The organism is Pseudomonas sp. SCB32 (assembly GCF_009189165.1).
In the GTDB taxonomy this organism is placed as follows: domain Bacteria; phylum Pseudomonadota; class Gammaproteobacteria; order Pseudomonadales; family Pseudomonadaceae; genus Pseudomonas.
Genome location: NZ_CP045118.1, coordinates 2,981,863 through 3,039,533 on the forward strand (window position 1 = coordinate 2,981,863; position 57,671 = coordinate 3,039,533).

Here is a 57,671-nt window from a genome sequence, read left to right on the forward strand (position 1 = left end):
CAGGCTGTTGTGCCGCAGGTCAGCTTGAAGGTCTTTCATGTCTCGAAGCGGGGCATCGAATGTTGCAGAGGTATGGCGCAGCCAGTGAAGGGATGCTGAGCGGAGTTGGTCGACCTCATCATCGCTCCAGCCATCGTCAGTCATCCGTTGTAAGGACTGGTCAAATACCTGCTGCAACAGAAGTCTGATGTGGCGATCCGAAAGGCCCCCTCGACCTTTCAGCGTACTAAGCAATGGGCGTTTTTCATGAGCCGAGGGGAGGGGAGGGAGTTGCAAGTGCTTTCTATAGCGGGTCAGGTACGACTCGATAAACTCATCACGCACACTGACCTTGGCTGCTTTGTTCCCTTTACCTACCACATGAAACCACCAGTTTCCGGCGGTATCCCGCCGGAAATCACCCATTACTGGTCGCCAGTTGTCACGGCCAACCAGGTCAGATACACGAAGGTACATGGAGAAAAGCGTTGCAACGATGAAGAGTGTCCGCTCATGGGTGGGGTCAGCCGCAGCCATCAGCTCTGCCGTCTCTATGACAAAGCTCCACTGCAACTGGGTCAGTGAACGCGAAGCGACATCCAGGGTGTTACGTTGTTTGTAAATCGATTTCTGCTTAACAGCCCTGAAGGGATTCACCTCGGTGAATCCTTCATCAATGGCGTGCTGGAAAAAACTTCCACACACCGCAAACACTTGAGCCACAGAGCCCTGAGACATTTTGTACGCGTCCGAGGGGAGGGCGGTTAGCATTTCTGAAGCTATCTTCCGATCGCGCTTTGGCACCGTAGTGGCAAAGGGGCGCCAGTCCTCATTTACAGCGTACGTGTCAGATTCGCTTTTTTTCCTACCTCCCATACGCAGGAAGCGAGACTTTATAACTGGGCCAACCCAATCCGCGGGAGGATTCAGACAGAACTCCATGAAAGCTTCTGCATCTCTACGCCGTAACTCAATCAGAGGCTTTTCGGCGATTAAGGCTGACCAAAGCAAAAGCCGCTCAACATGCGTTCGGTACGAGTTATAGGTGGCCGCATTGCCTGCGTAGGATTTGAGAAATCCTCGAACGGCAAGGTAGTTATCGACTGCCATAGCGTGCTCTGGTAGTTCACGCAGATAGCTGAGAATGACGGGCAACTCTGAGCCAAGCCCCAGGAAATTGAGCTCATGAAAACGATCGAAGGTGTCGAACAGGGGCTGAGGGCTTTGAGGCATGACGCACATTATCAAGGGGTTGCGAGGCCTCTAGGATGAGCTTTTTCAGAGAGTCGTGCAATATCCGGGTCTAGCCATTATCGGATATTGAATTTCCATTTACCCCTTGCCTCGGCAGCCACTCGATCAGCTGCTGCACCAGCTTCAGTGAGACTTTTGCGTGCAGGAAAGCTCGGACAAGCGGAGGTGAGTCAGCCGTGTCGTGCCCGGCTCGCCTGCACCACACGGTGCGCCGGCACGCGCAGTTGCGTCAGCAGGTATTCGGCGAATTCCGGCGAGAAGGGCTGCAGGGCGATGGCGCGATCCATGCAGCTCAGCCAGAGGCCGCCGAGGGCTTCGTCAATCGGCCATTGAGCGTGGAAGGACGGGATGGAGATGGGGCCGTATTTTTCACTGAACAGCCTTGGGCCACCCAGCCAGCCGCTGAGGAAGCAGGTGAGTTTGTCCCGAGATTGTTCCAGGCTTTCCGGGTGCATGCGGCGCAGGTCGGCCACGTCCGGCAGTTCGTCCATCAGCCGGTAGAAGTCGTCGACCAGGCGGCGCAAACCGTCGATGCCGCCAGCGGCCTGATAGGAGGCATCGCCTGTGCCGAAGGGGGGAATGCTGCTCACGCTCGGGGCTCGTTGAAATTCGGGAGCCGCATTATACCCGGTGCCCCAGCGGATGATCCGTTGGTATATCGCTCCAATAATTTGGGTCTCCGACACAAACGCGAAGTCATTTTTCAGATCTGCGTTGGCAGCTCCGTTGCAGAGTTTTAGTTCGCGCTTTTGCTGATAATGAGTTCAGAGTGCTTTCTGATGATGAATTCAGGTGTACGAATGCCTTAAAAGCTGTAAAAATATAACCATTTGATTTTAAATAATTATATTAATCAGCAGCCATTAAAAGGTGGAGAAAACCTCCTTGCGATGTGCAGATTCCACCTTTTAGATGCTCGACGAGACCTGGCCTGTCCCGGAGCTGGTGGACAGGTAGTTAAGAGCTACTGGTCGTATTTCGCCGCTCAAACTCCATCGGACTGAGATAGCCCAACGTCGAGTGGCGACGGCGGTGATTGTAAAAGCGGATGTAGTCGAACAGGTCAGCCTTCGCCTCCTGGTAGCTGGCGTAGCGCGTCAGGTACACCCGCTCGGCCTTCAGCGAACGGAAGAAGCTCTCCATCGCGGCGTTGTCCCAGCAGTTCCCCGGACGTGAATGGCTGGGCACGATTCGATGTCGCCGAAGCGAGGTCTGGTAGTCGTACGCGCAGTATTGGCTGCCACGGTCCGAGTGCAGCAGTACCTCTGTTTTCGGCTGTCGGTGTGCAACGGCGATCTCCAGCGCGGCGTGTACCAGGGCCTGCTGCATGCGGTGGTGCATCGCCCAACCAACGACGGCACGTGAATAGAGGTCGAGCACGACGGCCAGATACAGCCAGCCTTGGGCCGTCCGCACGTAGGTCATGTCCGAGACCTAGTGCCGATTGGCGCGATCCGAGACGAACTGGCGATCCAGGTGGTTCGGGGCAATCGGCAGAGCATGACGACTGCTGGAAACCAGCCGCCACATCGGCGCTACGGTGCACAATTGCACTTACTTGACCACCTGATTGCATTCGACTTGACCATGCATTTGCATCGGATCGGACCATCACACTGCGTGGCCATGACCGGCTGCAATCAACCCATTGCAGCCGTTCGTAAGGGGCAGAAACCGGCCAAAAGCGGTCATTTCGAGTGCCTTCGAAAGTAGGCTGATTCACTCCTGATGTGGTGACTTTTCCGAGTCTTACGTGAGATTTATCGGTTAAAATTGCAGACAAGCTTGCTGACGAGAACTCCTCTTCCAGAGGACATGAGAAACGGGTCAATAGCCATTTCAAGTACTGCTAATGAGCAGTTATGGATTCCCGATACGATAGATTGAGCCCGCGAATAGGACTGCTCCATCAGCATGCATCCGACCCAACAACGGCAGAACGGGCACAGTGAGGGACTATGGCACGCAAGTGGCTGAAGCAGGAACGGCGGACAAAGGAAGAGCTTTTTGATGCCTTGGTGCGAAACGCTTTAGGTTTCGTCAATACCTCCATCGACCACCTACAGCAAAAACCCAAGAATGCCATTGTCGATCTGTACACGGCGATCGAGCTGTTCCTGAAAGCCCGACTGATGAAAGAGCATTGGACACTCATGCTCGCGAAGCCCGAAACCGGTGACCTACAAAACCTTGCCGTGGGAGATTTTCTGTCGGTCTACCTGGATGACGCGCTGAAGCGAATCCAATCGATTCTTGGCGAGAAAATCGACCAGGATGCTTCCGACAACTTCAAGGCCCTTGGCGAGCACCGCAATCAGATCGTCCATTTTGCCCACTCAGGCATGGATAATCCGAGTAAGACACAAGCCGGCGTGATTGTGGAAGCGTGGGCATCCTGGCACTACCTCCATGCACTATTGACCGGCCCTTGGGAGGCGGTATTCCAGCCCTACTCAGTGGAACTCCAGGTGCTCAACCAACGCATGATGCGTCAGGGAGACTTCATCAAAGCCCGATTCGAGATCCTCAAACCTCAGATCGAAATCCAGGAAAAGAAAGGCAACAAGATCGTTCCCTGCGGTCATTGCCACATGTCTGCCGCAATTGTCGGCGAAACCCATTCATGGGGTACCGACTACACCTGCATGGTGTGCGGGGTTGATGACACTGCAGTGGAAGAGTGCAACGCAGAATTACCCTGCCCCGGCTGCAATGCTCCGTTTAAATTCTTTCAAAAGGGTCTGCATGCCTGTCCTGCCTGCGGCCATCAAATCACCACCGACATCCTGATAGACCTCTGCACCAAACAATTTCCCGAGGGCGACGACTGGTGCGAGGAAGGCCACGTCCACATTGCATCCTGCCACAAGTGTCAGCACCCTCAACCCTCGGTATTTTTCATCGAGGGCATGTGGAGTTGCGTATCGTGCTTCGACCGTGGCTGGGGAGCAGTCGCGTGTGAGCGATGCGATGAATTCGTCACAGGTGACATGGACAGAATCAAATACTTTGCCTGCCACAAATGTGAGCCCGACGTGAGAAAGCGTCTCTTGGGTTTGGCCGAGCCCGCCGAGAGCCCCACTGCTGAGGGCAGCTAAGGAATCACCGATCGTGCACAATCGAAGGAGAGCCTTCATTGAGGCGTCCAGCGCTTGTGCACCCGATGCGAGCGCATCCCAGTATTGTATTGCCTGCCAAGCGCAGCAGCCTTGCAGAATGGGGCTGGCAATCCACCCAGAACAGTCGTCCATTCCATGGTGGTACAATGCCACTCTCAGCGGCCTCAGCTCTCGTATCAGCACCACTATCGATTCGGTCAATAGGGAAGTGTCTAGCATTGAGACAGTTAGAGATTGAGAATGAACTAAGGGATGTCGTCAGCAGAATCATTAACCAGGTTGACCTATCAACTAAACAAGGCAGGCTTGACATCAACCTGTCGCTGGAAGACGCGCTGATTCCGATCCTGAAAGCAGCCTACAACCTACCCAACCTGATTAACCTCAATAGGCGGCAGAAAAACTTCCCCGGCATCGATCTGGGTGATGACCATGACCGTGTCGCCTTCCAGGTTACCGCCACCACTTCTCTGGAAAAGGTCAAAAAGACCTTGACCCACTTCGTCGACAAGCAGTTCTACAACACGTTTGATGAACTGTACGTTTTGATGCTGACCAACAAGCAGGCTTCCTACAGCCAGTCCGCGATTGACGCCATCACAAATGGCGCATTCGAGTTTTCAACGAAGAATCACATCATTGATCTTGGCGACATCCTAGCCAAGGTGTCCGGGCTTCGAATCCCCGCTCAGGAGCGGGTGTTGAATGACTTCAAGATCATCTTGGGGGACATCAAGGCATATCTGGACTTCAATGCTGAGGGAGACCTTCAATCTCACACACTGACTTCCAACCTCATTACGGTAACACCGCCTGAAACAGTATACGTCGCCGAACTGCTGCTGAATGAGGCCTCAATCCTTGAACAAGCCCGCGAACACCTGAACTTTCGAAAAAATAGCTGCTCCAGGCAAAGCCTTGTGAAGATGGCCCTACTGCTCAATGGATCTGGCACGGATGACTGGGTGGTTTTCGAAAATCGAATCTTCACCTTTGAGGACATCAACAACTCCAGTATTCGACATATTGTTGATGTAGGCACCATTGAAGCACTTGAGTCCCGCGACCTCTCCGAATCTGAGATTGACGACAACATAAATATTTTCAAGCTACTTTTGAACAACCATGTTCGTGAGGCCGTCAAGCCTCACAACATTGTGTATGACCGCCGAGAGAAGTTCTTTTTCTTCAAGCCTCACAACCCAGACGACGAAGGCCGCAAAGAAGACTGGGTAGGGAAAAAGAAATCAACCCGTCGAGTATACGAAAAGGTGATGTCGAAGCGAGAACCCACGCGTCTCGCCCACCATGTTCATTTATCATTCGAACTGAGCTTTACCAGCATTGCGCAGCAGTGGTACGCACTGGTGGTGCCTAGTTGGCTTTATACTTATGATGGAAATCGCAAGTCTCGCTTCCATGAAGATTTACTATCAAAGCAAAAAAGACTTGAGTTCAACCAAAGCGTACGAAACATAGTTCGATTCCTAGCCTACTACTTACGCTCAATCAATAACCCGATTACTAAAGCTTCACCTAATAACTCTGCCTCGACTCCTGCCCAGGGCAGCCCAGCGAATGAAGTAGAATTCTTCGGTGAGTTATTAGAGATCACTTGCGAAGAAAAACTGGTAGAAGGCGAACAGGTTGGCGCTGAATTTGATGAGGAGTTAGCCCTTGAAGATTAAAATCCTCAAAGAGCCAATGCTGGAGTTCGGAAACGGCGCGCACATATGCCCTAGGACTGGCATCGAAACCCTGGGAGTTTATGACAAGCGCGATGAGCTGAGGCGTAGTGAATTACGCATTGGCATCGTCGGGCGCGGTGAAGGTGTTGATCTCCTAGACGAATGGCTGGACAAATGCAAACGCGGAATCGTCGGTAAGGAAGAAACCAAGTTCCCCAATCTGTTCCGGGGGTTTGGTGGCGTGGATGAATACCATGGGTTCTACACCAAAATTCTGTCCTCTCCCCAGTACACACGAACCCTGCAGAAGTCAGAAATCAACAACATATCGAAGATCACGGCCCGTGAAGACCGGGTCGTGAAATGCGTTGAGCTCTACTATGAGCAGATTCGATTTCTGTCCGAGAACCGCTCCATCGACGTGATCGTCTGCGTCGTCCCAAATGACATCTTCGACTCTCTAACCAAGGCGACTGGGGGCAAAGACACCGAGTCGCTGGAAGCCTACCTGGAACACAACTTCCGTCGGCTTCTCAAAGCGCGTTGCATGCACTTGGGCATTCCGCTGCAACTCGTTCGCGAGAAGACCATCCTGTCAGTCAAACCCTCGATCGATCAGCAAGATCTCGCTACCAAGGCTTGGAATTTCTGCACCGCCCTCTACTACAAGGGCAACCGCACTGTGCCGTGGCGGTTGGTCGAGGACAAGTTCAAGCCCAAGACCTGCTACATCGGGATAGGGTTCTACAAGAGCCGGGATGGCGAAACCGTCTCGACCAGCCTGGCTCAAGTGTTCGACGAGTTCGGACACGGGGTCATTCTGCGCGGTGCACCAGTGTCTCTGGACAAGCGGGACAAGCGCCCCTACATGGACGAATCTCAGGCGTATGAGCTGCTTGACAGCGCGTTGGCTGAGTATGAAAAAGCGTTGATGCAGAAGCCGGCTCGCGTCGTGATCCACAAGTCCAGCAGGTTCAGGCCTACCGAAGTATCAGGGTTTTCCAGGGTACTGGATGCCAAGGGGATCAGGACAAAAGACTTGGTGTCGATCACGTCCACCGATATCCGGCTGTTCAGCGACAAGAACTACCCGCCAACCCGGGGAACGCTGCTGAGCCTGTCGGAAACTCAAGGCGTGCTCTACACGAAGGGGATTGTCGACTTCTACAAGACCTACCCAGGCATGTACATCCCAAGCCCGTTGCGCGTGGAAGCGTTCGAAAGCGACTCATCCCTGGAAGACCTGTGCAAGGAGATCCTTGGGTTGACCAAGATGAACTGGAACAACACCCAGCTTGATGGACGCCTACCCATCACTTTGGAGTGCGCCAACAAGGTTGGGGACATCATGAAATACGTGGATACCTCGGAGAAGCCACAGGTCAGCTATAGCTTTTACATGTGAATCAATTAGACCCATCAGTTCTGGGACATCATGCACGCCCGACATGACGAGAATCAGCCCGCTTGAATGTCGGGCGACAGTATTCTCTACTGCAATCCTTGAATCAGCGAAGGTGGCTCATCGCACTTGGAGCCTGGCAAGCGGAGCGCGCAGGCGTGAGGATCGAAGCCCGCAGGGCTAAGACAAGCCATTCATGACCAGCCTTGGCTTGTTGTGAGAGCCGCCCCGGAGCGAACACGCCCTAAAAGCCTTCATAGCGTCTTCCATCGGCACTCCCACCCAAGCGCCGACGATGGTCAATTGCCCAGGAAGTGTAACGGTGGTGCCGGTCTTTAAGGCGTGACTAAGGAGCGCTGGTTCCCACAAACGGTGCTGGAGACACTGATATGTCTCGGATACGCTAAGAATTTGAGGCAGGGCTCCGTCTAGGTTGGATCAATCCAGCTAAACCTTGATCTTGCTGACATCCGAGTGTCCGCATTAGGTTGGATTTTGCTTTTCACGAGCGGCAGCAATTGGCCGATTGCAGCCGGTCGTGACTACGGTGTGACTAATTAAGCCGCATGCAAGCGGTGGTCAGCACGAATGCAAATTCTTGGTCAGAAGGAATGCAATCGTGTGGTCAAGACAGTGCAATTACGCACTACGGGATAGCGACCGGCCAACGCCTCGATGGCGCGGAACTTCACTTCGTGGGCTGCGAGAAGATGGCGAGCGCCTTTTTTAAAACATCGCGCCCCATGGTGACCTGAGCCAGTTGCTGGCGTAGACGCGGCAGCTCCGCGCTCTCGCCTCGCTGCTTGCCGTTGCCCGGAAAGGCATCGTCACCTTGCTGCTCGTACTGACGTTTCCATTTGCCCAACAGGCTTTCAGCGATGCCGAGAGTCTCGGTGACATGGCGAAGCGGCGTGCCGGCAAGCATCTGGTCTGCCGCCTCGCGTTTGAAGGATTCGGGAAAACGTCGTCTGGCCTGGGTCATGAACACTCCTTGCGGTGGACATTATCCACCTTCAGTCAGTGTCCACTCAGCCCGGGACAGACCATGTGCAGATTCCACCTTTTAGATGCTCAACGAGGCCTGTCTCTAATTCGCTAGGAATAGGCTCTCAAAAACTACCCAGCTCTTGGGGCTCATCAGTTTTAAAATGGCTTGGGCTTGATCGTGCCATGACATCTTGTGACGTTTCTCTTGAGCACTGTGGAGGGCGAGATGGTGGAGCAACATTGAGTCGGCCATGATCTCCTCGGTTCTTCTGTAGATGCTATTTCTAGGCGATGGATCCAGTGACAAGACATTCTGCAAAAAACAATCGAGCAGAGGACGCGCAAGGTTCCGCTCTTGGAACAGCATCGCGTAGATAAGAAGGATCCTGTAAATGGCGATCGCCAATCGACCTACACGGCCAGGGTTGTCGTCATAGGCTGCTTCATGCAGCAGCCAGACGAGCGCCGCTAATGCGTCAAGACTGGGCACGCGAAGCAAACGATTTACTAACCCCACTGAGAACGGAGCGCGTCGCCAGCCGTATGGCGAATTTTTGTATAAGAGTTGCTGGATATCGGGCGATAGCCTGAGAAGCAGCGCTTCGTCACAGGCCCCATTAGCTGGGCGATGCTTCAACACACTCCAGAGTGGGTGGTTGAGTTCGTTTTTTGATCCTGGATACAGCCCCTCCAGCCGCGAGACCAGTCTGTTTTGTGGGGTATTAACACCTGCCTTGAAATTTTTCCATTTTCCGGAGTTGCAGTTCTTGCCGCTCTGATGCCGACGCTTGATTAGATCAGGCTCCAGCTTCGCCTCAATGGCTCCTGGTGTGTCAAGTCCAAGCCGCATTCGCAGCCCCTCATACCAGTAGCGCACCCGAATCACATCGATTGGATCTCGAGTTGGAGCGGGTTTTTTTCCCGCGATGGAATTTCGCATCTCAATGCGAAATTCCGAGTAGATATTGGAAATATCTTCAAAATCAAATGCTTGTGATCGCATTACTAGTCCTGGGTACAGTAAAAAAGCAATGAATTATATGGGTTTTACGCCTGTCTCCTGTGCTCTAGAATCCGAGCAACAAATCCGAACTGGGCGAACATGAGCGAACCAGGCGATATCCAACAGAAATTGGCGAACGAATTGGAGCGCTCGCTCACTGAACGGTATGGGGAAATTCTCAATACCGCTGCGCTTGCACGCGAGCTGGGATATCCGTCCACAGCCGCATTCAGAATGGCGGTACTGCGCGGAAAAATTGATCTGCAGGTATTTGAGATACCCAATCGGAAAGGGAGATTTGCGCTCGCCAGAGACGTCGCCGTCTGGATTGCCCAACTACGCCATCAAAAATAGAGGAGAGCCTAAGGACTAGGCTGAATTCTTGAAAGATTTTACGGATTACGGAAATGCAAAGGGCCTGGAGTTGCAGCTCCAGGCCCCTGCGAATGTCAGGTAAGGACCATGACCTGCTCATTCTGCGTTTCCCTGTGCTCAGAGTCAATCCCTCTGAGTGGATGGTCGTTCTGACCATTCGAACCTAATCGAAGACAACTTGCAGTCTAACTGCACGTGTTGGAAGGGAAATTACATGAAAGCTGCCCTCTTATATTTTTGTCAGCAATAAATTTACTTTACACAAACCACCGATCTGAACGCTTGCTTCAGTTGCAGCAAGCGTTCAGCTCTATTGATGTCTGAGTAATTTATTATCGCGTTCATTCGTTAGGCCTGCAGCTGGGCCTTAATTAACAGCCGTAAACTCTGAAAGCACACTGCGAATGCACATTCGATGGCGTTTGTCGGCGTTGCTTTGCCAGAAATTTAACCATGCATGTACTAATCAGGAGTGTGTATGTTGAAGGAAGAACTACGGCCAGGATTGGTTGTGATTGCACGCGGTACTGCGGCAACTGTGGTGCACTGCCTTCCCGATCTAAAGGTTCAGGTTATCACCAACCTGCAAAGAGAGACATTAATTGTTAGAGTTGATGAACTGGAGATCTTGCCTGTTAGGAGTGAAGAGAATATTGGGGCGATATCGAGTTCTCTGGTCGCGCGGGCGGACACTGCCGATGCAGAGGAAATTGAGACCGCTAAGAAAAGATTTAAGGTTATTTCTCAGTATCTGGCAAAAAGCATATCAAGGAAGCAGGCAGTACGAGAGTTGGGTGTTTCAAATGGTATGTTTTATAAACTGTTGAGGCTCTGTGAGGAAGAGTCTGGATATATAAGTCTTCTTCGTATGAGGAGAGGGCGGCCGGATGGTGTGAAATTACTGGACGAGAGGATAGAGGAGGTTATATCCAAGGCAATCAACGAAAAGTACAAAGGGAAAGCGGCAACCTTCACCGTGGTTTGGCGGGAAGTAGAAAAACTTTGCCTGAAGGAGGGGATACCCGTTCCCTCGCAAAAAACGGTGACCGCTCGAATCAAATCTCTTGATGCCAGGGAACTGCATCGTCTCAAATATGGCGCGGAATCCGCGAGCCAGAAATTTGATGCGCGATCTGGAAAACTAATAACCAAGGCTCCGTTGGAGTTCGTCCAAATGGACCATACTCTCGTGGATGTGATTGTTGTCGACGAGGTGTACCGGAAGCCGCTTGGACGTCCATGGCTAACCGTGATCATCGATAAACACACACGAGTGATTCTGGGCTATTACCTAAGCCTCCATCACCCGTCGACTTTATCTGTAGCCTGCGCCATCACTCATGCGGCACTGCCAAAGCGAAAATTTCTCGAGAGAATGAATCTGCCGGATACGGTTTATCCATTTTATGGCGTTCCAAAAATTATCCATATGGATAACGCCAAAGAGTTCAAGAGCGCAAAATTCCAGCGAGCATGCGCTATTCACAATATAGAACCTAAGTGGCGTCCGTACGGAGCTAAACATTATGGTGGGCACGTTGAGCGCCTCATCGGAACGCTCATGACGGATCATGTTCACTTTCTTCCTGGGAGCACTTACTCCAATGTTGTACAACGTCGTGGATATGATAGTGAGGGAAAGGCTGCGTTGAGCTTCAAGGAGTTCTGCCGCTGGTTTGCAGGGGAGATTGCTGTTTACCATGGCCGCCGACATAGAGAGTTAGGATGCTCGCCGAGAAAGGCATGGGCGAGGCATTTTGGCGAAAACCCTATAGGGATACGACACCCAGAATTAATTGCAAAGCCATGGGAGTTTAGGCTTGATTTTATGCCCGAAGAATCACGGGTCGTCCAGCCACAAGGTATTGCGTTTAATGGGCAGCGGTACTGGAGTCCTGCGTTAGTCCCGCATATTCGACGTGGAAAAGTTACCGTAAAGTACGATCCATTTTCGATGGGGACGATCTGGGTGAAATTAAATGGGGAATACCTTCCTCTCCATTTTGCCGATGCTACGAGCACGGATTTCTCATATGAGGAATACAGAAATTCACTATTGGCAGACAGGCTTTCTGGTAACAGCAAGACCCCACGTCTTGAAGACTTTTCGCTCGTCGATGTGATGACCGAAAATGATCAGCTTGTCAAGGAAAGTGTCAAGAAAACCAAGGCCGTTCGAAAGAAAGAAGCCGCCAAGAAAGAGTACCTGGAAAGCTCTGGTGTGGACATTGATTCTTTACCGCAGCGCGTTATTCATGGCGTGGAAAAGCCAGATTACTCGAAGCGGGCCGTCCCCTTTACAAGGAAAAAATAATGACCCACATGGAACATCTGGTACCAAATCGGCGCTCTCTTCTTTCCCTGTCTGATGAGGCGAGAATTCATGAGATTCAAAAGGATGACATTTATATAGACTCACCTGCGCCGATGAGCGTTATAAGCATCCTGAGAAATATGCTAAAAACCTCCGATAGAGTTCAAGCTCCTTGCTTGATCGTGACCGGAGAGGGGGGCTCGGGAAAGACCAGTGTCATCAGACAGATTAAGGCGGATCGCTTCATGAGTGAGCAGCTTGTATTTGTGGCTTTGAATGTGAATCCTTATAACTTGAAGTTTGGCGAACTGCTAGTAGAAGCGTTGGGCGTTCCGCCTGGAGGCTCTGTGTTTGGCAAGCCGCGCAAAGACCTATTGCCGCGCGAGCTTGCGGAACTCATCAAGTTGCGTGGAATTAAGGGCTTGGTCATTGATGAGCTGCATGATGCAATGTTAGTTCCGCGAGCGGAGCAGCAGCGCAATTTGTCAATTTTGAAAGGCTTATCAAATTCACCGTATGGTTTAACTGTGGCAGGATTCGGAACGTCCGCTGCGAGAAACGCATTGAGTTATGATTATCAACTGAGCCGCAGATTCTATAAGATGGAGTTGGTTGACTGGTATGAGTCTGAAGATTTTCGTTCATTTCTCGCCGGAATCGAGTTCAATCTTCCTCTGCGACTGCCTTCCAGTTTGGATGGGCCTGAAATAGTTTCAATTTTGATTGAGATGACAAGCGGGAGAATGGATGATGTCATAAAAATTATTAAATCTGCTGCTTGCTATGCAATATGCAGCGGGGATGAACGCATAACACTCGAAAATCTGCGTTTGGCTGCTGCATCTCCATGGGGGTATGAGCAATGAGTGCGTTGCAGTTAGTGCCACCTGTAGCTGATGAAACCTTTTCTTCTTGGGTATTTCGTTGCATTAATAGCAACGATGCCCAGAAGCTTGCTGTGGTTAGAGCAGACGATTTCGCTGTGTCTGAGGGGGACGACCCGGATTTTGATGAGCGCTCATCTTTTTTAGCACAAGCAAAGAGCAGCCTGGTGGGTGTTGAGTTTCGTGGTGATCTCTTTCGGGCCAAGTCAGATTGGTTGTTGCCTTGGATGTCTCGTCGTCATTATTGCCACAGATGTTTGCGTGATGATATCGCGCAGAAGCGACTGCCGTCCTGGCGAAAAAGTTGGTGTTACGCATTTTCGACACATTGTGTAGAACATCGTTGCCCATTGTCCTTTTATGAAACTCATGATTTGTCCATAGATAAAGCATGGAAAGCTTTTGCTTCTCATTTTTCGCCAAACGCTGACGATCCTGCGAAGATCCGCTTACTGAGATGGAAGGACCACGGGATGTTGGACAGGATTCTCTATATACTCACTAGGAAAGCCATAGCTTGGTATTTACGCTCGCCCCCTGTGCAATCGCAGGAGGTAGAACGAATTCAGGGGCGGCGCCAGTGTTTTCTCGCATTTTATCGGATCTTCCTGCAGCATAAGACTAAGAAGCTTCCAGTTGCCTTTGTGCGAGATAACTTCACTGGGGGGCGTTCAAGATATCAATTTTATAAATATGATTATCCGGTGGCGATGGATCTAGGCCTGCACCACAGTACGGCGCATCAAAGATCCTGCTCTATAGTTATGGCAGGGATCCTCATGTCGGTTTTTACGCGGACCGAATTGGATCTACTGAACAGAATAGCTGAGCAAACGAGCCTCTTGTTCTCATGGCATCAAGATGCTATCGGGCGGAACGCCATCTCTGTTCGTAGCAAAAGTGACTATTACTACATTCGCTCCTTGTTCTCAGGGGTATCGCCTGTCGTCCTCAAGGAGATTGGTGAGTTTATTTGGGGCGTGGAGTCCAAAACGTGGATTCAGGGTGCTACTGTCAGTTCTCTGTTTCGGGAGAAGGTCTGGATGAAATGGCAATTCGATCCACATGAGACGCCTGAAACCTGGGCTTATCCTTGATGAGCATCGACGGAGCTCGCTCAACGCCTAGGACACCTCGACGCGCTTCGACTTCACCATACTGACCTCTCGTAGAAGCGCTAGGTTGTGCTGCAAGGGGGTGAGTGGGCTAGTTGTACAGGATTGGTGGTGAGATAGAACGTGGGCGCTCCTACTCCCGCCATCGCGCCAGGCTTGGTGCATCAGCCGCAAAAGTCAGCTCTGGAGTTCGGCGGAGGTACTCGCCGCTCAGCAGATTCCGGTCGATGTGTTCTGACCCTTGAGGCCGTATCCAGCGTAGCGCTTGATTTCGGAGACGGAATTATTTGATGTTCTACGCCCAGCCAATCTTAGGCATGGCATGCAAAGTTACCCAGCTCGTTTGGTTTGTTTGCCGCGATGCACGGTCTGGAGCCGCCGGCAGTGCTGCCGCGTCTTTCGAGCGCTCAGTAGATTCCGGTCGGTGTTTTTGGAGTGGAGGCAAGCGTCGGCGAATGGGTCAATTGCGGCGCAGGTCCGACTCGGCCGAGAACAGTACCTTCACCAGAATCAGATCATCCAGATTTCGCTGTGAGTGCAAGGAATAGCGTGTGTCGTTCTCGGCGCGGAACACGAGGCCTCGCTCGCCACTTCTATCCTGCATAAGACAGACTTCGCGTAACGGCTCCATTGCCCAGCCGGCATTTCCGTTGAGATGTGCCGGTGTCACGATCTGTACCTGCTCAATCCAGGCCTCGGGTGTCTGCTGGCTGACCAGATGTTCCAAGTCATGCGAGTACTGCAGGAACAACGTCTTGACGATCACATCCTCCAGATCGCGCCGGGCGATCTGGACCAGGAACCACGGCCATTGAATGTCCAACTCAACTGCAGCCCATAGCTGGCTAGGGGTGAATTCAAGCCTCGGATCTAGGCAGGCCTCGGCGTGACGATACGTGATGAACATGGTTGAACCTCCAAATGAATCCCATAGATTGTAGTCCTATAGTGTTCGTAAGGGCTTCATCGTTCCTTTTGCGGAAACGGCAAAATGGAACTGACGACTGCATTCGGCTTGGCCCTCAAAAACCTTCGTAAACAGCGCGAATTGACCCAGGAGGATTTCTCGACGGTCAGTAGTCGAACCTACCTAAGCACCTTGGAGCGTGGGCAGAAGACCCCTACGATTGAGAAGCTGGAACAACTGGCAGGGGTCTTGGAGGTTCACCCAGTCACGCTGCTGATGGCGGCGTATCTGCAGAAGGAGCGGAAGCGAAATGGTCGCGCTTTGCTGAATCGATTGCAGGGTGAGCTGGAATTGCTGGGATTGGACGACTGACAGCGGTAACGCGGTTTGGCAGGGGCGTGCTCTTCAATCGATCGAATTATCACCCTTGCGCCGTCGATGGCGACAGCGATGGCGGGGCCTCGCGGTCTCCCAGGGAGAGGGCAGTGATGAGGGGAAGATTTCTCTATACCACCGTTGCGCGACTCCTGTTCGCTAAGTCGAGCCACTCATGTGCTCAGTCTCATGGCGCGACTGTGCCTGGCTAATCACGGCAGGCTTGTCTGATCCAGTAAAACTACAGAGCTTTGACCAAGCTATCCGGCCTTTTGAGAGCATGGCGGTTAGCATGCTCCATTGGGGTGAGTTCTTGGCGCCGCGAGATGCGCCTGAGATGTGTTCGGCTCCTGAGGCTTTCTGCGGCGGTGATCTCGGTCATTAGAGTACGGAAGCTCAATGGCTCTGAATGTTCGACTCGAAATTTTTCTGGTGACACTCATGCGCTTCGCCAGCGATTCAGATCGATAGTTTTCAGTGTTTATGCTAGAGATAAAGCTAACTAGGCTATATACTTGGACTCTAAATAGCCCATCTCCATAGAGGATTGGTAAATGTCCAAGCTTGCTGAGTTTCGTGCCGCAGAGCGCGCGCTGGCTGAACAACTGGCTTATCTCGAGTCACTGAAAAATGATGGTGCGCTCAAGAAAGAAATTGAGTTTGAAGAGAAGCTGAAATCACTGCTTAGCCAGTATGACAAATCACTTAAGGACGTTATCGCCATCCTAGACCCGACTCCGCGACCTGGTGCGCTTGTCCGGGCGCCCCATGATCGCCGCCGTGCTCGAGCCGTAAAGGTCTATAGAAACCCTCATAGCAATGAGGTGGTGGAGACCAAGGGTGGTAACCACAAGGTCCTGAAGGCTTGGAAGGCTGAATACGGCAGCGACACTGTGGAGTCCTGGCTCCAGCAATAGTACGACCTGATCGCACCTCAAAGCTCCAAGGGCAAAGAGTCCTTGGAGCTTTTTTTGTGGTGTGGCCCCCTCTCAAGCAGCCATAAGTTGCAAGCTGCTTATCGGCATCGCCATGGCTCCTTGCTCCAAAGGCCCTCATGGCTACTCAGTAGCCTTATTCCTCTATAGATCAAAGTCCTAACTTCTACCGGAGCTAATAAAGCTTTTCCTCGCACGATCCCTTGAGAATTTTGGATCCGGAAAGAAACCTCTCGACCAGTACTAGATATCGTCTGTCACTGCTTGCATGGGCTACTTGATTTTTACGATTCTGGTGACGCAGCCGCATCGATATGCTGTTGGAGCCTAATCATTGGGGTTCTAGGATGTTTGGTGCTTATCAGATGGAAGATGTTCCTAGGTTTAGCATTGGTTCATTCTTTATCGAGATTTATGGACTGGCATGTTGGCAGTAAAAATGAAATCTCATCGAGTGCGTCAATGATGCACTTGTCCTCTGTCGGTCGCTGACAATCTGGTGCTGATCGGCCATAAGGGAAGGGCGCTGTCATCTATTGAGGCGGCGAGGGTTGCTTCATGTGCTCTGGGAGCTCAAAACTCCGCGAAATGGCCTCTGGTGTTGGCAGGGGGCATCGCTCGGGCCTTCTGACTCATGACGGCACGGCCATAGGATCACATCCAGTCAATTCGTTTGCGGGCTCTTCAGATGCACGGGTGATTTGGTGCCGCTCTATGCGAGCAGATGAGCCAATTTTCCATTGGTTAAGGAGAGATTTTCCGGGGGATTTGGTTGTTTTGATCTGTTGAGCTTCCGAAGGATTTGTAAGTCATTTCCCAAGATCAATGAGCGGGGTTGAAGAAGGTCTGTCAGCTAGCAATCATTGATTACGGCCGTGCGGTTGGATTTTCTGAGCGCTTTAGGATTTGCAGTACTAAGCGGCAAATGTCTAAGGAGCGGCGGCAGGATCTGATCGATGGCGAGATCAGGATGTGCATTCCATTGCGCTGACAAAAGGATTTTGAGGATTGAAATACGATGGCATCTGATAGCTTTCAGAACGAAGTTCCAAAGGCCCGTGTCAATATCAAACTGGACCTCCATACCGGCGGCGCACAGAAAAAAGTTGAGTTGCCGCTCAAACTCATGGTGATGGGCGACTATAGCAACGGTCGAGAGCAGCGCCCGCTGTCCGAGCGCGTCAAAGTCGATATCAATAGAAACAACTTCAATAGCGTACTTTCTGAGTTTCACCCCAATGTGACACTGGCGGTGCCTAATACGCTGACGGATGACGGCTCAGACACTTCGATCGAGCTGACATTCCGCCAAATGAAGGACTTCGAGCCAGAGCACGTGGCCCGGCAGGTTCCGGAGTTACGCGCCATGCTGGCTATGCGCAACCTGCTGCGCGACCTGAAATCCAATCTGTTGGACAACGCCACCTTCCGTCGGGAGCTTGAACGCATCCTTAAGGATGACGCGCTGAGCGACGAGTTGCGAGCCGAACTGGCTCAGCTCGCTCCCCAAGATCGTTAATAGAAAAGTCTAGGAGGGACTCATGTCCGCAGAAGGGATTGTTGCGCCCGTAGGTGGCGCAAGTGTTGTGACCCGCGAAGGTCAAGGCGTCTACGCCTCGCTGTTTGACAAGATCAATCTCAGCCCAGTGTCGTCTTTGAACGATATTGAGATTTTCCAGAATACCGATGCGTTGTCCGACGTGTCTGCTGATGAGCGCGTCACAGCGGCCGTCCGTGTATTTCTTGATCTACTCAAGCAGTCATCGCAGAAGGTCGAACGCCTCGACAAGACCTTGCTCGATGAACATATCGCACACCTGGATGAGCAGATCAGCCGGCAGCTGGATGCGATCATGCATCACCCGGATTTCCAACGGGTCGAATCGACCTGGCGCGGGGTCAAGTCGCTGATAGACCAGACCGACTTCCGTCGTAACGTGCGCATCGAGCTACTCGACATCAGCAAGGACCATCTGGTGCAGGACTTCGAGGACGCGCCGGAAATCGCCCAGAGCGGCCTGTACATCCACACCTACACCCAAGAGTACGACACTCCTGGTGGCGAGCCGATCGCAGCGGCCATTTCGAACTATGAGTTTGGTCGCGGTCCCCAGGATATCGCGCTGCTGCGCAATATCTCCAAGGTAGCGGCAGCGGCCCACATGCCGTTCATTGGTTCGGTTGGGCCGGCGTTCTTCGGCAAGGAATCGATGGAGGAGGTGGCGGCGATCAAGGATATCGGCAACTACTTTGACCGCGCCGAATACCTCAAGTGGAAATCCTTCCGTGATTCCGACGATGCCCGCTACGTCGGTCTGACCATGCCCCGTGTACTGGGCCGTCTGCCTTACGGGCCCGATACCACTCCGGTGCGCAGCTTCAACTATGTCGAGAGCGTCAAGGGGCCGGATCACGACAAGTACCTGTGGACCAACGCTTCCTTCGCCTTTGCCGCGAACATGGTGAAGAGCTTCATCAACAACGGCTGGTGTGTGCAGATTCGCGGCCCTCAAGCCGGTGGCGCAGTGACTGACCTGCCCATTCACCTATATGACCTGGGCACTGGCAATCAGGTGAAGATCCCTTCGGAAGTGATGATTCCGGAGACCCGCGAATTCGAGTTCGCCAATCTCGGTTTCATCCCGCTCTCGTACTACAAGAACCGTGACTACGCATGCTTCTTCTCGGCCAACTCCGCGCAGAAGCCGGCGTTGTACGAGACCGCCGATGCCACGGCGAACAGCCGGATCAACGCGCGTCTGCCGTACATCTTCCTGCTGTCGCGCATTGCCCACTATCTGAAGCTGATCCAGCGCGAAAACATCGGCACCACAAAGGACCGTCGAGTCCTGGAGCTGGAGCTGAACAACTGGATTCGTGGCCTGGTTACCGAAATGACCGACCCCAGTGACGACCTGCAAGCGTCGCACCCGTTGCGCGATGCCAAAGTCACCGTGGAAGACATCGAGGACAACCCGGGCTTCTTCCGCGTGAAGTTGTATGCCGTGCCGCACTTCCAGGTAGAGGGCATGGACGTGAATCTGTCGCTGGTTTCGCAGATGCCCAAGGCGAAAGCCTAAGCACTCACACGGAAGTCATCCATGAAGATCGACCGCCCCTTATGGGGGGCGGGGGCTTTGCTGTCCCCGCAACAATTCCAGCAGCAGGCGCGCTGGGAGGCATGGACCAACGAATGCCTGGCGCATTTGTCGCGGGTTCACCCGTGGGGCGTTCAGGTCGCATCGTTCGACCTGGATGCCCTGCGGCTGGGTAAGCTCAAGGCTACCCGGCTGCGGGTGCGGCTGCCGGATGGCACGCTGATCGACAGTGATGCGACCGACCGTTTGCCGCCGGCGCTGGAGCTGTCCCGGTTGGCCGAGGGGGAGGGCGCCGTGGCTACTCTGCTGCTGGCATTGCCGCTGGAGCACGCCAATGGCGGCAACTGCCTGACAGGCAACGGTAAACCCTCTCAGCCCACGCGCTATCGCCAGGATTGGCGAGAAGTGCAGGACCTCTATGGTGATGAAACCCAGTCCATGGCTGTTCTGGCGCATGTCCTGTCGCTGCGCCTGGAGAACGATGACAACGCCGAGTACCTGACCTGCCCGGTGGCGCGCGTGGTACGCGACGGGCAGGGTGTCTGGGCCCTCGACCCGCAGTTCGTCCCGCCGCTGCTCAGCTTCGATGCCCAGCCGCAGTTGCTGGGGCAACTGGACAACCTCATGACCCAGTTGGCGGCCAAGCGCAGCCGGCTGATGGGCATGCGCCGGGAGAGCAACCAGCGCATGGCAGACTTCGCGGTAGCCGACGTCTCGTTGTTCTGGCTGCTCAATGCGTTGAACAGCTACCAGCCGGTGCTGGCGGATCTGCTGGCCCATCCGGCGCGACATCCGGAACATGTTTACCAGGAGTTGATCAAGCTGGCCGGCAGCCTGCTGACCTTCTCCCTGGAGCATGACATCGGCGCTATCCCCGGCTACCGGCATGACCAGCTGGAAAGTGTATTCCCGCCGCTGTTCCGGCTGATTTCCACCCTGCTGGAGGCCAGCCTGCCGTCGCGTGTCATTGCGCTCGATCTCGAACGTCCCAATGCGCACCGCTGGCAGGTGGCCCTGCACGATGCCCGGCTGCGCGATGCCGAGGGTGTCGATTTCTATCTGTCGGTGCGCTCCAGTCTTCCTGCTGCGCAAGTGCAGAGTCAGTTTCCGCGCCTGTGCAAGGTCGGGGCGCCGGACGATGTCGACCACCTGGTCAACGTGGCCCTCGACGGTGTGCCGCTGTTGCCGCTGAGCCATGTGCCGGCGGCGATTCCGGTGCGCCTGGGCAATCAGTACTTCGCCCTTGACTTGGCCCATGCCAAAGCACGGGACATGTTGTCGTCCGGCGTCTGTGCCCTGTATGTCCCCGGCACGCTCGGGGAGGTTCAGCTGGACCTGTTCGCGGTGCTGCGCTCATGACCAAGACATTCGGAAAATTCCCAGCCGTTGATATAGACGCCTTGCTGCAGGACAGCTACCTGCTGGTCGTTGAGTTGCAACAGAAAGCCTCACCAAAGGATGGCACCGAACTGTGGAAGCATTGCGCAGCCCAGGTCGAGCACTGTCGCAACAGCCTGATTGATGCCGGCATGAGCCAGCGCACGATCAACCAGATCTGCTATGCGCAATGCGCTCTGCTTGACGAGACGGTGATGCGCAATGCGCCTGAACAAGCCCGCTCCGTCTGGGCCTCGAAACCCCTGCAGGCGCACTTCTTCAGTCGCCATCAGGCCGGCGAGCAGCTCTATGAAGACATGCATGAAGTATTGGTCGAGCCAGCTCCAGACGAACGTGTACTGACATGCTATCAGCGCGTGCTGATGCTCGGGTTTCTGGGCCGGTATCGCGACGAGACCGCACCGGAGCGTGAGCAATTGCTCGCTGCGCTGAGCGAGCGTGTAAAACCCTTTGCCGCGGTTGGAAAGGCCCCGTTGCTGATCCATGTCGGCGGCGGTGGCTGGCGTCATTGGCTTGGTCTGCCATGGCTGCATTTGGCTGGAGCTGCAGTTCTCCTAATCGGGACATGGCTGCTCTTGCATCGAATGCTCGTAGATACCGTCGCCTCCTTGCTACCGGGTCAGGTGTAACCATGCCCACGCAGCTCAGATGGACGCGTGGTCTTTGGCTCTGGGCGGGCTCGCTGGGCCTGATCCTGAGCTTGGCGATACTGCCGATGTCTTGGGCGGCTCAAACGCTGTGGACGCTTGCTGTGATTATCGTCGTGACTCTCGGCTGGTTGTTTGCAGGACGGAGCGCCTTGCGTCAACGTCAGTCAATTACGCTGGCTGCCGGGAGTTTGCTGCCTGCAGCGGGGTTCTTGCAGCCGGTGGTAGCAGTCTGCGGTGATGGATTGCATCCGCTTTTTGGCGATGCGCCGGAAGATCAACTAGCTCTGCGTGTTACGGAGCAGGGTTGTTACCTGCGTGTCCCCTGCATCGAATGCTTGCCGTCGATAATCGATTACGTGCTGGCGAATCGTCCGCATTGGGCAGGCCAACTGAGCGTGTTCTATATCGTCAACCCTGCCGAGCAGACGGATAGAGCGCTACTGGCGGGACGCACCCAAACCTTCCGCCGACAAGTTGCTCGCATCCGAAGAGAAGGTGTGGCATTGCCGGTCCTGCTGGGTTGTTACCGGCAGGCCACGCACAGCGAACTTGCCTGGTTTACATGGGGGGCAGCGGATCCTGAGCTAACTGTTCACGAAGGTACAAGCCACCTATCCATGGCTCAGTGGCAGCGGCAGTCCGTTGACCTTCTTACATGCGCACAGCGCGTACGCACCAGTGTCCTGGTCGAAAGTCTGAATAGCTGGTTGGCAAACGCGGTGCTGCCGCATCTGGAGTCTCGTGAGCAACGAGACCCACCTTGCCCAGTGACAGCCTGCGCGATGATGTTTCTATCCGAAGCGCCTGTGTCGTTGCCAGGCAATTTGTGGGCGAGTTGGTTGCACGGACGTACGACGCTACAGCCGGCTGTACGAGCAGCCAGCACGGCAGCGCTACCGTTTCCTGATCCATTGCTGAGTTTGTTGCCTCGGCAGACGAATCTCACCCCGGAGCGCCGCACCGCGCTCTACGGGCTGTGGCTCTTCGTTCTCGCGACGACGGTGGCTCTGAGTAGCTCTGCCTGGCAAAACCGGTTGCTGCTGCGTCAAGTGAGCGACGATCTGCATCGGTACCGGGCGATTCCTGAGGCCACAACATTCGAACAGCCTGAGCACCAATTGAGAGAGCAGGCCGTCGCTTTGCTGCGAAGCGATGCTTCCAGACTGGATCGCTACTACCGCGAAGGTGAGCCGTTGTCCCTGGGACTTGGCTTGTACGCAGCCGAGCGAATTCGCCCACCGCTCCTAGCCGCAATTGCGGCCTACCGAGCACCAATTCCATCACCGGCGCAGGCAAGGATTCCCGATCCCGTCCGTCTGGACAGTCTGTCGCTGTTCGCCAGCGGCAGTGCCGAGCTCAAGCCCGGCTCGGCGAAAGTGCTGATCAACGCCTTGGTGGACATCAAGGCCCAGCCCGGCTGGCTGATCGTTATTGCTGGGCACACAGACGCCACGGGTGATCAGCAGCGCAACCTTCTTCTGTCGCGTGCTCGGGCCACCGCCGTGCGCGACTGGATGCAGCAGATGGGTGACATCCCCGACAGCTGTTTTGCGATTCAAGGTTTCGGCGCGGATCAGCCGATTAGCAGCAATGACACACCGGAGGGGCGAGCAGCCAACCGCCGGGTCGATATCCGCTTGGTCCCTGAGACAGGAGCCTGCGCGCTCCCGACTCAGGTATCGGGCGGTCAATCCCTGTCGCGGCAGCAGCCAGCGACGAACTTGCACTTTTAGAAGGAACTTCACATGGCTATTCCCGTTTACCTGTGGCTCAAAGACGACGGCGGTGCGGACATCAAAGGTTCGGTCGATGTTCAAAAGCGTGAAGGCAGTGTCGAGGTGGTCGCTCAGGACCATAGCCTGTACATCCCCACCGACAACAACACTGGCAAGTTGACCGGTACCCGTATCCATACGCCGTTCAACTTCACCAAGGAAATCGATGCCTCCAGTCCCTACCTGTACAAGGCGGTGAGCTCCGGTCAGACCCTCAAGAGCGCCGAGTTCAAGTGGTACCGCATTGACGACGCTGGTCAGGAAGTCGAGTACTTCAACACCCTCCTGGAAAACGTGAAGGTCGTGAAAGTCGCGCCGAAAATGCACGACGTGAAGGACCCGACCAAGGAGAAGCACAACCATCTGGAAGAGGTTGAACTGCGCTACGAGAAGATCACCTGGACCTACAAGGACGGAAACATCATCCACTCCGACGCCTGGAACGAGCGTCAGAGCGCGTAATCGCGTCTCGTCGACCGGCGGAGATATCCGCCGGTCGATGTTCGCGCTGAACAACCTCACGCCTTGCTGCCGATCGTGCACCGGAGCAAGTCGAATGCCTCAGCAAGGAACGCCCCATGGCCCAGTCCACCCAACTGCTTCGCCGCCTTAATCCCTACTGTGCCCAGGCACTGAGCGCCGCCGCATCGCTGTGTCAGACCCGCGCGCACCCCCACATCACTGTAGAACACTGGCTGCTCAAACTGCTGGAGCAGGGGGAGGGCGATCTGACCCTGATTGCACGGCGATATGAGTGGGACCTGGACGGTCTTTGGCAGGGGTTATTGGATCACTTGGATACTTTACCCCGCAGCGTGCGTGACAAACCGCAACTGTCGGAAAAGCTCCAGCAACTGATCAAAGAGGCGTGGTCATATGCCTCGATCTATACCAATGCATCGACATTGCGATCAGCCGATCTCCTAAGAGTGCTGGCAGAGCATCCCGCGTTGCTGACATATGATGGTGCGTGGCCATTGCTGAGTCTGGGCGATGTGCAACTCGATCGCTTGCAGCCAATTCTGGAAGCGCAATCCCAAGAGCGCTCGGAGATCCAGCAGGAGGCTGCCCTAGCCGCACCGCCGCAGCCCTTTGTCGTCACCGCTGGAGTGAAGGCCGACGGGCATACAGCCATTCTCGACAGATTCACTCAGGACATCACCACCAAGGCCAGGTCTGGCGAAATCGACCCGGTCTATGGGCGCGACAACGAAATCCGTCAGGTGATCGACATCCTCGGTCGCCGGCGCAAGAACAACCCTATCCTGGTTGGCGAGCCTGGCGTGGGCAAGACCGCGTTGGTCGAAGGCCTAGCGCTGCGCATCGCAGAAGTCAACGTACCGGACAGCCTCAAGCCGGTCAGCGTGCGGACCCTCGATCTTGGCTTGCTGCAAGCGGGAGCCGGCGTGAAGGGCGAGTTCGAGCAGCGTCTGAAAAATGTCATCGACGCGGTGCAGCAATCGCCCACGCCAATCCTGCTGTTCATCGACGAAGCACACACCCTGATCGGTGCCGGCAACCAGGCCGGCGGCGCCGATGCCGCCAACCTGCTAAAGCCCGCCCTGGCTCGTGGCGAGTTGCGCACCATCGCGGCCACCACCTGGTCCGAATACAAACAGTACTTCGAGCGGGACGCCGCGCTCGAGCGACGCTTCCAGATGGTCAAGGTCGACGAGCCGGATGACGCCAATGCTTGCCTCATGCTGCGTGGCCTGAAGGCGCGCTACGCCAGCCACCACGGCGTGCATATCCAAGACGCAGCCGTGCAGGCCGCCGTGACCCTGTCGCGTCGCTACCTGACTGGCCGCCAATTGCCGGACAAGGCCGTCGACCTGCTCGACACCGCCAGCGCGCGGGTACGCATGGGCCTCGACTGTGAGCCGCAGCAGTTGGTGCAACTCAAGGCAGAGCAGCAAGCACTGCATTTGGAGCACCAGGCGCTCGAATTAGACGCGAAACTCAGCGGCTCCATGGCAGTGGCACGTTTGGCCGCCATTGGTGTGCGCGAATATGAGGTGCAGGAGCAACTCGATCGACTGACGTGCCAGTATCAGCAAGAGTTGGCGCTGACCCGTGATTTGTTGGAAGCTCGAGGCAGCGCTTCCGATACCTGTGCGCTCCTGCAAGAACGCCTGACGGCTCTGCAGGGCGACCATCCGTTGCTATCGCTCGATGTCAGTGCGCGTAGTGTTGCTGAGGTTATTGCCGACTGGACTGGAGTGCCGTTGGGCAGCTTGCTCAAGGATGAACAGACCAACCTGCTGGAGCTTGAGCAACAACTAGGGCAACGCGTTATCGGCCAGACCCGCGCGTTGACCGCCCTTGCCCAACGCCTGCGCGCAGCGAAGACTGGGCTCGCCTCCGAGAACTCGCCATTGGGCGTGTTCTTACTGGTGGGTACCAGTGGTGTGGGCAAGACTGAAACCGCATTGGCTCTCGCCGATTGCCTGTTTGGTGGTGAAAAGTCGCTGGTCACCATCAATCTCTCTGAATACCAAGAGGCCCACACCGTCAGTCAACTCAAGGGCTCACCGCCCGGGTATGTCGGCTACGGTCAAGGTGGTGTTCTTACGGAAGCGGTACGTCAGCGCCCCTACAGCGTGGTGCTGCTCGACGAAGTCGAGAAAGCCCACCGTGACGTCCTCAACGTGTTCTACCAAGTCTTCGATCGTGGCTTCATGCGCGACGGTGAAGGACGCGAGATCGATTTCCGCAACACCGTCATTCTGATGACTTCGAACCTGGGCAGCGACCAACTGCAAGCCTTGGTCGAGGCGCAGCCTGAAGCCGACGACACCGAGTTGCAGGAATTGCTGCGTCCTGTGCTGCGCAATCATTTCCAGCCTGCACTATTGGCACGTTTCCAGACGCTGATATACCGCCCGCTGGACGCCGCCGCGCTCAAGCACATCGTCGCCATCAAGCTCGGCCAGGTCGCCAAGCGCCTACAACGCCACTACGGCATCAACTGCCAGATCGATGATGGTCTAAGCGACGCTCTCGTCGCCGCCTGCCTGCTGCCCGACAGCGGCGCTCGCAACATCGACAGCCTGCTCAACCAGCAAATTCTGCCGGTACTCAGCCAGCAACTGTTGCAGCGTCAGGCCAGCCAACGCCAAGCCACTGAGGTCACCCTCGGCTACAGCAATGACGACGGTATCACTCTGGAATTCAGTGACGAGCCTTCGGCTCTTGAAAGCGCGGAGGCCTGAAGATGCTCAATACGCTACGCACCTTTTTCGACCATAGCCGGCACACCCTTAGTGTCGATGGTCTTGTTGCTGCACAGGATGTCCTGGCCTTCGAGGGTACGGAGGCGCTGAGCCAGACCTTCCGCTACAGCATTGAATTTACCAGTCCCGAGCTGGATATCCCCGCCAACAGCGTACTTGGCAAAGACGCAACCTTCAGTCTTCGCGAGGCGCCGAGTGCGGTGACCATTCGCGGCTACACGCCGCCAACTGCAACACCATTGCGCACGCTTCACGGCGTGGTAACCGGATTCAAAAGACTGTCAGCTTCAAGGGATGAGGGGCGTTATGAGCTGACTCTTGAACCACGTCTGGCCCTGCTCGATAACGGCTGCCAGTACCGCATTTACCAGAACCAGAGCGTGCCCGAAATCGTCGAGACGATTTTGCGGCGCCATGGCTTCCGAGGGCAGGACTTCCTGCTCGATCTCGGTCGGACCTATGCCCAGCACGAGCAGTTGCTTCAGTACGGCGAAAGCGACCTGGCCTACATCAAACGCCTCTGTGCCGAACGCGGTATCTGGTTCAGCTTCAGCATGGACGAGCGACTGAAAATTGATGTGGCGCAGTTTCATGACTCGCCCATGCATTACCACCGCGATGTACGTTTACCGCTACGTCCTCTCAGTGGCCTGGAAAGCACCGGCCAGGATGCCGTATGGGATCTGCAGGCCAACCACCAGGTAGTACAACAGCTGGTTAGCGCCCGTGCCTACTACTCGCGCGATGCCGGTGCCAACCTTGATGCCCAGGCTGACCTGACTCGCGGTGCCACTACCACCTACGGCGAGGCCTACCACTATGCCGACGAGCCTTATCAGGTCCTAGGCGATCCTCAGGCGCGCGGCTATGAAGAGGGACACGCCGAATGTGGTGTGTTCTATGCGCAACTCGCTCACGAACGTTACCTGAACGACCAGACTCGGCTGTTCGGGGCCAGTACCAGCGCTGCTCTGGCGCCCGGCCAGGTACTCGTGGTCGAAGGCGGTGCCCCGGCTGCATTTGCCGAAGGTGCCGTGATTGTTCGTCTGCACTGCGCGGCTGCTCGCGACCGCAGCTACGAAATTCGCTTCGAAGCAATCCCGGACATTGATGCCATCAGCTTCCGGCCACCGGTCCCGCCCAAACCGCGTATCGCCGGCACCGTTCCCGCGCGTGTCACCAGCTCGCAGCAGAACGATCCCTACAGCCACATCGATGGCGAAGGACGGTATCGCGTCAATTTCCTCTTCGATCGGGATAGCTGGCCTACAGGTCGAGAGAGCATGTGGCTGCGCCTGGCGCGCTCCTATGCCGGCGACACCTACGGCCTGCACCTGCCCTTGCTGGCCAGCACCGAGGTGGCCATCGCCTTCGAGCAGGGTGACCCGGACCGCCCCTTCATCGCCCACGCGCTGCATGACAGCCTGCACCCTGATCACGTCACGATCCAGAACTACAAACGCAACGTCCTGCGCACGCCAGCGAACAACAAGCTGCGGATGGATGACACTCGCGGTCAGGAGCACATCAAGCTTTCCACCGAGTACAGCGGCAAGAGCCAGCTCAACCTGGGCCATCTGGTGGATGCCCAGCGGCATAAGCGCGGCGAAGGCTTCGAGCTGCGTACCGATGACTGGGGCGCACTACGCGCAGGCAAAGGTGTGTTCATCAGCGCCGACCAACAGGGTAAGGCCCAAGGCCAAGTGCTGGACATGAAACCGGCCGTCACCCTGATGGAGACCGCTGCCTACCAGCTCAAACAGTGGCAGGACATTGCACAGGCCCATCACAGCCGGGAGTCCAACAGCGAAGGGCTGCATGACCTGCTGCAGCAGAGCAAGAACCTGCAAGGCCCCGCCGTGGTGGTCAGCGCTCCTAAGGGGGTAGCGGCGGTCACGCCGGCCAGCCTGCTGCTGGGCAGCAATCAGTCCATGTACCTGCAGAGTCAGGATGAGATCAACCTCAGCGCCGCCCAGCGCATTGCTCTCCAGTCCAACCAGGCGATGTCTCTACTGGCTCAGCGCGAAGGCATGCGCCTCGTGTCAGGCAACGGTCCGCTGGAAATCGAATCTCACGGCGACATCCTTAACGTTATCGCCCAGCAGGACATCACCGTGCAGTCGGTGCAGGGCCACCTGCAGCTCACCGCCAAGAACGGCATCACCCTGGCGTGCGGTGGCGGCTACATCCGCATCACGCCCGACGGCGCCATCGACGTGCATTCCCCTGGCCAACTGCTGCTCAAAGGCCGGCACGTCTGGGAAGACCCGACCAGCCAGGACTTCCCCTTGCCCGAGCTGCCTCAGTCCGTCTGCAAGGAATGCTTGCAGTTGGCAAAGGAAAGGGCCGCCGGCTTGGTGCGGCGCGAAGGTTGATCAGGGAGAGCACAGATGTCAGCACTTTGGCTACAACACATCGAAAAAGTCTGCGCCAGCGTTGAGACCCAACAGGTCGACTTGATCCTTGACCAGACCGGCCTGGAGCACTCCGTGCTCCAGGCGCTTGGCCAGATTCAGCCCGGCATCAGCTGGTGCTCGCTGTTTGACGGCACCCCGGAAGAGCACCTCCTGGACCAGGCGCCCATCCTGATGCGCCTTGACCTGACGCTTTGGCAGCACAAGGCCTGGCTGGAGGAACTCATCGCCAGCTGCGCCGCCGACGCCCGCCTGATAGTGCTGATCACCCCTCTGGGCTTCGAAGCACTCGGGGAAGCACTACGAGCCTTGCTGCAGGCCGAGTGGGGAGGGCAATCGTGCCTGTTGCGATACTACGACTCGCGCGTCTTCCCCATTTTGGTGTCGTCGGTGCTCACGTCTGAGCAGCGCGCAGGCTTCCTGCAGTTGGCTTGCTACTGGGGTTGGCTCGACCGCGATGGGCAGGCGCAGTGGCTGCCCGGCACCTGCCTGCGGGAAACCCGCACAGTCGCTCCTTCCGATGTCCTGGTGATGGATGACCGGCAGGCCGACCTGCTCGGCTGCATCAGCGATGCCCAAACCCTGCTAGGCACTGGCCACTACAACACCCTGGCCACAACCCAGGAAGGCTGCTTCGGGCGACTCTATCGATTGGCGCTGCAAGCCAGCGATCAAGGTTACATGGGAGACCTGAAGGAATATGCGCAAATGCAACTGCGAGTAACTGCCGACGCTAGTTCGGCCTCGCAAGTCAGCACTTAACCTCAAATCTAAGGTGACCTTAAAATCATGGAGAAATAGGGGCGCGATGAAATTATTTCCCAGCAAGGCAATTAAGTTTAATTGGCTGTGGGGAATCATGACTATCACGCTGACCGGCTGCTCTACAACAGCCAGTAAAGATGAGCCATTGGCGGGGAATATCCAAGCGGTGAACCATACACTGCATGGCATTAATTGGTTAAAGGTCAATGGTTATCAAGCGGACGGAGGTGGCGGAACTTCATGCTGCATTGTTATGCCTGCAACTTGGCGCCCAGGTTTGAAGGCAGCTATAGAGTGGGAAGTTGATCCAGATCCTTATGGATATGCAAAGTGGCCAAAGGATGTCGAAGGTTATCGTGCTGCCATGGAGAAGCATCGTAGTAACTACAGGCATTATACAGAGGCCGTGGAAATTCCTAGGTGGGAAGGAACTAAGCGCTGCGGTATTTCAGTCCATTTTTTGGTTTGCAACAAAGTCAAGGTCACGACCTCATGCTGGGGATATGGATCACCTAACAACCCCATCAAGGAACCTCTAGACATGAAGGAGCCTGCCACATGCCCGAAGTGAACAAGGAATTCCAAGACTACAGAGCAAAAGCACTTGGAGGGTCAGGTGATTTTCCTCTGAGGTCCACAGTTATGCCAAGGAGTGTGTAATGAAGAGACGATGGGTTGGAAATATGTTACTGCATTGGCTGACTGGAATTCTCAGCCTTACGCTGACCGGCTGTTCTACTGCGAGCAGTAAAGATGAGCCTTTAGCAGGAAATATCCAGACGGTGAACCATACACTGCATGGTATCAATTGGTTGAAGGTCAATGGCTATCAAGCGGACGGCGGAGGAGGTGTTTCCTGCTGCATTGTTATGCCTGCAACTTGGCGGCCTGGACTCAAGGCAACAATTGAGTGGGAAGTCGACCCTGATCCTTACGCGGACGCACCTCCACTGGGCACTGATGAGTTTAGAGCGTTCATGGCTAAACATGAGGAAGGTTATCGTCGCTACAGTGAAGTCGTTGATATCCCTATGTGGGAGGGGACCAAACGCTGCGGTCTTCAAGTCCACCTTTTAGTATGTAATAAAGTCAAGGTCACGACTTCCTGTTGGGGGTATGGATCACCCAGCAACCCAATTAAGGAGCCTCTGGACATGAAGGAGCCCACAGTATGTCCGAAGTGAGTCAGGATAAGGAAAAAGTCTGGGGGGCTCCTGCGTTTCCTCCGTCTGGACGTCTGCCAAGTGATCCATGCTATGTTTCTGATAATTACGACAAGCAGTGCCTTGAGGAGAAGCTGTACAGACAGCAATGTAATGAAGGCGGGCAAAAACAGCATTCGGACTGCTGTCGCAGCCTCCATATTAGTTTCTTCTTCGATGGCACCAACAACAATAACAAGAATGACACGGCGGAAGGGCATCCGACCAATATCGCCAAGCTTTTCCATGCATCGCTGAGAGGGTCTAAAGCACAGGACAGAGGATACTTCTCCTATTACATGCCGGGCGTTGGCACAGCCTTCCCTGAAATTGGCGAATTCGATTACAGCGAGGAGGGTTTGAAGTACGCGACCGGAGGTGAAGGCCGAATCAACTGGGCCCTTGTGCAGTTGGCCAGCGCTTTGTCCTATGCCCTGAATGACAAGCAGGGCATCGATGACGCGGTAGCTAAAACCAAAGTCGAAGCCATGGGTACGCCGGGCTTCCCACCAGGCATGATCGTACTGGGAGGGGGCAGGCGGCGCAGCGTGATGAACAGCCTTTTAGAGGGCTTGCGCGCCAAAATCGAGAAAGCCAAGCCGCGCGTGCTTGGGGTCAAACTCTATGTCTACGGCTTCTCACGCGGGGCGGCGGAGGCACGCGCCTTTGTCACCTGGCTGAGTGAGTTGTTCGAAACGCCCAAGGGCAAGGATCTGCCGGAGCAGAGCCTGATTGGACTGCCGGTGAGCGTGGAGTTTCTGGGCCTGCTGGATACCGTGGCGTCGGTGGGTATTGCCCATGCCGCACCTTTCTTCGCTGGGCATATGGATTGGGCGGACAATACCCAATTGCTGCCCTGCGCGGAGAAATACCCGCTGTTCGTCAAGCAATGTCGTCACTTCGTGGCGGCGTTCGAGCAGCGCTCGTGCTTCCCGTTGGATTCAATCCGCGACGAGAAGGGCAAGTACCCCGCCAAGAGTTTCGAGGTGGTCTATCCCGGTGTGCACTCTGATGTGGGCGGTGGATATCCGAAAAATGACCAGGGCAAGGCTCGCGGTGGGACTCACGAACTGATTTCCCAGGTGGCCTTGCACGATATTTATGCAGAGGCTTTTGCGGCTGGAGCTCCTTTGCAGGTACCTAAATCTTCGATGCCCGCTTACTTGCTATCGACGCAGCCTTGGCGGCAGATGGACCTTGCCACTCAAAAGGAATTCGATATCAGTCCTCTGGTTGTCGAGCGCTTCAACGCCTGGCGTATCGCAACCCTGCAGGGCGTGACCTCAGAGGTATCCAAGAACCAGAAGCCCTGGGAGTACAAACCGGTCCCGCTGGGCCAAACGGTAGAGGCGGTGCTAGCCGATCAGTTGGGATGGATCACCGGTTGGCGTATCGGCCGTTATGCCAATGACGAGGGTGGCGACAAGGACAGCTACAAGGACCAAGACTTCTTCAAGGAAGCTCGAGAGGATGATCGGTACAAGGAGAGTGTGGACCGCAAGGAAAACGAAACGCAGAAAAAAACTGCCGAAGGTTATCGGTTGCAGAAACCGGCCGAAGCGGTGAACTACCCCGGCCCGCCCATCTACGAGCCGGTGCTCGATCATACCCAGATCAGCCAGGCCGCCGCAGAATTCAAGGCGGACTACTACGACCTCAAGCGCGAGCAGACCAGTTGGCAGGGGACGCTACTGGATGTGGTGTTGCGGGATACCGCGTACCTGCTCAATGAAGATGATGAACGCAAGGCCCGCGAGACGCTGAAGGCCGTGGGGAAAGCGCGCAGCCAACGGCTCTTCCGCGATAACCGGGGCACGCCCAGCGATGATCCGACCCTGGCCCTGCTGGTGGCGCTGTTCGATGACCAGATCCACGACTCACGCGCCTGGTTCATGTACGACGCGATGAAGACCCGCGAACTATGGGCCGGGTACTTCTTCTACCGGATGATCTACTTCGGCAACGACAACAGCGCCGCGCTGACGCCGGTAATGATCGCCGGGCGGATTCTGGGCGTAGTGATGATTGCCGGCGCCACGGTGTATGGCATTCGCCTGATGCGCGGCAATGTACTCAAGGGCGCAGCAGGCGGCTTGTTGGGCGCGGCGGGAGGGGTATTGCTTGCAGGGGTAGCCTACCAGGTGATCGACGTGGCCACCGGCGCCGTGGTGCCCTTCGTGCCTGGCGCGGCGGACCTGCTCCAACCCACCACGCATATCGGCGCGGTGGCCAGCGCACTCAAGCAGCAGATCGGCCAGGAGGACTACCTGTCGCGGCTGGACCGCACCACCGCCATGCTGCGTGAGTCAGGCAACCTGTTCGAGCTCGACAAGGGGGTGGCCTGATGTTGCCGCTGGTCCGTCAGGGCGACCCGCTGCGCCCGTTTGGGGGAGAGGTGCTGGACGGCCACTACCTGGCCTTCGGTAAACCGGTGGCCTTCGTCGGCGGCCGGGCCCGCTGCAAGAAGCACGGCATGACGCAGATCGTCGAGGGCGGTTCGCTCTCCACGGTGCGTGGCAAGGCGGTGGCGCTGGATGGCTACCGTTGCGCCTGCGGCTGCCAGGTGCTGAGCACGTTGCCGGGCAGCAAGATGATCGTCAAACCATGAATCGGCCGCCGCAGTACCGGGACTATGTGGAGCCCGGCGAGCCGAAATGGCGGCGCTGGTGGCTGGCCCTGTTGCTGCTGTGGGGCGCGCAGTCCGGGTTGTTGCTGACGCTGTGGCCCGAAGGCCGGCCGCGCCTGGAGTTGTGGCTGTACAGTGCGGTGTTGCCGTTGTCCTGGGGGCTGGTGCTGTCGATACGCGCCTTGGTATGGCGGATCGGGCTGATGAACTGGGACGCTTACCGCCAGACGATCCAGGTCGCTGAACAGCGTTGGTGGCGCAAGCGAGCTCGGACGCTGCCGGTGCACGAGCTGTTGTTGCTGGGGCCGGTGGGCGATGTACAGGCGCAGTACCGGAACCTCATGGAGGGGGCGCAACTGCCTGAGCCAGAGTTGCCCGCCAATGCCGACGTGCCGCTATTGCGCTGCCAGCTATCGCGAGGGATACCGGGTGCACGGGTACCACTGTTGGCTCGGCACCTCGCGCGCTTGGCGCTGGCCTTGCCCGAGCGGGCCGAGCGTTGGCCATCGCTGTGTGGCCTGGCCTGGGTGGGCGAGGCGAGCGGTGAGGCCGCCTTTGTCGCAGCGCTCGAGGCCGGCGGGCTGAGCCTGCCTGCTGCACGCTTCACATTGCGCACACTGAAGGACCTGGATGCGTTGATCGATGCCTTGCCCAAGGTGTGCCCCGGTGAGACTGACGGCTTGCTGTGCGCCGGCGTGGTTTCGCGGGAGCAGGCCGACGAAGGGGAAGTGCCCGGAGAGGCGGGCTTCCTCTGGGTAGTGGGCCGCAAAGACTCGCTGCGACTGCACCGGGGCGAATACCTGCTGCCGGAGAACGGCGAAACTGCCGGCGAGCTGTGTTCGCAGATGCAGCGCTACGTCGGGTTGGCCAAGGCGCCGGAGGATTGCCTGGCGCTGGATGCCGGGAGCCAGGACGCCTTCGTCGAAGGCGGCTGGACGGTGGGTCAGCATCAATTGGCTGAGTACTGGGGGGCGTTGGGCGAGTTGGCGCCGTTCGTGGGGATGTCGCTGGCGGCGCTGCAGGCAGAGCAAAGCGGCGAGCCCTGTGGATGGATGGGCAAGGATGACGCGGGGCGTTTGGCAATGGGCGTGGTGGTTTCTAATGGTGGTTGATAGGGCGAGCAGCCTGCGTTCGGCTTTCGGTGCAGGGTTGGTGTATTGCCTGGTGGTGGCGCTGCTGGTGGTGTTGGGCGGGCTGCTGTACTTCCTGTTTGGCGACTGGCTGGAGTTGCCCAAACTGCCGTTGAAGGTGTTGCTGCTGCGTGGGCTGGGAATCTGGCTGGTGCTCTGTCTGTTCTGCCCTGTCTATCTGAAGGCCTGGAAAGCCTTGGCGGTCGGGCAGGCCGTGCAGGAGACCGGTGACGCGGAACCGGAGGAAGAGGCGGCGTCCACGTCGTCCAAGGCGGACCAGGCATTGGGGGTGCGCGAGCATCTGCGCGATGCCTTTGGCTTCTTCTGGCGCCGGCACGTCCGCGTGCTGCTGGTGGTCGGCGAGCCGGACGAGATCGATGCCGTGGCGCCGGGGCTGGCCAACGCCCAATGGCAGGAAGGGCAGGGCACGCTGCTGTTGTGGGGCGGCAGTCTGAAGGGCGAGTGGGAAAGCCCATGGCCGAATAGCCTGCGCCAATTGTCCTGGCGACGTCCGCTGGATGGTATCGTCTGGGCCATGACAGGGGAACAGGCCGGCAATGTGGAGCAGCTTGTCGGTGGCGTGCGCCACCTTCAGGGCATGGCCCGTACGCTGCGCTGGCGGGCACCGCTCTACCTCTGGCAGGTGCGCCGCAGCTCATGGGAGCAGGTAGGGCGCGTCAGTCAGTCGGCGGGTTGCCTGTTGCCCTCGCCCGTCACCGCGCAGCACATCGAAAGCACGCTGCGCCAGTTGGTAATGCCCTTGCGCGAGCGGGGACTGGAGCAGTTAAACCAGTCGCGCTCCCATGATTTTCTGCTGCGCCTGGCCCGCGACCTGGAATTCAACGGTATCACCCAATGGCGTGATGCTCTAATGCCCTTGCTGCCGAGCTTCGCCCGAGGCGTGCCCTTGCGTGGCCTGCTGTTTGGCGCGCCGCGGAAGCCTGCCGCCGAGTCCACGCGGAAGAACAGTTGGTGGCCATCGGCGGACTGGGACTTCATACGCGAGGATCGCCAAGTGCGGGCCGGTAGCTTGGGCTGGACTTGGTTGCGCGGCGCACGCGTCGCCGCGCTCTGCCTCGCCGGCCTCTGTGCCCTGGCCGTGCTGCTGTCGTTCGCCAGCAACCGCGCGCAGATCGCTACCGTGGAAACAGCGCTAGCCACCATCGGCCAGCCCGGTAACCCGGATGCGCAACTCACCGCCCTGAGCGAACTGGCCCGTGAGATTGCCCGCCTGGACTACCGGCGCGCGCATGGTGTGCCCTGGTACCAGCGCTTTGGAATGAGTCAGAACGATGCCTTGCTGGCCTCGCTGTGGCCACGTTACGCCCAGGCCAACAATCGCCTGATGCGTGACGTGGCGGCGAAGCACCTGGAGCAGCAGCTGACGGAGCTCGCCGCCTTGCCGGCGGACAGCCCCGAGCGTGCGTCGCGTGCGGAAGAGGCCCATGCCCAGCTTAAGGCCTACCTGATGATGGCGCGGCCGGAAAAGGCCGATGCAGCCTTCCTGACTAAGGTGCTGACAGAATCAGAACCCGCTCGTCCCGGCGTGGCACCGGGCCTGTGGCAAGGCGTGTCGCCCAACCTGTGGGCCTTCTACGCGCAGCACCTGGCGGCGCACCCCGAGTGGCGCATCACTGCCCAACCGGCGCTGGTGGCCCAGGCTCGGCAGGTGCTGCTGGGGCAGTTGGGCCAGCGCAATGGAGTGGCTAACCTGTACCAGCAGGTGCTCGACCAGGCGGGCAACAACTACGCGGCGATGAGCCTGATGGAAATGGTCGGCGAGACCGACGCATCGAGCCTGTTCGATACCCCCAATACGGTGCCGGGAGTGTTCACCCGTCAGGCCTGGGAGGGGCAGGTGCGCAAGGCGATCGATGAGGTGGCCGAGGCACGCCGCGAGGAAATCGACTGGGTGTTGAGCGATCAGCAGAGCAGCATCGACAGAGAACTGAAGCCCGAGGTACTCAAGGCCCAGTTGACCGAGCTCTACTTCCAGGACTTCAGCGGCGCGTGGCTGGCGTTCCTCAACAGCATCCGCTGGCGCCAGGCGAGCAACCTGTCCGATGCCATCAGCCAGCTCACCCTGCTCAGCGACGTGCGCCAATCGCCGCTGATCGCGCTGATGAATACCCTGGCCTACCAGGGCAAGACCGAGGTCAAGGGCGAGGCGCTGGCCGACTCGCTGATGAAGTCGGCGCAGCAATTGCTGGAGAAGGACAAGCAGCCGGCGATCGATCAGAAGTCGGCTGAACCGCGTGGCCCGCTGGACAGCACCTTCGGTCCACTGCTAGCCCTGCTCGGCAAGGACAAGGGCGCGGCCGCGAACGGCGACGACAGTCTGAGTCTGCAAGCCTTCCTCACCCGCGTGACCCGCGTGCGCCTGAAGCTCCAGCAGGTCACCAATGCCAGCGATCCGCAGGTTGCCACCCAGGCGTTGGCGCAGACGGTGTTCCAGGGTAAGAGCATCGACCTCACCGACACCCTCGACTATGGCGACCTGATCGCCGCCAGCCTGGGGGCGGAGTGGAGCGGCTTTGGTCAGAACATCTTCGTGCAACCGCTCAGCCAAGCGTGGGAGGGCGTGCTGCAGCCTTCCTCGCAGAGCCTAAACCGCCAGTGGCAGCGGGCGGTCGTGACCAACTGGAATCAGGCCTTCAATGGTCGCTATCCGTTCGCCGCCACCGGCAGCGACGCCTCGCTGCCGATGCTGGGTCAGATGATACGGGCCGAGAGCGGGCGGATTGATCAGTTCATCAGTACCCAACTGAGCGGCGTACTGCACAAGGAGGGCAACCGTTGGGTACCGGACAGCGCCAATACTCAGGGGCTGCACTTCAATCCACAGTTCCTCAAGGCGGTCAATCAACTGGGTGAGCTGGCGGACATCCTCTACACCGATGGCGGCATGGGGATGACCTTCCAGCTCCAGGCCAAGCCCGTGCGCAATGTGGTGGAGACGACCCTCATCCTCGACGGCGTGCCCCTGGAGTACTTCAACCAAATGGAGAGTTGGCAGCACTTCACCTGGCCGGGTGGTACTGACCATCCGGGCGCCTCGCTGAGCTGGACCAGCATCAAGGCTGGGGCACGACTGTTCGGCGACTACTCCGGCACCTGGGGCCTGATCCGCCTGCTCGAACAGGCCAAGGTCACCACTCTGGACGACAGCAACACGCGCTTTGAACTAGTGCTGACCGCGCCGGATAAGCTGCCTTTGACTTGGCAGATGCGCACCGAGTTGGGCAACGGCCCGCTGGCTTTGCTGCAGCTGCGGGGTTTCAAGCTACCAGCAAATATCTTCGATGTGAGGGGAGGGCAAGCGGCTCCCTACGCCGTGGCCGACTCATGGGAATAGGCCAGCCTCCATACCGAGTGGCCAAGTATCAGACGCACCCGCTCCGAGATTGGTACGCGCGTTATTTCTCTTTCTCGGTGTAGTGCCAGAGATTGTGGCGCCGGACAACTTACGCAGCGAAGTGGGCAAGAGTCATCGCCACGAGTCGGATGTCCCCCCAGCTACCGCGATTCGGCTGAGCAAGATGGCGTGGTGGTATTGATGCGACGAGGAAGGGCTTTCCGCTTGTGTAGTAGTCCATTGGCTACGTACATATCAGACCTGTCTGATAAGAACACTTTCAGAACGCCGTTAGATTGGCCCTGTCGAAACCTCCGAGAGGGCCAACGATATGACTGCCATTTCGCGTCGAGCCATGGTGCTGTGTTCGCATCCGGGCCGCTTGCTGGACTACAGCGTGCTGTTGAATCGCCTGGAGTTCTATCACCTAAGCCTTTGTCAGGACCTAGACGAGGTGCGCAAGGCGCTCTCCAGCCAGCAGCGCTACAGCCTGCTCATTCATGATGACTTCGCACCCGGCGCCAGCGAGCTGATGAGCCTGAAAATCCTCAGCCAGAGCAACGCCTTCCGCCAGTTCGTGCTGGCCGGGAACTATAGCGTCGAGGAGAAGACTGGCCTGTACCAGTGGGCGTGGAAAAATCGCGTGCCGCTGCTGCAGGTACTGGACAAGCCGTTGTCCCTTGCGCAACTGCGTGAAGTTACCAGCAGCTTGGTGCTTTATCACAGCGAAGACGCGCAGCCGATTCGCTCGTCCGTGACCGAGCTCCGAGACTACCAGGTGCCGGGGGATCCGCGACGCGACGCCGCCTGTGGCTGAGCCGAATCAGTTGGCCCGGATTCTGGCTCCTGATTCGGGATGGATTCGTCAAAGCATCAAGGAGCGGAAAGGTAATCACGTTGACGGCTTGGAGGGTGATGGCTGGCGATACCCTGTTAGGGATAATCCGAGCCGGCTACTTTGTGCGTCAGGACGGTGATCGTTTCCGGGTGATAGAGGTCGAGGCTACGCCTGCGTAAGTGCCCATGCAGCCATCTTTAAAGATGCTTCCAGGTTATCCGTTCCCTCTGGTTTCTGGATGATCGGGTGGGCTGGCAGCATTCCTGATCGTGGAGTGGTCGATCTGGCGGGCCCGCAAAGTGTGACGCGCATGCCAGGAGGACGTAGCGACGCCAGACCGATCTTCGGAAAGCGCCTTGGCTCTCTTGGGAATTTTCGTATTCTGCCGCACAGCTAGCATTCGATATCGTCTCATGACAGGACCACGGATTAGGACCTGTAGTCTGCAAAGCTGAGTGAAGCCTCTTACACCACCCGCTCGTCCGGTGTAAGAGGGCTTTTTTGTTTCTCATTCGATCCCCGGCCTTGATCAGCCGGCTGAGCACTTGCAATCCCGCCTCCCGGTGCGTTGAGCTACCGCTGTCCCTGCGCTGGTTTCGTTGCTGCCTGTGTCGGAGCGCGAATACCCATTCTGATTGGATGCCGTGCCGCCTACTCAACGCGGCCTTCTATCAAGTTGACCGGAAACTGCTTACGAGCAGCCCAGAAAACCTTCGCACGTATTACGGAAATGCCTGATAGCGCGGGCGTATAGCCTTTCTGTAGCGTGATCGGGCAGTCCCTCCTTCTCCTCGCCAAGGGACTGCTCTCTGTGAGTGAACTAGCCCTCCTGCATCGTTTAAAGACGAGGCAGGAGGGATTTTTCATTAATCCATCTCACCTGAGATTCGCGCCGGTAGTCGCGTAGGGCCTGGCGAAGAGGACCGCTATGTCCTGCCGCAGCTAAATCCGGTACGCACTCGATAGTTGAGCCAGCCACCCGTGCTTTGCAGCGAATAGCGCAATGGATGCCTAGGTACAGAGGAGTCAGGGAGACCCACTCGCATGCTTAACCAGCTCCGCACGCTTTTCGACCATAGCTGGCACTCCCTCCGTGTCGATGGCCTCGATGCGCAATTGGATGTATTGGCCTTCGAGGGCCACGAGGAGCTAAGCGAAACCTTCCGCTATGGCATCGAAGTCACCAGTCCTCAATTGAATATTCCTGCTGAGAGCCTGCGCGGCAAGGATGGCATCTTCAACCTTCGCGAGGCGCCTCCTGAGTTCACCCTTCGTGGTTACACACCACCCGTGGTACCACCGCTGTGCACGCCGCACGGCGTGACCACCGGATTCAAACGCCTGTCGGCATCGCGTGACGAGGCACAGTACGAGCTAACCCTCGAACCGCGCCTGACCCTGCTCGATAACGGCTGCCAGTTCCACATCTACCTGGCGTGCGATCTATATCCCAGTGCGCTCAGGGACTTGGTGCCCAGTCTGCCACCACATGAGCCTAACCAAGGCTGGGTCTGCAGCTTGGCATCGAGACCAAACGCACAAGCCACGTGATTTTGCAGGGAAGCAATGAAAGGACATAGGGCGTACCAATGAGTTTGAAAGGCTTGATTTCGACTTGCCTGGAGGGGCAGGACGCTGTGGCATTGGCGCAGACCCAGGCGACGGCCTGGGATCCTTGGTTGGCCGCGATCAGTGCCGATGCGCTGGCGGGGGAGGACCCCGGCTATGACGATGACTTCCAGTTCATGCGCGAGGAGGTCAATAAGCTCTCCGGTGCGGATGTGGAGCGAGTCATCGGGCTGGCGGAGCAACTGCTCAAACAGCGCTGCAAGGATTTGCGCATTGCCACCTATTACCTCTGGGCGCGTACGCAACGCGATGGTGAGGCGGGTCTCGCCGATGGTCTGGAGTTGCTGGCGGCACTGCTCGAACGATTCGGCGAACAGGTGTTGCCGGAGCGCCCGAACAGCCGGCGCATGGCCCTGGAATGGGTGGCCAGCGGCAAGGTACTGGACAGCCTGTCGCTGTTCCCCGAGGTGGTCAAGGCGGAGGCGCAGCGCACAGTGGCTGCGCTGGCCTGGTTGGAACAGATCTTTTCCAGTTGGCCGGAAATCAACCGTCCAGCCCTAGGATCGCTGTATTCGGCACTGGCTGCTCGCCTCACCCAATCGGGCGGCGTGAATGCGCTGGTTCCGCAAAATAGCGCGGCGCACACCGAACCCACGCCACACTCGGCGGCGCCGGTGCTGTCGGCGATCAAGTCCGGCCGTGACCTGCTGGACAGCGGTAAGGCCCTGGCCAGCTATTTGCGTGATCAGCCCCAGGGTTGGTTGGCCGCCCATCGCCTGTTGACCAGCCTTCGCTGGGACACGGTGCATCAATCGCCACCGCAGGAGGCCAACGGTCATACCCGCCTGGTACCTCCACGCACGGAGTACCGAGCGCAACTAAAGCGCCTATACCTGCAGCAGAGTTGGACCGAATTGCTGGACCAAGTGGAGCGCATGTATGCCGAAGGGGTGAACCACTTCTGGCTGGACCTGCAGTGGTACCTCTGCCAGAGCCTGAGCAAGCTGGGCGTTCCCTATGAGGGCTGGGCGGACATCATCAAGCGCGACCTGGGCATGTTCCTTGAACGCCTGCCGGGCATCGAACAGTTGCGCTGGAGCGATGGCACGCCCTTCGCCGATGAGCCTACGCGCGAATGGATCATCCAGCAGGTGAGTGGCAATAAGCCGGCTCAATGGATGTCTACTGCCGTCACGACCACTGCCGTGGTGGACGACGTTCTGGCTCTGGAAAGCGAAGCCCTGGCCCAGGCTGACAGCGATGGGGTCGAGGCCGCCCTGGCCTGGCTGGCCGCGCGCCCGGATGCGACGACCGGGCGGCAGCGTTGGCTGCTGCGCCTGCTGATGGCGCGGGTGGCCGAGCAGTATGGCAAGAGCGACCTGGCGATCCACCTGCTGAGCGAGCTGGATGCCGTTGCGCAGCAGCAGGGCCTGAGTGCCTGGGAGCCGGGGCTGGGCTTCGAGGTCAAGGCGCGCCTGCTCAAGCTGTTGCGGCAGAAATCCCAGCGCAGCGATGCCGACAAGACCACCCTGGCGCGACGCATGGAAGGCCTGCTGGCCGCCCTGGTCGCGATCGACCCTGTTCGCTCGGCCGTGCTGTGCGGCTGAGCGACTTCGCGGATTTATAACGGTGAGCATGGACAATCTGACACTGCGTTATTTCGATGCCGAAATGCGCTACCTGCGCGAAGCGGGCAAGGAGTTCGCCGAGGCGTTCCCTGACCGGGCCGCGCAGCTCAACCTGGACAAGGCCGGCGCCCGCGATCCCTTCGTGGAACGGCTGTTCGAGGGCTTCGCGTTCCTCATGGGGCGTCTGCGCGAGAAGCTCGATGACGATCTGCCGGAGCTGACCGAGGGGCTGGTGAGCCTGCTGTGGCCGCACTATCTGCGCACCATTCCGTCGCTGTCGGTGGTCGAGTTGACGCCGGACTATCGCGAGATGAAGCGCTGCGAGGCGGTGCCGCAGGGCTTCGAGGTCATGTCGCAGCCGGTGGGGCCGCGGCGTACGCGCTGCCGCTATACCACCACCCTGAATGTCACGCTGTATCCGATGACCATCGACTCGGTGCGGGTGACCAGTGAGCCGGACGGGCGCTCGGTCCTGCACCTGCGATTTGCCTGCAGTCCCCTGGCGGACTGGTCGCAGATCGATCTGAGCCGCCTGCCGCTGTACCTCAATGCCGACGCTCCCTTGGCCTGCGCACTGCACCATGCCCTGACGCTGAAGGCGCAAACGCTGTATGTCCGCGTACCGGGCCAGCCCGACCGGCTGAAGCTGAGCGGGCATTTCTCCCCGAAGGGGTTTGGCGAGGACGACCGCCTCTGGCCCAAGGGGGACGGCGCCTTCAGCGGCTATCAACTGCTGCTGGAGTATTTCACCTTCCGCGAGAAGTTCATGTTCGTCACGCTCTGCGGGCTGGAGCAGATGCCGATTGCACCGGGCTTTTCAGGCTTCGAACTCGAGGTGGTACTGAGCGAGCAGTGGGCGCACGAGTTCGCGGTGAGCGCCGAGCATGTACGGCTGCACGCGGTGCCGGTGATCAACCTGTTCCCGCTCGAGGCCGACCCCCTGACGCTGTCGCCATTGCAGACCGATTACCTGCTGCGGCCGATGCGCCTGCAGGACGGGCACACTGAAATCTACTCGGTGGACGGCGTCTCCTCGTCCAAACACTCATCGCATTGTGACTACGTACCGTTCACCAGTTTCCGCCACAAGGGCGGCATGCTGCGTGACGAAGCGCCGGAGCGCTACTTCCATACTCGGATGAAGCGCGGGGCGAACGGTATGCACGACACCTGGCTGATTCTTGGCGGTGAGGGCTTCGATGCCGACCGGCTGAGCCAGAGCGAAAGCCTGTCACTGCGCCTTACCGGCACCAACGGCCAACTGCCGCGCAAGGCGCTGCAGAGCACCCTGCTGGACTCACTGGTGAAGACGCCGCTGATGGGCCTGAAGGTGCGCAATCTCTGTGCGCCGACCCTGCCGTGCTATCCGCCCAACCAGGACCGCTTCCACTGGCGCGTGCTCAGTCACCTGGGCTCCAACTTCCTGCCGATGCTGGACAACGCCGAAGTGCTGCGCGGCACCCTGGCGCTGTACGACTGGACCCACAGCGAGCTGAACCGCCGCCGGCTGGCAGCCATCGTCGAGGTTCGCCATCACCTGATCCAGCGCTTCGAGAAGGGCTTCCTGCTGCGCGGCGTGGACATCGAGGTGACGCTGGATGCCAACGGTTTCTGTGGCGAGGGCGACATCAGTCTGTTCGGCGAGATGCTCAATCGCTTCTTTGCCCTGTACGCCGATATCCACCTGTTCAACCAGCTCACGCTGGTCCTGCAACCTACCGGTAAGTGCCTACGATGGACCGAAAACCACAGTCAGCGTATCCCCGGCTGAAGGCCAGCGGTCTGCTGGAGAGGCTGGCGGGCCGGGTGTCCGAAGCGAACCTGTACCGCTTCTGCCAGTTGATCGAAGCGGCGGCTCCGGACAATCCCCCCTTGGGGACCACGACACGGCCCAGCGACGATGCTGTGCGTTTTCGTCCGCACCCCGGCATGGCGTTTCCCGCTGGCGAGCTTAAGGCCATTGAGTTCGACGAGGAGTATCCCGAGCGCCCCGCCACGGTGCGTACCCGGTTGCTCGGTTTGTACGGCGTCGACTCTCCGTTGCCCACTGCCTACCTGGACGACATTACCCAGCGCCGGGAGGGGCACGAGGCGCTGGAGGCCTTCCTCGACATCTTCAACCACCGCATCTTCACCCAGTTCTACCGCATCTGGCGCAAGTACTCCTATCCCGCCACCTTCGAAGCCGGTGGCACGGATAGCACCTCGCAATGCCTGCTCGGGCTGATCGGGCTGGGTATTCCGGGGACGGCGAACCACATCGCCACGCCGGTATCGCGTTTCCTCGCCTTGCTCAGCGTGATGCGCCTGCCGACCCGCAATGCCGAGGGCATCAGCGCACTGGTGAAGCTGCTGGCGCCGAACACACAGGCACGTGTGACTGCGCACTGGCCCCGAAAGGTGCCGCTGGCACAACCTGCCAGCCTGTCGAAAGAGCGACCCGTCAGCCTCTCCCAGGGCACGCCGCTGGGCGCCGTGGGGGCGGATGCCAATAGCCAGGTGCGTCTGGAGCTGGTGACCGAGGACCTTGCCGAGGCGCAAGGCTGGCTGCCGGGAAGCCAACTGCACAGCGATCTGCTGGTGCTGTTGCGGGTGTACCTGGGGTGGCGATGCACCGCGAAATTGCAGCTTACCTTGCCGGTGAAATGCCTGGCGCAGCCAGTGCTGGGCGGCGCCCCGGTGTTGCTGGGGCTGACGGGCGTACTGGGGCTCGATGCCGACGCCGGGCAGTCGTGCATAACCGTCAATCTGGGGCGCTACCAGGGATTGAGCGAAAACATGAAGCATAGGGAGACACAGCATGTCGCATACCGTTTCTAGGACTCTGCTTGCGGCCACCGCATTCGGTCTCCTACTCAGTGGTTGTGGGCTCACCCAGCGCGCGGTGGATGGTGGAAGCTCCATAGCTCATGGAATTTTCTACAAGCAGGTCAAAGTCCTGCACCTGGACTTCAATGCCCGCACTGCGCTGAACACTTCGTCTGCTGATATGTCAGCACTGTCGGTATCGACCTTGGTGCGTATCTATCAGTTGAAGGATGACAAGGCACTGGACAAGGCGGACTACCCGAGTCTGTTAAGCAACAGCAGTAGTGTGCTGGCAGAGGACTTGCTGGACGAGCACTGGCTCGTCTTGAAGCCAGGGGAGGGAGCACAACTGAATGCCGCGCTGGCCAATGAGACGAAGTTCGTCGCCGTGGTTGCGTTATTTCGCGCTCCTGATAGGCAAGAGGGGAATTGGCGTCTAATACTGGCACGCGATGAGCTGGACCCAGATTACCCACGGGTGATCGAGTTGGGTGACAACCGCCTAAACCTCGTATCGCTTCCGCAGAAGGATTCCTGGTGGTGAGTGAGCAGAGTCCGTCGCTCTACGAGCTGCTGTTGCAGAACTTCACCGGTGAGCTCGATCTGCATCGGGTGCGCGAGGAGGATCAATCCCTGCTTTCAGTGCTGGACAACCTGCAGCGCATCCTCAATTGCCGGGCAGGCACCCTCAGCCATCTGCCCGACTACGGCCTGCCGGACATGAGCCAGATCCTGCATGGTATGCCGGGCAGCGCACATGGCCTGATTGGCACGATGACGCGGATGCTGCTCAAGTACGAGCCGCGCTTGGCGGACATCCGCATTGATCTGTTGTCGCAGACTCGCCCGGGGCAACTGGAATACAGCCTGGACGTGGAGCTGCGTGACGGTGCGCGTATGACCTTCGGCACCTCTCTGGCGCCGGAGAGGAAAGTTCTCGTTCGCCACCTGAAGCACATGGACTACCTGCTGCCCTAGTTAAAGGGAACAGAATTCTATGCGCATTGATTTAAAAACCTGTCCTCCGCATGAGAGGAGAGCGCCCTCTGCCGTTTGTTGTAGACGGCAGAAATTCCATCAATCAACTTGGGAAATTTCTGATTCCACGGCTCTTTAGAGCCTCGTACCTTTACCGCTAGGCCCACGGACTTAGGGCCTGTTTGAGATGGGGAGCCAAAGCCCTCTTGCATCGCCCGCAGCCGGTGCAAGAGGGCTTTTTTATATGGCGTAGAACGCCAACTCGTCATTTGAGCCAGTAAGCACGAGTCCATAACGTGCCCGTTAGTCGTATGGCAGCATGCAGAGGCGGGGTAGGCGAGCAGCCTGGCCGCGACGAATTAAATGGTCGGCGCCCAATTGCGCAATTGCACTTACTTGACCAAGCATTTGCATTGGATCTGACCATCACACGAGTGGCCATGATCGGCAGAGAACGACCCATAACGTGCGTCCCTGAGTGGCTGATTACCTCCTGATGATTACTCCGGTGGATGGGCGGCAGCGATCTCCAACACTCAGTGGCCACTCAAAAAGCGGCTACCCTGAAGTACAGTTCTGTTTTGGGAGGTCTGTATGTCGAGAAAGCGCCGAAAGGACCTGAAGCACCGAATTGCCGAGTTTGAAGCTGACGCCAGGAGGCTGGCTGGTGAGGTAACAGAGATGGAGCGACGCATCATCGCTGTTGGCTTGGAAAGAGGCAAAGAGCTTGAGCCGGTCGGCCGTCTGGCCGGTGCAAATCGACGTCGTTCGATTTGATACTTCTCGCTCTAACTGGGCACCGGATCTCAGGCAAGAGATGCAGGCAGAACGTCTGCTTCTGGCCCAGACCGTGTAAAAACATTGGCATCGACCTTGCTGAGATTTGATGGAGTCAAACTCAGCAGGGCTAGCCATGAAGCGTTTCATCCAGGGAGAACATCGAGGCCACAGCACACTGCTGCCCGAGAGCCTGGATGACTACGTCGCAGACACCAATCCGGTGCGGGTGGTCGATGCGTTCGTCGATGACCTCGACCTCGGCCGACTCGGTTTTGACGGGGTCGTCCCCGCAGAAACGGGCAGACCGGCTTACCATCCTGCCGCCCTGCTGAAGATCTACATCTACGGCTACCTCAACCGCATCCAGTCCAGCCGCCGCCTTGAGCGTGAGGCACAGCGCAACGTCGAGCTGATGTGGCTGACTGGGCGCTTGATGCCGGACTTCAAGACCATCGCCAACTTCCGCAAGGACAACGGCAAAGCCATTCGCGGTGCCTGCCGGCAGTTCGTGGTTCTGTGCCAGCAGCTCGGTCTGTTCGCCGAGGCGTTGGTGGCCATCGACGGCAGCAAGTTCAAGGCGGTCAACAATCGCGACCGCAACTTCACCAGCGCCAAGCTGCAACGGCGGATGGCGGAAATCGAATCCAGCATCAGCCGCTACCTCACCGCGCTGGACACTGCCGATCGGCAAGAGCCTGCGGTGGGGTAGGCCAAGGCCGAACGCTTGCACAACAAGATCGCGGCGCTGAAAGCCAAGATGCAGGAACTCCAGGCCATCGAGACCCAGCTTGAGGCCACCCCAGACAAGCAGAACTCCCTGGCCGATCCTGATGCCCGCTCGATGAAGACGCGCGGCAGCGGCCTGGTTGGCTACAACATGCAGGCAGCAGTCGATACGAAGCATCACCTGATCGTGACGCACGAAGTCACCAACGACGGCGTTGACCGTGACCAACTGAGTGCCATGGCCGCGCAGGCGCGGGAAGGCATGGGCGTCGAGGAACTCTCAGTGGTCGCCGACCGGGGCTATTTCAAGGGCGAGGAAATCCTCGCCTGCCACGAGGCTGGCATCACCGCCTTCGTACCCAAGGCCAAGACCTCGGCCGCCGCAGCGGGTCGCTTTGGCCGCGATGATTTCATCTACGACGCGGCCCACACCCGCTGCGTTTTTACACGGCCTGGGCCGTTCTCTGCCGATCATAGTTTCAGACCGTTCTGGTCAAATCCGATGCAATCGGTAGTCAGAGCGAATGCAAACGGATGGCCAAGTGCAATGCAAATCCGCCCCAGAATTGATTTCAGAATTATCACGGAACTTTTGAGGCAGTTTCCTACTTCGCATGCAGCTCGCATGCCTTATCTTGGCGTTGCAAGTCCATGGAATAGGGCATGCATTGAGATGGAGAAGCTAACCCTCTTACATTGTCCCGTAACCGATGTAAGAGGGTTTTTTCACGATCAGCGCCTTACGAGTCGGGTCTAGTGGCTGTGGACGTCGTTCTGATGCTGTAGCCCGCATGATTCCGGGACTCATAGGGCATTTATCTGCTGCCTGGTAATACGCAGGTCCCGTATCCTTGGATGACCGTGCGTCACCCGAATTAACGGACATGGAAGCCGAATGACGACATTGTTCGAGGAGCGCTTGAGCCTAGGCAGTAATCTCGATGAGTGCCCCGAGTTCGATGCGCTAGGTATGGAACTGGCCAAGCTGAACCACCCAGCACGCCCAGACGTGGACTGGCCATGCGTGGAGCGTTTGTGCTTGACGCTGTTCCGCGAGCACGGTGTGGAGTTGCAGTCGGCCGCCGCGTTCGCGTTGGCCCGCGCCCAATTGCATGGCCTGGAAGGTATGGACGATGGTTTGTGCCTGCTCAATCGACTGTTGATACAAGACGGGGATCGGTTGTGGCCTCCGGCTCTGCCGGCGAGACTGGAAATTCTCACCTGGTTATTCGCTCAATGGCAGCCGCTTTTGCGCCGGCAGGAACTCACCTTCGCGCACGAACCGATACTCCGCAGCCTGGATGGTGGGATGAGACGGCTCAGCGAATGGCTGGAGGGGCAGGCCGGGGCTCCCCTGATGACTCTTCAGGCCCTGCGCAAGCAGCTACAGAGTTCGATTCAGCGTGTAACCTCCCTAACTGAGCGCCAGGTAGCAGCACCAGGCGGGAGAGTGACGTCCAATGCCCGGAAGGCCGTGAGCGCCCCGCCGCATTCGCTGCCATCCGTGGTGGTGCTCAAGTTGGACTCTGCTGATAGCGTACCGCCAGAAGTCAGGAGAAGAGCATTCAGGCCGTGGCTATTGATGATGGTGGTTGTAGCCATGGTGACTGCTTTGTTCTGGGGGATGGAGCGTCTCGGCGGTTTGTCATCGACGCTGAAACCGTCTGCAGAGCTGGAGCCAACAGTTGCCGATCCCGTACAGTTGGACAATCTGCTGTTGTTTGCCCCAGGTAGCGCAGAGCTCAAATCGAGTTCCACCAAAGTGCTAATCAACGGCCTGATCAATATCAAGGCACAGCCTGGCTGGATGATCGTCATCACCGGACACAGCGATTCTTCTGGAAGCTCGGAGCGAAACCTCGAACTTTCGCGCGCTCGCGCAGAAGCGGTGAAGGGTTGGATGCAGCAGATGGGGGATATCCCAGATGACTGTTTCATCGTCCAAGGCAGAGGGGCCGGCGAGCCCATCGCTGATAACGACACCGAGAGCGGGCGTAGGGCTAACCGTCGCGTTCATATCCAACTGATGCCTTTTGCAGGCGCTTGTACACCCTAGACCTTATCGAAATCCCCAGGTTGAATCAGCTTCGCAGATGATTGGGAGCTGACGTCATTGGCGGAAACTAATTTCCGGCGCCTCACCGGTATCCAGCATAGGGCAAGCGGAGGGGTGAAGTGAGCCTGATGTCAGCCCCATACTATCTCCCATAAAGTCAATTATTTGCACGGAGTCCGTTAATGCTCAGCTGTCCGCAAGCTGGATGCGCTGAGTCTGACTGAGAAGCTGAGTAATGAAACGGCCACTCCTGAGACTGTGAGAACTATTGAGCTGCTTCATGGACAGGCTTACCCGCGGAAGCGGCGTGCCGTGGTATAACTACGCTGCCAGTAGCTGTTGTCCATTGAGTCGATGCGCACGGCTTTGCCCCGCCTCGGGGCATGGATGAATCGGCTGTTGCCGACGTACAAACCGACATGGCTTATCCGTCCTTCACCGTTACTATTGAAAAACACGGCATCACCTGGTCGTAGTTCGTCACGGCTGACCTCTTTATGCCGCTGGGCAAGCATTGAGGCGGTGGTCCTAGGCAGTTCGTGGTTCACAATACTGCGATACAGGTAAACAAGCAGGCCGCTGCAGTCAAAGCCTTTGTCCGAGCTATCGCCTCCCCAACGGTAAGGTGTACCAATCAACTCGTGTGCACGGCTGACGATGCGCTGCGTATCGATAGGATGCAGTGCATCCTTCGACGGGCGACGCTTCACAGAGCTCGACAGGCCATCATCAGTCGTCAATGCGGCAGGCTTGTATTTGCGCCATGACGGCACGCCGAGATCGTCGGCAAATGCGGTGCCGGCTGTGCTTATGGCACAGAGCCAGAGTAAAGGAATCCATCGGACAGGACGCATGTTGATGTACCTAGGGGCAAGCCGTTAAAGCGGAGGCATCCTAAGGTTGTCCGTAAGCAATGGGTGTAAGGAAAGTGCCGCAGGCGTGTAGGAAAATTCCATGCTAGATGAGCGGTCGACGAGCCAAGGCAGGCCAAGAATGGACTGGGGAAACAGGGAAGGGGCGTATGTAGTGCTGCGGATTGCCGGCCGGGTCTGGGAGTCAGACGGTACAACTAAACTGTGCTCCTGTCGAAGCAGCTCTGCTCCAAATCTTGTAGCGTAAGCCCTGCCGCTTAACAGCCGTGTGTAGTTATTGCTCGGTAGACTTAAGCTCCCATAGAGTCAAATCGCATCCCACTCAACTTGAATAGAAATCTCATGTCGACTTCAAGGTGTTCGATGGACGCTCTGTGAATGCTCTGCGGTAGTCCATTGCGAAATTACCGAGATTGCTGAACCTAGATTGTGAGGCGACTGCCTCCACGGTTATGCCGGGCAAGGCGTGTAACAGCATCTGGCGCGCATGGCGAAGGCGTACCTGCTTAACGAAGCCCATCGGAGAGCAACCGCAGCTTCTCCTGAATGATTAGAACAAACTGCGAACACTGACATTTGGAGGTCGTGTGCAAGGGCGCCGACACCGAGCTGGAGAACGCGTCTTAGGTGATGGCCACGAAGGATGCCAAACCTATAATTAGATGGCCGAGCATGGGCCCTGGCCAAGTCGATTCTGGCGCTGCAGTGCAAGCAATAAGTCGGATGGTCGGATGGCACCTGGCCCTTTCCAGCCAGGTGCCCTGTTTCAAGTCCCTCTCCGCCACCAGGTCCGCCCGAACTGGTTAACTCCTGATGGGCCGGTCTGCTCTCGTCGATCTACTCAACCCCTTGCGATGCGTTTCTCCACTGCTGCGGCGATGACCCGGTCCAGGTTCTGAACGCGCGGGAGAATGCATTCGGGTCCTGGTACTGCAGTGACTGGGCAATCAGAGACACGGGCAGGTTCGTATTAGTCAGGAGTTGGAAGGCGAGGCTCTGCCGTGAGGCGGTGACCAGTTGCTGAAGATGAGTTCCTTCGGCCTCCAGGCGTCGATGCAGCGTCCGTATGTGCAAGCCGACCCGGTTGGCGATCTGTTCGGACCGGGCCTTGCCCGCTAGTAACAGGGTGGGAAGCTGATGGCTGATCCGGTCCGAGATAGTCAGGCCATCGGCGGCTGCAAAGGCGCCGAGCAGCGACTGGTGCAGCCGCGGATCCGCAGTTCCGAGCCGTTGCCCCAGCTGTTGGTTGATGATCACAAATCCCGACACGTTTGCGTTGAACCGCACGGGGCAGCGGAAGGCTCGCGGATAGGCCGCGGAGTCGGATGGCTTGCGATAGGCCAGCTGCACCCTTACGGGCGTCCAGGTGGGGCTGAGCAGTTCCCGCATGATCTGCAGGCCGATCATCACTGCCGTATCGATGAGCGGTTTGGGGGCTGCCAGATCGTGGCGGTGAATCACATAGCCGAACAGGCTGAATTGCTCTGAGAGGGGGAGCAGCATCAGTGCTGAACCCCGATCATGCAATTGCGCGTGCATGACAAGGTCGTGTAAGGCATCGCCGACCGTGGCGGCCGAGTGCATGAGCTGGGCCACGGGGCCCAGGTAGTCGAGGCTGACGCGTCGGCCTACCAGCATTCCCAGATGGGGACATTGCGTATGTCCCATGGCGATCGAGAAGAGGCGGGCGGTTTCGACGTAGTCTAGGCGCTGTTCCTGGTCGTTGAGGAATCTGCTCAGGTCGATATCCGCGGCAGCGAATACGCGATGCGGATTGCCGCCCAGCGAGGCGATGACCTGCGGAAGTGCCTTCACGGGCCCCGTGCTGACCTCGTTGGGATTGCAACCTGGCAAGGCGAAATCAAGGACACCCTGGCCTGAGCGCTCACGCGGGACGACGACCTCCGCCGCGTCGTGATCGGCGGCGACGCTCTCATGGAGTACCGTTGGAGAGTCGGCAGTAGCGGGACGCACGGAGTGCCTCTGTCTGCTCTTGTTCGTATGGACCGGGATGTTACACCCACGGGGGCCGCGTGGGTGTCCGAAATTGCAAGATGCATTTCCGGCGGCTGCAGTAGAGTCGGCCCATCTTTTTATCCAGCGCGGCTCCCGTAGCCAATTGACCTAGGTCCGTTTTTCAGGCGTCCATAGCTTGCCGATCAGCAGAAAGCGAGTGCTTCGGGGCGGTGATTCTGGCAACGATGGCTAACCTCTCTGCGGTGGCACTTCGCCTGCCGCAACGGTGACGCTGCCCGAGCTGCGAAGGATCACGATGCATACAGGTCAATCTCATAGCCAAGGAGAATGCATATGAGAGTCATGTCAACGGCCATGCTGGCTTCCGCCATCAGCCTCAGCCAGGTTGGCTACTCGTCGGCCAGCGATCAGGAAGAGCTACTGCAGATCGCCAAAGACGCCTATGTCTATGGTTACTCGCTGATCACCACCGAGGTCACGCGAGTGCAGATGTCCAACGTGGACAAGGTGAGCAACATGCACGCGCCCATGGGGCAGTTTGCCAATGTGAAGCGCTATCCACCGGCAGATTATCGCGGTGTGTCTGCACCTAACGCCGATACCCTGTATTCGGCTGCCTGGGTGGACCTGAGTGAACCGCAGGTCTTCAGCCAGCCCAATATGGGCAAGCGCTATTACCTGATGCCGATGTACAACCTTTGGATGGACATCTTCGATTCCCCCGGCGCGCGCACCACCGGCGATGCCGCGGCGAATTACCTGCTGACCGGGCCGGGTTGGGAAGGCAAGGTGCCAGAGGGCATGACGCAGATAAATTCGGCTACGCGCAAGATGTTGATTCTTGGCCGGACCTACGCCAATGGCACCGATCAGGATTACGCAGCGGTAAATGACTTGCAGGGGCAGCTCAAGCTCACCCCGCTCTCGGCCTGGGGTAAGCCTTATACGCCCAAGGCGCCCGCCGTGGACCCGAACCCGGGCTTCAGTATGACCGACAAGCCGCAGGAAGTGATCCTGGCCATGGGCACCGAGGGCTACTTCAACAAGCTTGCCGACCTGATGTGCAAGGACGCGCCACCGGCCGCTGCGGACGCGCCCATGCTGGCCCGCATGGCCAAGCTTGGTATCGAGCCTTGCAAGCCGTTCAAGCTCACCAATCTGGACCCGGCCCTGCAGGCCAAGCTGGCTGATCTGCCGCAGGTCGCCCTGAAGGAAATCGGTGCGAACCAATCCACGCTGGGTCGTCAAGTCAAAGGCTGGACCTTCACCTCGGGCCTTGGCGTGTACGGTACCGACTACATGAAGCGCGCCGTGGTTGCAGCCTTTGGCTGGCCAGCGAACCTGGAAAAGGACGCGGTTTATCCTTACACCCTGGTCGACAGCACCGGCCAGAAGCTCGAGGGCCAGAACAAATACACGCTGACCTTCGCCAAGGGCCAGACGCCTCCGGCGAACGGCTTCTGGTCCATCACCATGTACCAGATCGACCAGGGCTGGTGGTTCGTGCCGAACCCGCTGAACAAGTTCACCGTCAGCGCCCGCAACAATCTGCACTACAACGCCGACGGCTCGCTGACCCTGTACTTCCAGCACGAGTCTCCCGGCAAGGACAAGGAAGCCAACTGGCTGCCTGCGCCCAAGGGTGAGTTCATCCCGATGATGCGGATGTACTGGCCGAAGGAAAGTGGCCTCTCCATCCTGGATGGCACCTGGACTCCGCCGCAGATCTACAAGGTGGAGTAGTGCCCCGAAGCAGGCCCCGCTGCGCATGCAGTGGGGCCTGTGCAATACCCCGGATCGCAAGGTCGCAGGTCCTTGCGATTCTCTTCTTGCTCCCATCCGCTGCTCGCCCATCCAAAGTTTGCCGCGCCATTGGCTATCCTCCTGGTGACCTGCGAGAAGGCTGTCTGCCGTCAGCGATGACGGCTTGGCCGAGCGTCATTGCCTGGAGCAAAGCTGAAAGGCACAGAAGCATCTGCCTGTCCGAGGCACTACAAGTGGAAAGAATGAAGCCTGAACTGGTACTCAAGACGACGCCGCCGAGGAGTCACAAGGCGGCCTACCGACGTGAGCGCTTGAGCCTGGAGATGGATGAGCTGGCCTTACGCACGGCCATCTCGGTTCACGCGCCAGCGGGCTTTGGCAAAACCTGGTTGCTGTCCCAGTGGCGGCGGGAACTCCTCTCGCGCGGCGCGGTGGTCGCCTGGCTGACCGTGGATGCCCGTGACGACGGCCTGAACTTCGTCCAGGGGCTGTGCGCGGCGATGGTGGTGGCCAGCGGTCGGCCGGCTTTCGCCGGTTCGTCCAGCCAGTTTATGAACCGTTCCGATGCCTTGGCGGAGCTGACGGAATGGCTGGCGGAGGTGGCGGACCTAGGGGGCGACGTGGCGCTCATGCTCGACGAGGTCGACGTGCTGCCGGACTCCACCGTTCGCGTGGCCCTGACCTACCTGCTGCGCAACGCACCGGCGAATCTGCGCGTGCTGATGGCTTCGCGCCGGCGGCTCAACCTGCAGACCTCCGAGCTGCAAGCGCGGGGGATTTTCCTTGGCCTGGGCCTTGAGCATCTGCGTTTCCGTGTCGATGAAACGATCGCGGTGCTTGGCAACCGTTTCGGCGAAGGTCTCGACATCGATCTTAAGGTGGTTCTGCACGAGCTCACAGAGGGCTGGCCACTCGGGTTGCAACTGGCGATTGCCGCTATCGAAAGGAGCGCTGCGCCGGACCTCGCAATCCAGGATCTCAAGGCTTGCACCGGCGACATCCAGCGCTACTTCGTCGACAGTCTGGTCGCGACGTTGCAGCCGGAGCAGGTCGACTTTCTCACGTGCATCGCCTTGCCGGAAAACCTGCACCCCGACCTGTGTGTCGCCTTGATCGACGACCCGCGTGCCGGGAAGTGGATGGCCGATTTGTGCGCCAGCATGCCGATCTTCTCCGAGGGCCTGGGTAGCGACTGGGTGCGTATCCATCCGCTGGCGCGCGAGTTCCTCCAGCAACGGATTGCCAGGTTGCCTCAGCCGTGGCGCTTCGAGTTGCACGAACGGGCAGCATCATGGCTGGAGTCGCGCGGTTTTTTCGAAGAGGCTGCGCGTCATTACCTGTGTGCCGAGCAACCTGCGCAGGCCTACGGCATGATCGAGCAATGCCTGTATGAAATCATGCTGCGCGGGCAGTTTGGCCGGGTGATCGAATGGGTGGGAGAGCTGCCCGCCGAGGAGGTGGAGTCACGTCCTCGCATGTGCCTGGCTGCGGCGTGGGCACTGGCGATGAGCGATCGCTCGGGGGAGGCCAGGCGACTGGTGGCCAGGCTCCAGGCCGATCCTTCAATCGACGAGGCGGCCATGTGCGAGGCGGCGGCCATCGTGTCTGCCGCGGCGTATTTTTCCGATCATCCCGACGAGTCCCAAGCCATCATCAACCGCTGGGCTGCGTCCCCACCCAAGGATGCCGTCAAGGTGCAGGCCATCGTGGCCAACAGCAAGGCTCGCCTGGCCCTGTTCCGCGGCCAGCCTGAAATTGCTCGTCGTATCTGTCGCAAGGCGCCTCGTTACAGCTGGACCGAGGGGCTGGATGCCATTCAGGGGTTTGCCGAGTGGGTAATCGGTGTCACTTATCACTGGGAGGGCCGGATGCTGCCGGCACTGGAATCGTTGCGCAATTCCTTGCATCGCGCCGAGCAGGACATCGGTCGTCGCAGCTCGGTGGCGACCCTTCTGGCCTGTCCATTGGCGGCGGTACTGCTGGAGCGCAATGAGCTCAGCGAAGCGGCCACGGTGTTGGCCAACAGGCTGGATGTGGTCGAGTGCCTGGCCAGCCCTGATGCCATCGTTTACGGCTTCGTCACGGCGGCGCGCCTGGCCGGACTGCAGGGGCAGGCGCACCGGAGCAACGATCTGCTGGAGGCGCTCCATGCCCTCGGCGAGGAGCGAAACATTCCTCGCTTCTGCATCGTTTCCCTTGGCGAGCAGATTCGCCTGCACGCGCTGCAGGGCAGGGTGGATACCTGCCAGACACTGTGGCGACGGGTCGAGGCGGTGACTCCCCCGTGCGTCGATGATCCCGACAGTCTGCTGGGGCCGGAGTTGCGTCTGCAGGTGGGGCTCGCACGCGCCTATCTGTTGCTGGCGAAACTGGACTGGTCCGAGCTGCAGGTATGCGCAGAGGATCTTCATGAACTCGCGAGCCGGATGCAGCGTGGCCGTGAGCGGGTTCAGGCGTTGTTGTTCAAGGCTCTGGCGCTGCGCGAGACGGAGGGCGATGGTCTGGCCAGCCTGCAGGAGGCGCACAGTCTGGCGCAGGAATTCGGAATGTGCCGCATCCTGGCCGACACCCACCCGCTACTGGCTCGCTGGCATCTGTCCGTGGAGAGTTCCGGAGCTGCGGCTGCCGCGCCCAAGGGCCTAGTGACGGAGCCCGCGGCTCGTGCGCCCGTGGCCAAAGTGGCACCCAGCAGGCTGCTGACACCCAAGGAGCAGGAGATCCTGCAACTGCTGGCCCGCAACCTCACCAACAAGCAGATCGCGCTTGCCCTCAACGTCGGTGAGGAGACGGTCAAATGGCATCTGAAGAATCTCTTCGGCAAGTTCCAGGCGGGCACACGCCGGCATGTGGTGGACCGTGCCTACATGCTTGGCATCCTGGAGCTGGAACACTAACCGTGTCTCAATCTCGCTCCGTGAACCCCTGAGCAGCAAGCCAGTCCTTGGCTGTTTCGCAGGCTCGCAGGAGCCTGCTCCCAATCCCAAATCCCACCCGCAGGCCCGTTGCCTCTGCGCCGTGACTCACTGACTTTCAGCGATCCGCCAGCGCACGCCCATTGGGGCGAGTGTGCCTTTCTCAGCCCATCCGCAGGTGCCCCCCCAGGCGTTGGGGGGGGAATCCTCGCCTTCCGAGAATACTTTCCCTCAACAGATTTCGAACCTGACGGGAGCCTCCCCGCGGGTCGTTGACTAGGAAAGCAAGCATGCCGGAACGAGTTCTGATCATAGGGGTTGGAGTAACGCCTTTCTCTGCGCCGCGCGCCGGCACTCCCTTGCTCGATCTCGTTGGGCGGGCAGCGCGAATGGCCCTTGAGGATGCTGGAATCGACGGGGACCTGGTTGACCAGGTCTTCATGTCAAGCGCAAACAGCGGCGTTGGGGTTTGCGAACAGTTGCTGGCGCAGACGGGCCTGGCCGGCCTGCCCATGTTCTGCATACGCGATGGGGGGGCATCCGCCAGTGCGGCGGTGCACCTCGCGCGCAACAGCATCCTGGCGGGGGAGGCGGAGGCGATTCTGGTCCTTGGCTTCGAGGACCTGCAGACGGGCTTTTCGAAGCAGAAGTTCTTCGGCCTGGACGGCTTCCCTCACGCAGAGCAGGGCGAGCTGATTCGGCCCGGCACCCCACTGGCCGTGATTGCGCAACGTGAGCACCCGGCGGCCCTGTATGCCGCGCAGATGAACTGGCTGCAGG

The 57,671-nt window shown here is 58.0% G+C and carries 45 protein-coding genes and 2 pseudogenes (2 of these 47 only partly in view); 38 read left to right on the plus strand and 9 right to left on the minus strand.

Annotated elements, in window-relative coordinates:
* From GA645_RS13945 to GA645_RS13955, 3 genes are all read right to left on the minus strand, one after another.
* Positions 1–1,212: the 5' portion of a site-specific integrase gene (locus tag GA645_RS13945; RefSeq protein ID WP_178119544.1), read on the minus strand. 81 nt of this gene lie to the left of the window's left edge; only the first 1,212 of its 1,293 coding nucleotides appear in the window; the start codon lies at positions 1,210–1,212; its stop codon lies off the left edge, out of view.
* Between the two features lie 191 nt (positions 1,213–1,403).
* Positions 1,404–1,823, minus strand: coding sequence for a group II truncated hemoglobin (locus GA645_RS13950; RefSeq protein WP_152223616.1), 420 nt, complete (start codon positions 1,821–1,823; stop codon positions 1,404–1,406).
* Positions 1,824–2,190: 367 nt separating this feature from the next.
* On the minus strand, positions 2,191–2,658 hold the full coding sequence (locus tag GA645_RS13955) for an IS3 family transposase (protein ID WP_152223617.1): 468 nt from the start codon (positions 2,656–2,658) through the stop codon (positions 2,191–2,193).
* 533 nt (positions 2,659–3,191) lie between these two features.
* Here GA645_RS13955 and GA645_RS13960 point away from each other — a divergent pair.
* From GA645_RS13960 to GA645_RS13970, 3 genes are read left to right on the plus strand one after another with little or no spacing between them, the layout of a single operon-like run.
* A complete protein-coding gene (locus tag GA645_RS13960) occupies positions 3,192–4,331 on the plus strand; it encodes a hypothetical protein (RefSeq protein WP_152223618.1) in 1,140 nt (379 codons plus the stop codon).
* 38 nt (positions 4,332–4,369) lie between these two features.
* On the plus strand, positions 4,370–6,040 hold the full coding sequence (locus tag GA645_RS13965) for an SMEK domain-containing protein (protein ID WP_256676149.1): 1,671 nt from the start codon (positions 4,370–4,372) through the stop codon (positions 6,038–6,040).
* Complete coding sequence (locus tag GA645_RS13970; RefSeq protein WP_152223619.1) at positions 6,030–7,445, plus strand: hypothetical protein; 1,416 nt, start codon at positions 6,030–6,032, stop codon at positions 7,443–7,445. Before GA645_RS13965 ends, GA645_RS13970 begins: the two co-directional genes overlap by 11 nt.
* Before the next feature lie 685 nt (positions 7,446–8,130).
* Here GA645_RS13970 and GA645_RS13975 read toward each other — a convergent pair.
* Both GA645_RS13975 and GA645_RS13980 read right to left on the minus strand, forming a co-directional pair.
* Positions 8,131–8,424 (minus strand): transposase, encoded by a 294-nt coding sequence (locus GA645_RS13975; RefSeq protein WP_152223620.1) that lies wholly within the window; start codon positions 8,422–8,424, stop codon positions 8,131–8,133.
* Positions 8,425–8,529: 105 nt separating this feature from the next.
* Positions 8,530–9,432 (minus strand): hypothetical protein, encoded by a 903-nt coding sequence (locus GA645_RS13980; RefSeq protein WP_152223621.1) that lies wholly within the window; start codon positions 9,430–9,432, stop codon positions 8,530–8,532.
* Between the two features lie 99 nt (positions 9,433–9,531).
* On the opposite strand from GA645_RS13980, the gene GA645_RS13985 reads away from it, so the two are divergent.
* From GA645_RS13985 to GA645_RS14000, 4 genes are all read left to right on the plus strand, one after another.
* Complete coding sequence (locus GA645_RS13985) at positions 9,532–9,786, plus strand: hypothetical protein (protein ID WP_152223622.1); 255 nt, start codon at positions 9,532–9,534, stop codon at positions 9,784–9,786.
* Positions 9,787–10,285: 499 nt separating this feature from the next.
* Positions 10,286–12,121, plus strand: a complete 1,836-nt coding sequence (locus tag GA645_RS13990) for a Mu transposase C-terminal domain-containing protein (protein WP_152223623.1) — start codon at positions 10,286–10,288, stop codon at positions 12,119–12,121.
* The gene (locus tag GA645_RS13995; protein WP_152223624.1) at positions 12,121–12,987 is read left to right on the plus strand and encodes a TniB family NTP-binding protein; all 867 of its coding nucleotides are present in this window, start codon (positions 12,121–12,123) and stop codon (positions 12,985–12,987) included. Before GA645_RS13990 ends, GA645_RS13995 begins: the two co-directional genes overlap by 1 nt.
* A complete protein-coding gene (locus GA645_RS14000; RefSeq protein ID WP_152223625.1) occupies positions 12,984–14,102 on the plus strand; it encodes a TniQ family protein in 1,119 nt (372 codons plus the stop codon). Before GA645_RS13995 ends, GA645_RS14000 begins: the two co-directional genes overlap by 4 nt.
* Before the next feature lie 478 nt (positions 14,103–14,580).
* Here GA645_RS14000 and GA645_RS14005 read toward each other — a convergent pair whose 3' ends face one another.
* The gene (locus GA645_RS14005) at positions 14,581–15,027 is read right to left on the minus strand and encodes a hypothetical protein (protein WP_152223626.1); all 447 of its coding nucleotides are present in this window, start codon (positions 15,025–15,027) and stop codon (positions 14,581–14,583) included.
* An 84-nt stretch (positions 15,028–15,111) separates the two neighbouring features.
* On the opposite strand from GA645_RS14005, the gene GA645_RS14010 reads away from it, so the two are divergent.
* From GA645_RS14010 to GA645_RS14140, 28 genes and pseudogenes are all read left to right on the plus strand, one after another.
* Complete coding sequence (locus GA645_RS14010; protein ID WP_152223627.1) at positions 15,112–15,399, plus strand: helix-turn-helix domain-containing protein; 288 nt, start codon at positions 15,112–15,114, stop codon at positions 15,397–15,399.
* A 557-nt stretch (positions 15,400–15,956) separates the two neighbouring features.
* Positions 15,957–16,319, plus strand: a complete 363-nt coding sequence (locus tag GA645_RS14015) for a histone-like nucleoid-structuring protein, MvaT/MvaU family (protein ID WP_152223628.1) — start codon at positions 15,957–15,959, stop codon at positions 16,317–16,319.
* Between the two features lie 1,036 nt (positions 16,320–17,355).
* Positions 17,356–17,856 (plus strand): type VI secretion system contractile sheath small subunit, encoded by a 501-nt coding sequence (gene tssB / locus GA645_RS14020; protein WP_152223629.1) that lies wholly within the window; start codon positions 17,356–17,358, stop codon positions 17,854–17,856.
* 22 nt (positions 17,857–17,878) lie between these two features.
* A complete protein-coding gene (gene tssC, locus GA645_RS14025) occupies positions 17,879–19,417 on the plus strand; it encodes a type VI secretion system contractile sheath large subunit (RefSeq protein WP_152223630.1) in 1,539 nt (512 codons plus the stop codon).
* A gap of 21 nt (positions 19,418–19,438) precedes the next feature.
* The gene (tssK, locus tag GA645_RS14030; RefSeq protein WP_152223631.1) at positions 19,439–20,794 is read left to right on the plus strand and encodes a type VI secretion system baseplate subunit TssK; all 1,356 of its coding nucleotides are present in this window, start codon (positions 19,439–19,441) and stop codon (positions 20,792–20,794) included.
* Entirely contained in the window at positions 20,791–21,462 is a 672-nt protein-coding gene (gene tssL / locus GA645_RS14035; RefSeq protein WP_152223632.1) for a type VI secretion system protein TssL, short form, read from the plus strand. Before tssK ends, tssL begins: the two co-directional genes overlap by 4 nt.
* Before the next feature lie 2 nt (positions 21,463–21,464).
* The gene (locus GA645_RS14040; RefSeq protein WP_152223633.1) at positions 21,465–23,216 is read left to right on the plus strand and encodes an OmpA family protein; all 1,752 of its coding nucleotides are present in this window, start codon (positions 21,465–21,467) and stop codon (positions 23,214–23,216) included.
* A 12-nt stretch (positions 23,217–23,228) separates the two neighbouring features.
* On the plus strand, positions 23,229–23,720 hold the full coding sequence (locus tag GA645_RS14045; protein WP_152223634.1) for an Hcp family type VI secretion system effector: 492 nt from the start codon (positions 23,229–23,231) through the stop codon (positions 23,718–23,720).
* Between the two features lie 116 nt (positions 23,721–23,836).
* Positions 23,837–26,470: a type VI secretion system ATPase TssH gene (gene tssH, locus GA645_RS14050; protein ID WP_152223635.1), complete on the plus strand. Its 2,634-nt coding sequence runs from the start codon at positions 23,837–23,839 to the stop codon at positions 26,468–26,470.
* 2 nt (positions 26,471–26,472) lie between these two features.
* Entirely contained in the window at positions 26,473–28,866 is a 2,394-nt protein-coding gene (locus GA645_RS14055) for a type VI secretion system Vgr family protein (protein WP_152223636.1), read from the plus strand.
* Positions 28,867–28,881: 15 nt separating this feature from the next.
* A complete protein-coding gene (locus tag GA645_RS14060) occupies positions 28,882–29,667 on the plus strand; it encodes a DUF4123 domain-containing protein (protein WP_152223637.1) in 786 nt (261 codons plus the stop codon).
* Between the two features lie 46 nt (positions 29,668–29,713).
* On the plus strand, positions 29,714–30,241 hold the full coding sequence (locus GA645_RS14065; RefSeq protein ID WP_152223638.1) for a DUF3304 domain-containing protein: 528 nt from the start codon (positions 29,714–29,716) through the stop codon (positions 30,239–30,241).
* 88 nt (positions 30,242–30,329) lie between these two features.
* Entirely contained in the window at positions 30,330–30,854 is a 525-nt protein-coding gene (locus tag GA645_RS14070) for a DUF3304 domain-containing protein (protein WP_372239792.1), read from the plus strand.
* The gene (locus GA645_RS14075; protein ID WP_152223639.1) at positions 30,842–33,217 is read left to right on the plus strand and encodes a DUF2235 domain-containing protein; all 2,376 of its coding nucleotides are present in this window, start codon (positions 30,842–30,844) and stop codon (positions 33,215–33,217) included. Before GA645_RS14070 ends, GA645_RS14075 begins: the two co-directional genes overlap by 13 nt.
* Entirely contained in the window at positions 33,217–33,480 is a 264-nt protein-coding gene (locus GA645_RS14080) for a PAAR domain-containing protein (protein WP_152223640.1), read from the plus strand. Before GA645_RS14075 ends, GA645_RS14080 begins: the two co-directional genes overlap by 1 nt.
* Positions 33,477–34,610, plus strand: a complete 1,134-nt coding sequence (locus tag GA645_RS14085; protein WP_256676150.1) for a hypothetical protein — start codon at positions 33,477–33,479, stop codon at positions 34,608–34,610. Before GA645_RS14080 ends, GA645_RS14085 begins: the two co-directional genes overlap by 4 nt.
* Positions 34,600–37,983 (plus strand): ImcF-related family protein, encoded by a 3,384-nt coding sequence (locus tag GA645_RS14090; protein ID WP_152223641.1) that lies wholly within the window; start codon positions 34,600–34,602, stop codon positions 37,981–37,983. Before GA645_RS14085 ends, GA645_RS14090 begins: the two co-directional genes overlap by 11 nt.
* A gap of 64 nt (positions 37,984–38,047) precedes the next feature.
* Positions 38,048–38,199: pseudogene (locus GA645_RS29045) on the plus strand (IS21 family transposase); the annotation flags it as partial.
* Positions 38,200–38,314: 115 nt separating this feature from the next.
* On the plus strand, positions 38,315–38,800 hold the full coding sequence (locus GA645_RS14095; RefSeq protein WP_256676151.1) for a hypothetical protein: 486 nt from the start codon (positions 38,315–38,317) through the stop codon (positions 38,798–38,800).
* 1,065 nt (positions 38,801–39,865) lie between these two features.
* Positions 39,866–40,372, plus strand: coding sequence for a contractile injection system protein, VgrG/Pvc8 family (locus GA645_RS14100; protein ID WP_152223642.1), 507 nt, complete (start codon positions 39,866–39,868; stop codon positions 40,370–40,372).
* Between the two features lie 38 nt (positions 40,373–40,410).
* Positions 40,411–41,997: a type VI secretion system protein TssA gene (gene tssA / locus GA645_RS14105; RefSeq protein WP_152223643.1), complete on the plus strand. Its 1,587-nt coding sequence runs from the start codon at positions 40,411–40,413 to the stop codon at positions 41,995–41,997.
* A 22-nt stretch (positions 41,998–42,019) separates the two neighbouring features.
* Positions 42,020–43,789 carry a type VI secretion system baseplate subunit TssF gene (gene tssF / locus GA645_RS14110; RefSeq protein ID WP_152223644.1) on the plus strand — a complete coding sequence of 590 codons (1,770 nt, stop codon included), beginning with the start codon at positions 42,020–42,022 and terminating at the stop codon, positions 43,787–43,789.
* Positions 43,753–44,838 (plus strand): type VI secretion system baseplate subunit TssG, encoded by a 1,086-nt coding sequence (tssG, locus tag GA645_RS14115; RefSeq protein ID WP_152223645.1) that lies wholly within the window; start codon positions 43,753–43,755, stop codon positions 44,836–44,838. Before tssF ends, tssG begins: the two co-directional genes overlap by 37 nt.
* Complete coding sequence (gene tssJ, locus GA645_RS14120) at positions 44,819–45,370, plus strand: type VI secretion system lipoprotein TssJ (protein WP_152223646.1); 552 nt, start codon at positions 44,819–44,821, stop codon at positions 45,368–45,370. The genes tssG and tssJ overlap by 20 nt, the downstream gene beginning before the upstream one ends.
* Complete coding sequence (tssE, locus tag GA645_RS14125; protein WP_152223647.1) at positions 45,367–45,804, plus strand: type VI secretion system baseplate subunit TssE; 438 nt, start codon at positions 45,367–45,369, stop codon at positions 45,802–45,804. Before tssJ ends, tssE begins: the two co-directional genes overlap by 4 nt.
* A gap of 594 nt (positions 45,805–46,398) precedes the next feature.
* Complete coding sequence (locus GA645_RS14130; protein ID WP_152223648.1) at positions 46,399–46,581, plus strand: hypothetical protein; 183 nt, start codon at positions 46,399–46,401, stop codon at positions 46,579–46,581.
* 136 nt (positions 46,582–46,717) lie between these two features.
* Positions 46,718–47,737: pseudogene (locus tag GA645_RS14135) on the plus strand (IS1182 family transposase); the annotation flags it as partial.
* A 468-nt stretch (positions 47,738–48,205) separates the two neighbouring features.
* A complete protein-coding gene (locus tag GA645_RS14140; protein WP_152223649.1) occupies positions 48,206–49,366 on the plus strand; it encodes an OmpA family protein in 1,161 nt (386 codons plus the stop codon).
* 290 nt (positions 49,367–49,656) lie between these two features.
* Here the strand turns inward: GA645_RS14140 and GA645_RS14145 are convergent, their stop codons facing one another.
* From GA645_RS14145 to GA645_RS14155, 3 genes are all read right to left on the minus strand, one after another.
* Positions 49,657–50,220 (minus strand): C40 family peptidase, encoded by a 564-nt coding sequence (locus GA645_RS14145; protein ID WP_152223650.1) that lies wholly within the window; start codon positions 50,218–50,220, stop codon positions 49,657–49,659.
* Between the two features lie 358 nt (positions 50,221–50,578).
* A complete protein-coding gene (locus tag GA645_RS29290) occupies positions 50,579–50,758 on the minus strand; it encodes a helix-turn-helix domain-containing protein (protein ID WP_152223651.1) in 180 nt (59 codons plus the stop codon).
* Between the two features lie 317 nt (positions 50,759–51,075).
* Positions 51,076–52,212, minus strand: coding sequence for an AraC family transcriptional regulator (locus GA645_RS14155; RefSeq protein WP_152223652.1), 1,137 nt, complete (start codon positions 52,210–52,212; stop codon positions 51,076–51,078).
* Between the two features lie 336 nt (positions 52,213–52,548).
* Here GA645_RS14155 and GA645_RS14160 point away from each other — a divergent pair, with 336 nt between their 5' ends.
* The 3 genes from GA645_RS14160 to GA645_RS14170 form a co-directional block, all read left to right on the plus strand.
* Positions 52,549–53,958, plus strand: a complete 1,410-nt coding sequence (locus GA645_RS14160) for a DUF1254 domain-containing protein (protein ID WP_152223653.1) — start codon at positions 52,549–52,551, stop codon at positions 53,956–53,958.
* Positions 53,959–54,221: 263 nt separating this feature from the next.
* Complete coding sequence (locus GA645_RS14165; protein WP_256676152.1) at positions 54,222–56,873, plus strand: LuxR C-terminal-related transcriptional regulator; 2,652 nt, start codon at positions 54,222–54,224, stop codon at positions 56,871–56,873.
* Between the two features lie 308 nt (positions 56,874–57,181).
* Positions 57,182–57,671, plus strand: partial view of an acetyl-CoA acetyltransferase gene (locus GA645_RS14170; protein ID WP_152223654.1) — the 5' end (the start) only. It continues 659 nt past the right edge of the window; 490 of the gene's 1,149 nt are visible here — the first part of the coding sequence; it begins with the start codon at positions 57,182–57,184; its stop codon lies off the right edge, out of view.

Bases quoted from the DNA above. Each gene is read 5' to 3' on its own strand.
- tssL (WP_152223632.1), top strand. From the start codon at position 20,791: ATGACCAAGACATTCGGAAAATTCCCAGCCGTTGATATAGACGCCTTG.
- GA645_RS14100 (WP_152223642.1), top strand. From the start codon at position 39,866: ATGCTTAACCAGCTCCGCACGCTTTTCGACCATAGCTGGCACTCCCTC.
- GA645_RS13960 (WP_152223618.1), top strand. From the start codon at position 3,192: ATGGCACGCAAGTGGCTGAAGCAGGAACGGCGGACAAAGGAAGAGCTT.
- GA645_RS14085 (WP_256676150.1), top strand. From the start codon at position 33,477: ATGAATCGGCCGCCGCAGTACCGGGACTATGTGGAGCCCGGCGAGCCG.
- tssG (WP_152223645.1), top strand. From the start codon at position 43,753: ATGGACCGAAAACCACAGTCAGCGTATCCCCGGCTGAAGGCCAGCGGT.
- GA645_RS14005 (WP_152223626.1), bottom strand. From the start codon at position 15,027: ATGTTCATCACGTATCGTCACGCCGAGGCCTGCCTAGATCCGAGGCTT.
- GA645_RS14130 (WP_152223648.1), top strand. From the start codon at position 46,399: ATGTCGAGAAAGCGCCGAAAGGACCTGAAGCACCGAATTGCCGAGTTT.
- GA645_RS14075 (WP_152223639.1), top strand. From the start codon at position 30,842: ATGTCCGAAGTGAGTCAGGATAAGGAAAAAGTCTGGGGGGCTCCTGCG.
- tssC (WP_152223630.1), top strand. From the start codon at position 17,879: ATGTCCGCAGAAGGGATTGTTGCGCCCGTAGGTGGCGCAAGTGTTGTG.
- GA645_RS13990 (WP_152223623.1), top strand. From the start codon at position 10,286: ATGTTGAAGGAAGAACTACGGCCAGGATTGGTTGTGATTGCACGCGGT.
- tssH (WP_152223635.1), top strand. From the start codon at position 23,837: ATGGCCCAGTCCACCCAACTGCTTCGCCGCCTTAATCCCTACTGTGCC.
- GA645_RS14045 (WP_152223634.1), top strand. From the start codon at position 23,229: ATGGCTATTCCCGTTTACCTGTGGCTCAAAGACGACGGCGGTGCGGAC.
- GA645_RS14015 (WP_152223628.1), top strand. From the start codon at position 15,957: ATGTCCAAGCTTGCTGAGTTTCGTGCCGCAGAGCGCGCGCTGGCTGAA.
- GA645_RS14070 (WP_372239792.1), top strand. From the start codon at position 30,330: ATGAAGAGACGATGGGTTGGAAATATGTTACTGCATTGGCTGACTGGA.
- GA645_RS13985 (WP_152223622.1), top strand. From the start codon at position 9,532: ATGAGCGAACCAGGCGATATCCAACAGAAATTGGCGAACGAATTGGAG.
- GA645_RS13955 (WP_152223617.1), bottom strand. From the start codon at position 2,658: ATGACCTACGTGCGGACGGCCCAAGGCTGGCTGTATCTGGCCGTCGTG.
- GA645_RS14090 (WP_152223641.1), top strand. From the start codon at position 34,600: ATGGTGGTTGATAGGGCGAGCAGCCTGCGTTCGGCTTTCGGTGCAGGG.
- GA645_RS14010 (WP_152223627.1), top strand. From the start codon at position 15,112: ATGGAACTGACGACTGCATTCGGCTTGGCCCTCAAAAACCTTCGTAAA.
- GA645_RS14140 (WP_152223649.1), top strand. From the start codon at position 48,206: ATGACGACATTGTTCGAGGAGCGCTTGAGCCTAGGCAGTAATCTCGAT.
- GA645_RS13980 (WP_152223621.1), bottom strand. From the start codon at position 9,432: ATGCGATCACAAGCATTTGATTTTGAAGATATTTCCAATATCTACTCG.
- GA645_RS14040 (WP_152223633.1), top strand. From the start codon at position 21,465: ATGCCCACGCAGCTCAGATGGACGCGTGGTCTTTGGCTCTGGGCGGGC.
- GA645_RS14080 (WP_152223640.1), top strand. From the start codon at position 33,217: ATGTTGCCGCTGGTCCGTCAGGGCGACCCGCTGCGCCCGTTTGGGGGA.
- GA645_RS14165 (WP_256676152.1), top strand. From the start codon at position 54,222: ATGAAGCCTGAACTGGTACTCAAGACGACGCCGCCGAGGAGTCACAAG.
- GA645_RS14160 (WP_152223653.1), top strand. From the start codon at position 52,549: ATGAGAGTCATGTCAACGGCCATGCTGGCTTCCGCCATCAGCCTCAGC.
- GA645_RS13975 (WP_152223620.1), bottom strand. From the start codon at position 8,424: ATGACCCAGGCCAGACGACGTTTTCCCGAATCCTTCAAACGCGAGGCG.
- GA645_RS14065 (WP_152223638.1), top strand. From the start codon at position 29,714: ATGAAATTATTTCCCAGCAAGGCAATTAAGTTTAATTGGCTGTGGGGA.
- GA645_RS14000 (WP_152223625.1), top strand. From the start codon at position 12,984: ATGAGTGCGTTGCAGTTAGTGCCACCTGTAGCTGATGAAACCTTTTCT.
- GA645_RS14145 (WP_152223650.1), bottom strand. From the start codon at position 50,220: ATGCGTCCTGTCCGATGGATTCCTTTACTCTGGCTCTGTGCCATAAGC.
- tssB (WP_152223629.1), top strand. From the start codon at position 17,356: ATGGCATCTGATAGCTTTCAGAACGAAGTTCCAAAGGCCCGTGTCAAT.
- GA645_RS29290 (WP_152223651.1), bottom strand. From the start codon at position 50,758: ATGGGCTTCGTTAAGCAGGTACGCCTTCGCCATGCGCGCCAGATGCTG.
- tssJ (WP_152223646.1), top strand. From the start codon at position 44,819: ATGTCGCATACCGTTTCTAGGACTCTGCTTGCGGCCACCGCATTCGGT.
- tssK (WP_152223631.1), top strand. From the start codon at position 19,439: ATGAAGATCGACCGCCCCTTATGGGGGGCGGGGGCTTTGCTGTCCCCG.
- GA645_RS14095 (WP_256676151.1), top strand. From the start codon at position 38,315: ATGACTGCCATTTCGCGTCGAGCCATGGTGCTGTGTTCGCATCCGGGC.
- GA645_RS14055 (WP_152223636.1), top strand. From the start codon at position 26,473: ATGCTCAATACGCTACGCACCTTTTTCGACCATAGCCGGCACACCCTT.
- GA645_RS13995 (WP_152223624.1), top strand. From the start codon at position 12,121: ATGACCCACATGGAACATCTGGTACCAAATCGGCGCTCTCTTCTTTCC.
- tssA (WP_152223643.1), top strand. From the start codon at position 40,411: ATGAGTTTGAAAGGCTTGATTTCGACTTGCCTGGAGGGGCAGGACGCT.
- GA645_RS14060 (WP_152223637.1), top strand. From the start codon at position 28,882: ATGTCAGCACTTTGGCTACAACACATCGAAAAAGTCTGCGCCAGCGTT.